This is a genomic window from Microbacterium sp. BK668 (genome assembly GCF_004362195.1).
Classification (GTDB): Bacteria; Actinomycetota; Actinomycetes; order Actinomycetales; family Microbacteriaceae; genus Microbacterium.
This window is the reverse complement of the sequence record NZ_SNWG01000003.1, coordinates 1-50148: the sequence shown is the minus strand read 5'-3', so window position 1 is coordinate 50148 and position 50148 is coordinate 1. Positions and strand designations below refer to the sequence as shown.

General features: G+C 67.5%; 42 protein-coding genes, 1 pseudogene and 1 riboswitch. Of the genes and pseudogenes, 22 read left to right on the top strand and 21 right to left on the bottom strand.

The genetic code is table 11. The annotated features are described in order from the left end of the window. The coding region (locus EV279_RS15670) for a cell wall-binding repeat-containing protein (RefSeq protein WP_208109588.1) at positions 1-323 on the top strand (323 nt) is incomplete at its 5' end. Between the two features lie 17 nt (positions 324-340). Here the strand turns inward: EV279_RS15670 and EV279_RS15665 are convergent. Next, a complete protein-coding gene (locus EV279_RS15665; protein ID WP_133545686.1) occupies positions 341-1093 on the bottom strand; it encodes a GNAT family N-acetyltransferase in 753 nt (250 codons plus the stop codon). Between the two features lie 325 nt (positions 1094-1418). Between EV279_RS15665 and EV279_RS15660 the strand changes: the two genes are divergently transcribed. Beyond that, positions 1419-4037 (top strand): hypothetical protein, encoded by a 2619-nt coding sequence (locus tag EV279_RS15660; RefSeq protein WP_133545684.1) that lies wholly within the window; start codon positions 1419-1421, stop codon positions 4035-4037. A 938-nt stretch (positions 4038-4975) separates the two neighbouring features. On the opposite strand, the gene EV279_RS15655 is transcribed toward EV279_RS15660, so the two are convergent. Together EV279_RS15655 and EV279_RS15650 are read right to left on the bottom strand one after the other, a co-directional pair. Then, positions 4976-5494: an NAD(P)H-binding protein gene (locus EV279_RS15655; protein WP_279526931.1), complete on the bottom strand. Its 519-nt coding sequence runs from the start codon at positions 5492-5494 to the stop codon at positions 4976-4978. After that, positions 5428-5772, bottom strand: a complete 345-nt coding sequence (locus EV279_RS15650) for a nuclear transport factor 2 family protein (protein ID WP_133545680.1) — start codon at positions 5770-5772, stop codon at positions 5428-5430. Before EV279_RS15650 ends, EV279_RS15655 begins: the two co-directional genes overlap by 67 nt. Before the next feature lie 384 nt (positions 5773-6156). Here EV279_RS15650 and EV279_RS15645 point away from each other — a divergent pair, with 384 nt between their 5' ends. From EV279_RS15645 to EV279_RS15635, 3 genes are all read left to right on the top strand, one after another. Next, the gene (locus EV279_RS15645; RefSeq protein WP_133545678.1) at positions 6157-6741 is read left to right on the top strand and encodes a dienelactone hydrolase family protein; all 585 of its coding nucleotides are present in this window, start codon (positions 6157-6159) and stop codon (positions 6739-6741) included. Between the two features lie 90 nt (positions 6742-6831). Further along, the gene (locus EV279_RS15640) at positions 6832-7053 is read left to right on the top strand and encodes a type II toxin-antitoxin system VapB family antitoxin (protein WP_127818118.1); all 222 of its coding nucleotides are present in this window, start codon (positions 6832-6834) and stop codon (positions 7051-7053) included. Next, positions 7050-7454, top strand: coding sequence for a PIN domain-containing protein (locus tag EV279_RS15635; RefSeq protein ID WP_133545676.1), 405 nt, complete (start codon positions 7050-7052; stop codon positions 7452-7454). The genes EV279_RS15640 and EV279_RS15635 overlap by 4 nt, the downstream gene beginning before the upstream one ends. Before the next feature lie 108 nt (positions 7455-7562). On the opposite strand, the pseudogene EV279_RS15630 reads toward EV279_RS15635, so the two are convergent. From EV279_RS15630 to EV279_RS15610, 5 genes and pseudogenes are all read right to left on the bottom strand, one after another. After that, positions 7563-8067, bottom strand: a pseudogene (locus EV279_RS15630) (recombinase family protein); the annotation flags it as partial. 38 nt (positions 8068-8105) lie between these two features. Continuing rightward, positions 8106-8921 (bottom strand): hypothetical protein, encoded by an 816-nt coding sequence (locus EV279_RS15625; RefSeq protein ID WP_133545674.1) that lies wholly within the window; start codon positions 8919-8921, stop codon positions 8106-8108. Then, positions 8918-9460, bottom strand: a complete 543-nt coding sequence (locus tag EV279_RS15620) for a hypothetical protein (protein ID WP_133545672.1) — start codon at positions 9458-9460, stop codon at positions 8918-8920. Before EV279_RS15620 ends, EV279_RS15625 begins: the two co-directional genes overlap by 4 nt. Before the next feature lie 21 nt (positions 9461-9481). After that, the gene (locus tag EV279_RS15615) at positions 9482-10405 is read right to left on the bottom strand and encodes a hypothetical protein (RefSeq protein WP_133545670.1); all 924 of its coding nucleotides are present in this window, start codon (positions 10403-10405) and stop codon (positions 9482-9484) included. A 424-nt stretch (positions 10406-10829) separates the two neighbouring features. Further along, positions 10830-11609 carry an alpha/beta hydrolase gene (locus EV279_RS15610; RefSeq protein WP_133545668.1) on the bottom strand — a complete coding sequence of 260 codons (780 nt, stop codon included), beginning with the start codon at positions 11607-11609 and terminating at the stop codon, positions 10830-10832. 157 nt (positions 11610-11766) lie between these two features. Between EV279_RS15610 and EV279_RS15605 the strand changes: the two genes are divergently transcribed. Beyond that, the gene (locus EV279_RS15605) at positions 11767-14166 is read left to right on the top strand and encodes an alpha/beta fold hydrolase (RefSeq protein ID WP_133545666.1); all 2400 of its coding nucleotides are present in this window, start codon (positions 11767-11769) and stop codon (positions 14164-14166) included. Continuing rightward, positions 14163-15005: an SDR family NAD(P)-dependent oxidoreductase gene (locus EV279_RS15600; RefSeq protein ID WP_133545664.1), complete on the top strand. Its 843-nt coding sequence runs from the start codon at positions 14163-14165 to the stop codon at positions 15003-15005. Before EV279_RS15605 ends, EV279_RS15600 begins: the two co-directional genes overlap by 4 nt. Here the strand turns inward: EV279_RS15600 and EV279_RS15595 are convergent. After that, positions 15002-15454 carry a VOC family protein gene (locus EV279_RS15595; protein ID WP_133545662.1) on the bottom strand — a complete coding sequence of 151 codons (453 nt, stop codon included), beginning with the start codon at positions 15452-15454 and terminating at the stop codon, positions 15002-15004. The genes EV279_RS15600 and EV279_RS15595 overlap by 4 nt on opposite strands. Before the next feature lie 127 nt (positions 15455-15581). On the opposite strand from EV279_RS15595, the gene EV279_RS15590 reads away from it, so the two are divergent. The 3 genes from EV279_RS15590 (at position 15582) to EV279_RS15580 (ending at position 17530) form a co-directional block, all read left to right on the top strand. Further along, on the top strand, positions 15582-15953 hold the full coding sequence (locus EV279_RS15590; RefSeq protein WP_133545660.1) for a hypothetical protein: 372 nt from the start codon (positions 15582-15584) through the stop codon (positions 15951-15953). A gap of 366 nt (positions 15954-16319) precedes the next feature. Beyond that, positions 16320-16631, top strand: coding sequence for a hypothetical protein (locus EV279_RS15585; RefSeq protein ID WP_133545658.1), 312 nt, complete (start codon positions 16320-16322; stop codon positions 16629-16631). A 155-nt stretch (positions 16632-16786) separates the two neighbouring features. Further along, positions 16787-17530 carry a DUF4328 domain-containing protein gene (locus EV279_RS15580; RefSeq protein ID WP_133545656.1) on the top strand — a complete coding sequence of 248 codons (744 nt, stop codon included), beginning with the start codon at positions 16787-16789 and terminating at the stop codon, positions 17528-17530. Positions 17531-17819: 289 nt separating this feature from the next. Here EV279_RS15580 and EV279_RS15575 read toward each other — a convergent pair whose 3' ends face one another. Next, on the bottom strand, positions 17820-18170 hold the full coding sequence (locus tag EV279_RS15575; RefSeq protein WP_133545654.1) for a hypothetical protein: 351 nt from the start codon (positions 18168-18170) through the stop codon (positions 17820-17822). Between the two features lie 449 nt (positions 18171-18619). Here EV279_RS15575 and EV279_RS15570 point away from each other — a divergent pair, with 449 nt between their 5' ends. Both EV279_RS15570 and EV279_RS15565 read left to right on the top strand, forming a co-directional pair. Then, positions 18620-19711 carry a hypothetical protein gene (locus EV279_RS15570; RefSeq protein WP_133545652.1) on the top strand — a complete coding sequence of 364 codons (1092 nt, stop codon included), beginning with the start codon at positions 18620-18622 and terminating at the stop codon, positions 19709-19711. A gap of 459 nt (positions 19712-20170) precedes the next feature. Further along, complete coding sequence (locus tag EV279_RS15565; RefSeq protein WP_133545650.1) at positions 20171-21067, top strand: FRG domain-containing protein; 897 nt, start codon at positions 20171-20173, stop codon at positions 21065-21067. On the opposite strand, the gene EV279_RS15560 is transcribed toward EV279_RS15565, so the two are convergent. Continuing rightward, a complete protein-coding gene (locus tag EV279_RS15560; protein ID WP_133545648.1) occupies positions 21030-23213 on the bottom strand; it encodes a hypothetical protein in 2184 nt (727 codons plus the stop codon). The two genes, EV279_RS15565 and EV279_RS15560, sit on opposite strands and share 38 nt — an antisense overlap. 896 nt (positions 23214-24109) lie before the next feature. On the opposite strand from EV279_RS15560, the gene EV279_RS15555 reads away from it, so the two are divergent. Further along, a complete protein-coding gene (locus EV279_RS15555; protein WP_166644546.1) occupies positions 24110-25897 on the top strand; it encodes an ATP-binding protein in 1788 nt (595 codons plus the stop codon). Positions 25898-25995: 98 nt separating this feature from the next. On the opposite strand, the gene EV279_RS15550 is transcribed toward EV279_RS15555, so the two are convergent. Beyond that, on the bottom strand, positions 25996-26748 hold the full coding sequence (locus tag EV279_RS15550) for a thermonuclease family protein (RefSeq protein ID WP_166644545.1): 753 nt from the start codon (positions 26746-26748) through the stop codon (positions 25996-25998). A 145-nt stretch (positions 26749-26893) separates the two neighbouring features. Here EV279_RS15550 and EV279_RS15545 point away from each other — a divergent pair, with 145 nt between their 5' ends. Continuing rightward, positions 26894-27889, top strand: coding sequence for a DUF2510 domain-containing protein (locus EV279_RS15545; protein WP_208109587.1), 996 nt, complete (start codon positions 26894-26896; stop codon positions 27887-27889). A gap of 482 nt (positions 27890-28371) precedes the next feature. Here the strand turns inward: EV279_RS15545 and EV279_RS15540 are convergent, their stop codons facing one another. The 3 genes from EV279_RS15540 to glyA all read right to left on the bottom strand — a co-directional run bounded on the left by EV279_RS15540 (position 28372) and on the right by glyA (position 32729). Beyond that, positions 28372-29811 (bottom strand): hypothetical protein, encoded by a 1440-nt coding sequence (locus tag EV279_RS15540; protein ID WP_133545643.1) that lies wholly within the window; start codon positions 29809-29811, stop codon positions 28372-28374. A gap of 606 nt (positions 29812-30417) precedes the next feature. Then, positions 30418-31302 (bottom strand): bifunctional methylenetetrahydrofolate dehydrogenase/methenyltetrahydrofolate cyclohydrolase, encoded by an 885-nt coding sequence (locus EV279_RS15535; RefSeq protein ID WP_133545641.1) that lies wholly within the window; start codon positions 31300-31302, stop codon positions 30418-30420. Between the two features lie 152 nt (positions 31303-31454). Next, positions 31455-32729, bottom strand: coding sequence for a serine hydroxymethyltransferase (glyA, locus tag EV279_RS15530; protein ID WP_133545639.1), 1275 nt, complete (start codon positions 32727-32729; stop codon positions 31455-31457). 50 nt (positions 32730-32779) lie between these two features. After that, positions 32780-32864: riboswitch (ZMP/ZTP riboswitch) on the bottom strand. Between the two features lie 252 nt (positions 32865-33116). Here glyA and EV279_RS15525 point away from each other — a divergent pair. The 6 genes from EV279_RS15525 to EV279_RS15500 all read left to right on the top strand — a co-directional run bounded on the left by EV279_RS15525 (position 33117) and on the right by EV279_RS15500 (position 41009). Next, on the top strand, positions 33117-34679 hold the full coding sequence (locus EV279_RS15525; protein WP_133545637.1) for a family 20 glycosylhydrolase: 1563 nt from the start codon (positions 33117-33119) through the stop codon (positions 34677-34679). Next, a complete protein-coding gene (nagA, locus tag EV279_RS15520; RefSeq protein WP_208109586.1) occupies positions 34676-35821 on the top strand; it encodes an N-acetylglucosamine-6-phosphate deacetylase in 1146 nt (381 codons plus the stop codon). Before EV279_RS15525 ends, nagA begins: the two co-directional genes overlap by 4 nt. A 509-nt stretch (positions 35822-36330) precedes the next feature. Continuing rightward, positions 36331-38817: a sigma-70 family RNA polymerase sigma factor gene (locus tag EV279_RS16945; RefSeq protein ID WP_208109585.1), complete on the top strand. Its 2487-nt coding sequence runs from the start codon at positions 36331-36333 to the stop codon at positions 38815-38817. A 10-nt stretch (positions 38818-38827) separates the two neighbouring features. After that, on the top strand, positions 38828-39220 hold the full coding sequence (locus tag EV279_RS15510; protein ID WP_133545635.1) for a YrdB family protein: 393 nt from the start codon (positions 38828-38830) through the stop codon (positions 39218-39220). Then, positions 39217-40611 carry an FAD-linked oxidase C-terminal domain-containing protein gene (locus EV279_RS15505; RefSeq protein WP_133545634.1) on the top strand — a complete coding sequence of 465 codons (1395 nt, stop codon included), beginning with the start codon at positions 39217-39219 and terminating at the stop codon, positions 40609-40611. The genes EV279_RS15510 and EV279_RS15505 overlap by 4 nt, the downstream gene beginning before the upstream one ends. After that, positions 40608-41009 (top strand): NUDIX domain-containing protein, encoded by a 402-nt coding sequence (locus tag EV279_RS15500; protein WP_133545632.1) that lies wholly within the window; start codon positions 40608-40610, stop codon positions 41007-41009. The genes EV279_RS15505 and EV279_RS15500 overlap by 4 nt, the downstream gene beginning before the upstream one ends. 538 nt (positions 41010-41547) lie before the next feature. Here EV279_RS15500 and EV279_RS15495 read toward each other — a convergent pair. The 6 genes from EV279_RS15495 to EV279_RS15470 all read right to left on the bottom strand — a co-directional run bounded on the left by EV279_RS15495 (position 41548) and on the right by EV279_RS15470 (position 47787). After that, positions 41548-42327, bottom strand: coding sequence for a glucosamine-6-phosphate deaminase (locus tag EV279_RS15495; RefSeq protein ID WP_133545630.1), 780 nt, complete (start codon positions 42325-42327; stop codon positions 41548-41550). Next, complete coding sequence (locus tag EV279_RS15490) at positions 42320-43270, bottom strand: ROK family protein (RefSeq protein ID WP_133545628.1); 951 nt, start codon at positions 43268-43270, stop codon at positions 42320-42322. Before EV279_RS15490 ends, EV279_RS15495 begins: the two co-directional genes overlap by 8 nt. Positions 43271-43313: 43 nt before the next feature. Continuing rightward, a complete protein-coding gene (locus EV279_RS15485; RefSeq protein ID WP_133545626.1) occupies positions 43314-44156 on the bottom strand; it encodes a carbohydrate ABC transporter permease in 843 nt (280 codons plus the stop codon). Beyond that, positions 44153-45115 carry a sugar ABC transporter permease gene (locus EV279_RS15480; RefSeq protein WP_133545625.1) on the bottom strand — a complete coding sequence of 321 codons (963 nt, stop codon included), beginning with the start codon at positions 45113-45115 and terminating at the stop codon, positions 44153-44155. The genes EV279_RS15485 and EV279_RS15480 overlap by 4 nt, the downstream gene beginning before the upstream one ends. 94 nt (positions 45116-45209) lie before the next feature. After that, positions 45210-46481: an extracellular solute-binding protein gene (locus tag EV279_RS15475; protein WP_133545623.1), complete on the bottom strand. Its 1272-nt coding sequence runs from the start codon at positions 46479-46481 to the stop codon at positions 45210-45212. Positions 46482-46584: 103 nt separating this feature from the next. Next, positions 46585-47787, bottom strand: coding sequence for an ROK family transcriptional regulator (locus EV279_RS15470; protein WP_133545621.1), 1203 nt, complete (start codon positions 47785-47787; stop codon positions 46585-46587). A 146-nt stretch (positions 47788-47933) separates the two neighbouring features. Between EV279_RS15470 and EV279_RS15465 the strand changes: the two genes are divergently transcribed. Together EV279_RS15465 and EV279_RS15460 are read left to right on the top strand one after the other, a co-directional pair. Next, positions 47934-48422 carry a hypothetical protein gene (locus tag EV279_RS15465; RefSeq protein ID WP_133545619.1) on the top strand — a complete coding sequence of 163 codons (489 nt, stop codon included), beginning with the start codon at positions 47934-47936 and terminating at the stop codon, positions 48420-48422. Between the two features lie 94 nt (positions 48423-48516). Next, on the top strand, positions 48517-50013 hold the full coding sequence (locus tag EV279_RS15460) for a L,D-transpeptidase family protein (RefSeq protein ID WP_133545617.1): 1497 nt from the start codon (positions 48517-48519) through the stop codon (positions 50011-50013). The last annotated feature ends 135 nt before the right edge of the window (positions 50014-50148 follow it).

The following is a 50148-nucleotide window of genomic DNA, read 5'->3' as shown; positions in this document are numbered from 1 at the left end:
CCTACACGACCGGCGCGGTGTCTCGCCTTTCGGGACCGGACCGGTTCGCGACCTCGGCCGCGATCAGCAAGGCCTCGTTCGACCCCGGCGTGCCCGTCACCTACGTCACCTTCGGCCGCAACTTCCCCGACGCACTGTCGGTCGCGCCGGTCGCCGGAATCCAGGGCGGCCCCATCCTCCTGACCGAGACCGACACCATCCCCGACGTCATCAAAGCCGAACTCACCCGGCTCAAGCCCGCCAAGATCATCGTGCTCGGCAGCGCCGCATCGGTCAGCCCTGCCGTCCAAACCGCGCTCGACGCTTACATGGTCGCTGATTGACGAGATCGGGGCTCAGCTCACGCCGGACGGCGGACGACCGTGTACCGCTCGTGCTCCTCGATCGGCACGAAGCCGCGGGCGTCGAACATCGAGCGCGGGCCGACGAACGCCGCCGAGTCGCTTCCGTCGTCTTCCAGGTGCGGGTAGCCCTCGATCCATCGGGCACCCCGCGCGGCCCCGTCGGCGACCACGCGGTCGAGCAGCGCCGACGAGACGCCGTGCCGCCGGTAGGGCGGGGCGATCGTGAAGCAGGAGATGCCGATGATGGTGTCCGGCGAAGGACCGTCGGGCTCGGCATCCGGGTATTTCCGGTACGTCGATCGCAGCGACGCGTTGACCCACCCCGCCGGCCTGCCGTCGACGTACGCGAGGTAGCCGAGCGTCGCACCGGAGCGCAGGCGCTCCACCATGTCGGCGCGCACATCGCGCCACGGCCGCTCGGCGACATCGCCCGTGTGCGGGTGCAGGCAGTAGCACGAGCCCCAGTCCGGGTTGTCGGGGAACGCGTCGCGGTCGAAGAACCGCAGCCAGTCGTCGATGCGCTCCTCGGTCACCGGGCGAACCTCGATCGGCCCGATCGACGGCAGCCGCTCGGTCGGCCCGTCCTCGCGCACCGAGGCGTCGGCGAAGTTCCGCGCCCACAGCGCGAGCTCATCATCGGGGTAGGGCACGTCATGGGCGGCACGGACGTGCGCGACGAACTCGTCGACGAGGGCATCGGCATCCGTTCCCTCGAATCGCTCATCGCTCTGGAAGCACTCGATCCACATGGCGATCCATCCGTTCGCTGACTGGGAGTGGCTTCACACTAAAGGCGCCCCCCGACACCCAGCACCCGCTTGCGGCAATGTGGACGAACCGCCGATAGTGACCCGATCAACCATCCAGGGCTCGCCCGATCGGGCATCGCTCCTTGCACGTTCATCGAGCGCGGAGAACGTGCTCCGCCGCTGGTGGGTCGGCAGGATTCGAGGATCAGCCGATCCGCATCGGGGTGATTCGGATATGTCGGAGCACGTCGCCGCTGGGCCTGCCGCGAAGCCGATGGACCGCGGCCGTCCTTCCAGTGCGCGACCCCAGGAGCGGCAACCGCCCATGAGAGGGCTGCCCGCCGGCCCGCTCCAACTCCAGGCACTGGCAGGCAATGCTGCTGTCGCTCGGCTGATCGCCGGAACTGCCGGGCAGGTGGGGTCGGCTGCCGCTGCCGGTATGGAGGCGACGGCAAGCGCAGCAGCGCTCGAGGCATCGGCGCGCGCCGCACCGAATCGCGAGGTGTCGAGTCAGGTTCCGCACCCGTCGACGCCACCGGATCCCCGCCGATCGGCGGACACCACCGACCGCCCGTCCCAGCAGCTCACGAGCACGGTCGTACAGCGGGGCATCCTCGACGATGTCGCGGGCGGCGTGGCAAGCATCGCCGGGGGCGCTCGCGACAGCGTACTCCAGACCCTTGCCGGCTGGGCGCGGCGGATGCCGGGCTATGAACTGCTCTGTACGATCCTGGGTCGCGACGTGGTGGCTGGTACTCCTGTCCCCAGGTCGGCGGCGGCGATCATCAGTGGATTCCTCGGATTGATGCCGCGCGGCGAAGAGCTTCGCCAGCAGCTCCAGCAGTCAGGCGCGATCGATCGGGCCGGCGCATGGTTCGAGCAGGAGGTGCCGAAGCTCGGGCTGACGTGGGATCTGCTGAGGGGGTTGTTCTCGCGCGCGTGGGATGCGCTCAGCGCGACAGACCTGCTGGATCCGGAGGGCGCGTGGCAGCGCATCTCCCGGATCTTCGGACCGCCCCTCGCCCGCTTGCGCGACTTCGCGGTGGGAGCCGTGACGAAGGTGGCGGAGTTCGTGTTCGAGGGTGCGATGAGTATGGCCGGCGGGCTTGGGACGCAGGTGATGGGCATCATCCGGCAGGCCGGCGGCGTGTTCAACCAGATCCTCCGCGACCCCGTCGGGTTTGCCGGCAACCTGGTAGCCGCCGTCCGCGGTGGACTCGGCGCCTTCCTCTCGAACGTTGGCACCCACCTGCGTAACGGCCTCATCGGCTGGCTCACCGGATCGCTGGGCGGCATCATCCGCCTGCCGGCGCAGTTTGATCTGCGCGGCATCCTCGGTATGGCGATGGAGTTCCTCGGTCTCACCTGGCAGAACATCCGCACCCGCATCGCCGCGCTCATCGGGGAACGAACACTGGGCCTGCTGGAGCGCGGCGCCGGCATTGTGGCCGACGTCGCCCGCAACGGGATCAGCGCCATCACCGCGCGCATCGCCCAGTTCACCTCAGGCCTCGTCGACACAGTGCTCGGCGGCATCCGTGACTGGGTGACCAACAGCGTGGTCGGCGCGGCGATCACCCGGCTCCTGTCGATGTTCAACCCCGCTGGGGCGGTCATCCAGGCGATCATCGCCGTCTACAACACGATTCAGTTCTTCATCGAACGCGCTCAGCAGCTCGGCGCGCTGGCCAACTCGGTCTTCACCTCCATCGGCGCAATCGCCGCCGGCAGCATCGGCAACGCCGTCAATTCCGTGGAGCAAGCCCTGGGGCGGGCGGTTCCCGTCGTCCTCGGGTTCCTCGCCCGGCTGATCGGCCTCGGCGATGTCGCCACGCCCGTGCGGAACGTCATGACCCGGGTGCAGGGCGTGATCAATGCTGCCATCGACCGGGTCGTCGGGTGGATTGCCGGTATGGCCCGAAGGGTTACCTCCGCGGCGAACGGTGCCCGTGCCGGGCGGCCGACCGGGGAGCCTATGACTCCGCCTGCGCGAGGAGCAACTAACTCTCGGACGCCCATCGATCGAACGTTCTCGATGAGCGCGGTCGCGCATCACCTGAGGTTTCAGCCGCCCGATCGGCTCGTCATGGCTTCCTGGGAGGGCGACCTGTTGAGCAAGATTGACAACCGCCTTCGTGTCGCAGTCGCCGATCGAGACGAGGTCCAAGATCTGCAACGGATACGAGGCGCCGCGGAGGAACTCTTGAGAATTGCCCCGAATACGCCGCAAATCCAGATCGATCGACGGATGAACGCAATCATCAGGATGCTTGCCACGTACGGCGCTGATTACCGCCAGAGCGACCTAGACAGAAGTTTGCCTGCACCTACTAGCTTGCCCGAGAGCTCGGCCCTGCAGACTGAACTACGCGCTTGCGGAGTACGCCAGGATTTGATTTCGCGCATCATAAGCAATCTATCGATCAGTGGCCGAAGTCTCATAGCCGTCATCTTGGGACAGCGCCTTCGAAACGTTCACAACTACCGAACGGTGCTATCCCAGCTATCGACCGTCGGCGGAATTGGAGCGGCGGCGATGGCCATGAATGAAGCACTCCGACTGCTCGATGCGAGCGGGAGCGGCGCGAGGATAGAGTTTGAGCGGCAGGGTTATGGAACATCTGCGAGCAGTCGATATTATGACGTAGATCTCTCAACAGTGGACGCGGCGGGACGCATGTCTACTGCGTATCAGATGAAGGGGATCTACCTGAATGCCTTCCCGAACCAGCTCGCGTCTGCCGCAAGGCAGCTCGCCAACGCTCCTGCTCGCCGCAGGGCGATAATCATCGACGTCATTGACGCGACCTCCAGTCAGTTCGATCGGCATCCGAATAGTCGGGACGCGTTGACAGGGTTTCAGACCCGCTTCCCCGACTACGCGCTGCGCATCGGCTTCAATGCGGGGGCTCCAAAATTCATCAACTGGGGAGGACTACCGTGATCAGGACCGAGCGGCCAATCGGAAAATGGACAGTTCAGTTGCGCGGAAATTCCGAACCACAGGCTGCAGTTGAGAAATGCGTCCAGCTGATGATGCACATCGCGTCCATACTTGACGAACTGCAATTACTTCGGCCGGATACGATGATAGTAGACGGATGGATTAATGCGCGATCCGGCCGCTTCGCTGACTTCCCTGATTACGAGGCAACCCTAGCTGGCCCCGCCGATATTAAGCCAGTCGTAGGGGCGTTGCCAAAGTATGAAGTGATTCCGGCGACCGTGCTAGTGCGAGGCTCAACCGCGGTCAAAAGTAGCAGCGGTTACGTATGGGTTCGACGTGCGCTGGAATTGAGGGCCGATTCATCGGTCCTTTGCGCCGTTGAGATTGCTACCTATATTGACGTCTGGCTCCCTTATGATTTGAGAGGGTCTCCACAGGAGGAGGTTTACTCAATGAACGCGCCGCGACTAACCGAGGCGCTACGAGCGGTCAGACTGATACCGAATACGCAGGTCGAGAGCGATGAAGTGACGCCCTATGCAGTTGTCGGGCGAGTTTCACTCATGAATCACACTGATTCGGCTGGACGGGTGGTTCCAGTTTGGTTCGAGCCCGATTGATCCGCCTTCAGCCATTCGCCGGGTGAGAGTTTGCGGGCATGACTCTCCCGAAGCGCGAGATGAGCGTCTGGTACACGTAGTCCACGCCCTAGTACTGAGGCGTTGATTGGCCCGCGGATTGACGAAGCGTCGTGAGTCTCGCGGATCCGATCCGGCGGCCGGTGGCGATGTCTCGCCGCCCATACTGAACCCCGCATCGCGGTGCACTGACGAAGAAGCATCTCGCGGCGTCCGGCTGCCTGAGCGGGCGAAGCTGGATCGAACGGGGTCGACGTGACCCCAGCGACAGGGACGAGCGAAGAATCTCGGGACAAGCTAGAACACATCGCAGCGCCAGTATCCGCCTTCGCGAAACGACGGTGCGATCAGTTCGGTATCGCCGTGGTCGCGGAATCCGTACCCGAACACGATGGACTGCGTCACGAATCGCGTGGCGCCTGTATCACTGGCGGCTTCGATGAGGTTCCGCGTCCCCTCGATACGGAGACGATTGGTCTGCTCCATGTCGCGATGTCGCAGCGGCGGCTTCTTGAGTGAGGTGAGCTCGTGAATTACCGCGTTGAAGCGATGTCCTCGCGTCGCGTCACGCAACGCGTCGCGGTCCAGCACGTCGGCCACGAGGGGACGCGCCCCGAGCGACTGAGCGCGCTCCGCCGCCACCGGTGTGCGGGTGACCGCGAACACCTCGTGCGAGTTGGCGGTCAGCATCGGCACGAGGTAGCGACCAACCGCGCCGTCGCTCCCGCCAGCAGGACTCTCATCTCGCCTCAGAGGTCGATGTTGTAGGAGGTGAGGGCGAGGAGACGATCGTTCTCGAACTCGTAGATGTCGCACGACGCGACTGTCGACTGCTCTCCGTTGTCCCGGTAAACGGTGAGGGTGTCGACGACGACAGCGTCGCCCCCGTCGACCACGAAGAACCGGTTGCGCTCGATCTCCGTCCCCGCGAGCGCGGCAACCGTCGCCCGACATGCGTCGATCATGGCGTCGCGCCCTTCGATGGGGGCCGCACCCGGCATTCGCCACACCACCGCCTCAGCGATCTGCGAGAACGTCGGCTCGAAGTCATGTGAAGAGAACGCTGCGGCGAACTCGCGAGGCGACAGTGTCATGCCCCCTTCCTACTCGTGCCAGACCGTGTCGTCCAAGCAGCCGGCGGCCTCCGCATGCCGGACCGGAAGCGACCTCTGCAGCGGCGCGCACTCAATCCCACGCTTGGCGCGTTCATGGCACTCGTCAAGGGCGCCGACGTGGTCGAAAGCGCGCCGCTAGCGGGGCCAGGGCGGTCGCCGCCGGGAGCCGCCGACCGCGAGCGCCATCGGCGCTCCCCGGCCCAGACCGTGAGCTGTGATGAATCGCCGATCGTGGTGCCGTCGCGGCGGCGGGAGAAGGGCCCCCGGGGGTTGCAGTTGTGGTCTCTACGCGGGCAAGGTACCGCGGCCGGTGTTCGGCGTCTACTCGCTGGCGATGTCGGGCGTCCAGCGTAGACAGGGCGCATGGCTGACGTACTGATGTTCCACCACATCCTCGGGCTGACGCCCGGAATGCGTGATCTTGCCGATCGATTGCGGGCCGGCGGTCATACGGTTCACGCACCCGACCTGTACGACGGGCAGGTCTTCGACTCGATGGAAGATGCGTTCGCCTTCGTCAAGAGTGAAGCGGTTGACGTGGACGGGCGGGCGGATGCCGCGGCCGCTGACCTTCCGGAGAGGCTGGTGTATCTCGGTGTCTCGTCGGGAGTGATGCGCGCGCAGCGCCTCGCTCAGCAGCGCCCGGGCGCCGCGGGCGCGGTGCTGCTCGAGTCGGCGATCCCGGTGTCGGGCGAGTGGGCCTTTGGGCCGTGGCCCGATGGTGTGCCCGTTCAGATTCACGGGATGGACGCCGACGAGTTCTTCGCCGGCGAGGGCGATATCGATGCCGCGCGCGACATCGTCGCGGCAGCCGACGACGGCGAGTTGTTCACATACCCAGGTGAACAGCATCTGTTCGAGGACAGTTCCCTACCGAGCTACGACGCCAAGGCGACGGACCTGCTGGTGGTCCGCGTGCTCGCGTTCCTCGACCGGGTGGACCGCTGAAGCGGCTCACGACGGACGCCTCATGCGCGAGAGGGCGGCGTCGGGCGAAGGTCTATATACTGCTCTATATAAGCCGGGAGAGGAGGAGTCATGACCGTCACGTCGATCGATATCGACCCGGACGAGCTGCGTCAAGCGAAAGAGCTCGCCGGCACGACCTCCAATCGCGAAACGGTGGATCTCGCCCTGCGCACTCTCATTGCCGTCCGTCGCCAGCCAGCGGCCGTCGAGCGGATCATCGCCCGTACGTTCGAGCCCGACCAGATCGACGCACCGACGATCCCGCCGGCAACGGCGATTGCCGGCCAGTGACGACCTACCTCGTCGACAACAGCATCTGGCAGAGGGCCTCAACGAGCGAAGCGATTGCGACGAGGCTCCGGGAGCTCTCACCCACGCACCTGATCATCACCTGCCCGCCGCAAGTTCTCGAGTACTGCCATGCGGCCCGGAGCCCGCAGGAGTACGAAGAACTCCGGGCGGACATGGAGCAGTTACTACCCGCATGGGAACACCCCGACGAGCAGCAAGCCCTGGACGTTCAGCAGGCGCTATGGGACACCGGACTCATGCGCGCGGCAGCGGCGTTCGATTGCCTCATTGCGGCATACGCGGTCGTCAATGACGCTGTCATCCTGAACTCCGACCAGGACTTTGCGTTCATCGAGATCGCGACGCGGGGCGCGGTTCGGCAAGAGTACGTCAACGCCTAGGGGGACTTCCGACCTGGCCCGGTCCGTAGCCCTGCTGCGGACCGGATCGGGCCGCAGCCGCCCGGGCCGCCGCGGTCGGCGGCGGGGGGTGGCCGCGACGATGCGGGTTCAGAAGATCTGTGCTTCGCAAGCGGCGAGGAATGTCACGCGACGGCGCTGCAATTCGCGGTAGACGGTGGCACGGGACACGTTGAACAGCTCGGCGATCTCGGTCTGGGTGTACTCACCCCTGTCCTGGACGTCAAACAGGAGCTTGCGCTGTGTGGTCGACAGCTTCGGCTGCTTGCCCTTCAGATGACCTTCCGCGCGGGCGACCGACAACCCTTCTTTCGTGCGCATGCTGATCAGGTCGGGTTCGAACTCGGCGACCATGGCGAGCACGTTGAAAAGCAGGCTCCCCACCGGGTCCGTTGGATCGGACCTGCTCCCACCCAGGTTGAGCGCGACGCCCTTCGTCGTCAGTTCGTCGGCGATGTCGTGTGCGTCCCTCACCGATCGGGCGAGCCGGTCGAGCTTGTGACCACGAGCTGTCACCTTCCCGAACGGCGGCGAGCGCTTCTCGCAATCCGGGCCCGGCGCGGTTGGTGCCGGTCAGCCCGTGATCGACGTAGATGTTCGAATCGAGACTCCCCCTCGCGGCAGTGCGTCCCGCTAGGAGACCTCAGCGCCAAGCAGATTCAGCATGACGACCAGCGCCGGAAATGCGGCGGAGAACGCCCAGAAGAAGTTGTTCAGACCCATCACGAGGGCGATGCCGCCGTGAAAGGCCATTCCGAGTCCGAGCAACCAGATGGGCTGACCGATGAAGGCGAGCATGATGATCGGGAATCCGGCCTCCCACGCGATCACGCCGATGCAGACGGCCTGGGCCAGGTGCGGTCGGGTCCGTAGGAGTCGGAAGAGGGTGGGGTTGCCATACCCCGCAGTGCTGAGTATCCCCACGATGGCGCGTCCCGAACGCCACTCGGTCGATGTCAACTTGGCGATCCCCGAGACCAGGTAGCTCAGCACAAGCTGAGCGGCGATGAAGAGGAACGCCACCGTTCGGATCCACTCATCGTCGGGAACGGAGGCGACGACCACGAGCCCGGACAGCACGATCAATGTCATCTGATCCGACCCGTCGAGGCCGTAGACGCTCCGGAAGCCCAGCGCAACGACGCCGAGGAGCGTGAGCGCGATGGTCGGTCCTGCGATCGCGCCCGCCGATGCGAGAGTCACAGACGAGACGGCACAGACGATGGTCCCCCAGAGGATCGCACGATGACCCGCTGGATGGTAGACGCGCTCGAGGATGTCCGACAGGAGACCGTGAGCGAGCGCCGGATGTCGGAGCTTCGAGAGGCGCCACGCGAGCAGCCCATCCTCTCGATACAGCGAGAAAGCGCTCAGATCCTCCGCGGACGAGACCACGATCCCTACCGACACGAGGATCAGCGACAGGAGGAACGCCTGGTCGCCTGTCACTGCGCCCGCTCCTCAGCGGGGCTCAATCGGTGCACAGCGGAGATCAGCAGGACAGTGGATTCCTCCTCCCCCGTCTGCCCGAGGGCGAACTGCGTCGCCACGGCAAGGTGGAGCCGAGGGATGCTGGAGACGAACGCGAGCAACGTGAGGTACGGGGTTGAGAGCTGTATCCGATCCGGAGGCGCGCTGCGGTCCTCTTCAGCCAAGGACGCGACGATCGTGTTCATTTCGTTCGCAAGGTCCACGAGCGCCTTGTTGACGGTCTTCTCGGGATTCCAGATCGCGCGTCGCAGTCCCGGGCTGGAAGAGAACTCGACGTTCTTCCATTTCGACACCTCGTCAACGCCGTAGTCCCGGTAGATCAGGTGGTATCGCTTGGTTCCCGGCGTCGGCGCGAAGAAAGCCCAACTCGGCACGAGCCAGCTGCCGCTGACGGCATTCAGCAATGGCAGCCGTCGCCATGCCGCTGGCAGGTTCTTGTACAGAGTGAGCGCGAACCAGCTCGCGAAGAAGACGGCGACGATCGCTTGAAAGATCATCGTTCGCTGCCCTGTCCGGGCTCAGTAGAGGGAGCTCATCACCTTCAGGCGCGCGTCGATGAGGTCGCCGACGCTGGGTGCTCTACCCAGTGCCGCGACCTGGTCGTCAGCAAGACGCGAGAGGCGTGCGAATTTGCGCCGGGCGACGATGTCGTCCATGCCGCCCGTGAGGGTGGGGGTATGAACGGCAACCACGAACAGCGCGATGGTGATGGTGGTCACGGTCACCGCTACCTGTCCGCCTGGTGCGATGAGGACCTCATCCCGCGCGAGGATCTCGTCGATCTTCTTCTTCTTCCGCTCCAGCACTTGACGCTCGATTTCCGTCAGCTCACGCGGTCGCTTCACTATCACCGCCTCAAGGCGACCCGCCTGCCGCTCGCTGGTGAGGTACTGCACGAACGAGAACGCGCTATCGTCCAAGTCGCCACCCGCGTAGATGAGCGGCAGCACGCCGAACTCGATGTCATTGGCCAGACCCACACACTCCGCCAAGGTCCGCCCGCGATAGCGGAGATCCCCGTAGGGCCTCTGTGTCAGGTCTCTAGCCGCCTGGCGGAACGACACGCGCTCGCGGGACTTCATGCTCTCCACGGAGCGCTTCGTCAACGAGGCGATCGCATCCCTGTCGGCCGCGGCGTAGGCCGAACGCACTTCTTCCAACCACTCGGATCCACGCTCAGCGAGGAAAAGCGTGGCAGTGCCGGGCAGGACGAGGTCGACCGCCTCGTCGTCCGCTTCCGCCCGATAGTCGATGACCTCAGGTGTAACGGGCTCGGCGTCGCGTCTCCAGCGATCGTCTTGCAACGTTCTGATCGCGGAGAGAAATCCTTGCGGATCGTCGTCGACGAGTTGCTCTGTGGTGACAAAAGGCTCGGCCACAATGTACCCCGATCTCTCGAGCCTTCCAGCCGAGCGGCGCTCGGCGTCGCCTCCCTCGGACATCCGTTGTACTCGCGGCTCTATACCGCGTCAACGGGGAACCGCTTCAGGATCGAAGTCGCGATAGACGCGAAGGTCGGGGTGATGCAGGGCTAAGCCGGACGGCGGACGACCGTGTACCGCTCGTGCTCTTCGATCGGCACGAAGCCGCAACGAACTCGTCGACGAGGGCATCGGCATCCGTCCCCTCGAATCGCTCATCGCTCTGGAAGCACTCGATCCACATGGCGATCCATCCGTTCGCTGACTGGGAGTGGCTTCACACCAAAGGTCCCCCCGACACCCCGCACCCGCTTGCGGCGACCCTCGAGAGCAGCGCGCGGGCGCCGCTTCGTCGTTGTCCTCAGCAGGATCGTCGACATCCCGCCGGGATCCTGTACGAGCCAGCTGATTCTCGCGCGCGTTCGGTGAGGTGAGCGGGGCGCCGTTACCGATCCGGGTCCGAACCGGCGTTGCTCGGCGCCAACGTGTCGCGAAGGAATGCTGTGATGATGGAGTTCAGCAGGTGCGGTGACTCCAACCACAGCAGGTGAGTGCCTGGAAGAACCGCCAGCCTTCCGTTGGGGAGCGCCCGGGCGGCGGCGACGGAGTGCTCGACTCGGACCTGATCGTCTTTGTCTCCTTGCATCACCAGGACCGGTGCTCGAATCGAAGACAGCTCTTCGAGCTGAACCTCCGGCATCCTGAGCCACATGTCGGTGAGCTTCTCCAGGAAGACGGAGAGGTGGTCTGGTCCGTCCGGAGAAAGGGCGCTGTAGCTCTCGACCAGAGCGGGCCAGGGGTTCGCTCGCATCGCCTCGCCGCCCGCCTTCGCGTCGGTGGGGTCACCGGCGGAATTGAACGCCGCGCCGATACCGACGAAGCGCTTCACCACGTCGGGTCGCCTGAGCAGGACTTGGATGCCCACCGTCACGCCCTCGCTCACCGCGACCAGATTCGCGGGTTGTCCGATGACGGTGTCGACGAAAGCGGCTGTTTCGTCCGCCATCGCCTCATACGAGTACGGCCCGTCGCGGTCGGGGGTTCGGCCGTGTCCGACTCGATCCGGCGTGTAGACGGTGAAACCTGCCTCCGCCAGATCCGCCACTTGCATCGCTAGCAGACCACCCCCGAAACCGAAGGCGGTGCCATGCAGGAGGAGGAGCGGTTCGCCGTCTCCACGCGTCTCGTAGTAGGCCGGGCCGAACCCTACGTCGACGATCGGCATGCCCACGAAGCTACGCCGCGGTCCGCTCCAGAACAATCCCGCCGACGAACGCTTCCGACCGTGATGTCGTCCTCAACCGACGTCGGACCGGAGACCGGCGAAGAACGCCGGCGTGGAGGAGGATCGTTGGCGTCGAGAAGAAGCTGAAGGAGGCGCGATGAGGCGTGACGTCGATGTTCTCGTCGTCGGTGCGGGCATCTCCGGCATCGGAGTGGCGCGCGCCATCGCGGTCGGATCGCCCGAGACCTCCTTCGAGATCGTCGAGGCGCGAGACGCGATCGGCGGCACCTGGGATCTCTTCCGGTACCCCGGCGTGCGCTCCGATTCCGACCTGTACACGTTCGGCTACGACTTCCGCCCGTGGACCGACGACGCGTCGATCGCCAGCGGTGCCAGCATCCTGAACTACTTGAACGACACAGTGGATGCCGAGGGCCTGCGCGAACGCATCCACCTGCGCCATCGCGTGCTTTCGGGCGACTGGTCGAGCGCCGACGCGCGGTGGACCGTGCACCTCGAGCGCACCGATACCGGCGAGCGCTTCGACGTCACCTGCCGCTGGCTCTTCTGCGCCGGCGGCTACTACCGCTACGACCGCGGCTACGAGCCGACCCTGCCGGGCATCGAGCGGTTCGCCGGACGCGTCGTCCATCCTCAGCACTGGCCCGACGATCTCGACGTCGGCGGCCGGCGTGTGGTCGTGGTGGGCAGCGGCGCGACCGCCGTGACGCTCGTGCCGGCACTGGCCCGGACGGCGGCCCACGTCACGATGCTGCAACGCACGCCGACCTACATCCTGCCGATGCCGAGTGTCGATCCGGTCGCGCAGCGGCTGCGGCGCGTGTTCGGCGATCGACGCGGGCACGCGATGGCGCGCGCGAAGAGCATCGCCCAGCAGCGTGCGCTGTGGCTGCTCTGCCAGCGGTTCCCCTCGCTCGGGCGGCGACTCATCCGCTCGATCGTGCGCAAGCAGCTCCCGCCGGGATATCCGGCCGACGTGGACTTCAACCCGCCCTACGGTCCGTGGGATCAGCGGTTGTGCCTCGTGCCGGACGGCGACCTGTTCGCCGCGCTGCGCGACGGCTCGGCGGAGATCGTCACCGACCGCATCGCGACGTTCACCGAGACGGGAGTCCGGCTGGAGTCCGGGCGGGAGCTCGAAGCGGACATCGTCGTGACGGCGACGGGTCTGCAGATCGAGCCCTTCGGCGGCGCGGCGCTGCGCATCGACGACGTCGACGTGCAGATGCCCGAGCACGTGGCGTACAAGGGGCTCATGCTCGACGGCATCCCGAACTTCGCATTTGCGATCGGGTACACGAACGCCTCCTGGACGCTCAAGGTCGGGCTGCTCAGCGACTATTTCGTGCGGCTGCTGCGCTATATGCGTGAGAACGCATGGGATGCCGCGACCCCCGCGCGTCCGGAAGGGCTGCGCACGCGGCCGCTGCTGGATTTCAAGGCCGGCTATGTGCAGCGCGTCGTCGACGACCTGCCTCGGCAGGGTGATCGGCGGCCGTGGCTGATGTCGATGAACTACTACGCCGACGTGCGCGCGCTCCGTCGCGGGCGCATCGACGACGGCGCCCTGACCTTCACGCGCGTCGCGGCATCACCGGCCACGGACGAGGAGCGGTTCGTCGACGCCGGTGGCGGCATCCGGATCTGCTACCGCGTGTACGGCGAGGCCTCGGCGACGCCGGTGATGCTGCTGTCGGGGCTCGGGTACGACATGTACGCGTGGCCACGCGGGCTCGTCGACGGGCTGGTGGCCGCCGGGCTGCGCGTGATCGTGGTCGACAACCGCGACAGCGGACGGTCGTCGAGGATCACGACGCGTCCCCCGACGCTGCGCGAGCAGGTGCGCGGGCGGCCGCCGGCCGACAACTACGACCTGTCCGACATGGCGGAGGACGCGCGTGCCGTGCTCGACCGACTCGACGTCGATCGCGTGCACGTCGTCGGGATGTCGATGGGCGGCATGATCGCGCAGACTCTCGCGGCGCGGCATCCCGACCGTGTGGCGTCGCTGACCTCGATCTTCTCCACGACCGGCGATCCGCGTGTCGGGCAGCCGGCGAGGTCAACCAAGCTGCGGATGGCGCGGCCGCGGTCGCGGACGGCGACCGAGTACGCACGCCGGCACGTCGAGATGATGCGGCACCTCGGCTCGAAGCGGTACCCGTTCGACCTCGACGATGAGATGCGCTGGGCGGTCGCGGCGTGGGAGCGCGGCGGCGGCGAGCGCATCGCACCGGGTGTTGCGCGGCAGATCGGCGCGATCCAGAAGTCGGCCGACCGCACGGCGACCCTGGCGGCGGTGACGGCTCCGACGCTCGTCGTCCACGGCGACCGCGACCTCATGGTGCATCCGTCGGGCGGTCGTGCGAGCGCGGCGGCGATCCGCGGTGCCCGGCACCTCGTCATCCCAGGGCTGCGGCATCACCTGCCGCCCGGGCTCGTGTCGCGCCTCGTGGCGCTGATCACCGATCAGGTGGAGCGCGGCGAGAGTCGAATGCCGCGATCCGGCGCCGCCGTCGGGGGAGGTCGGTCGTGACAGCGCGGTCGCGCGACGGTTCTTTCGAGGGGAAGGTCGCCGTCGTCACGGGCGCGGGGTCGGGGATCGGACGCGCCCTCGCGGTGGGGCTCGCCGCGCGCGGCGCGCGCCTCGCCGTGTCCGACATCGATGCGGAACGGCTGACCGCGACATCCGCGATGCTCTCCAGGACGGGAGCCGACGTCCTCGCCGAGACGCTCGATGTGGGCGACCGGGTCGCCGTGGACGCGCACGCCGCCCGCGTCGCCGAGCATTTCGGTGTCGTGCATCAGCTCTACAACAACGCCGGCATCGCGACGGCGTCGACGTTCGTCGACGACACGCCGGTCGCGGAGTTCGAGCGGGTGTTCGCGGTGAACCTGTGGGGTGTGATCCACGGGACGCAGGCATTTCTGCCCCATCTCATCACGTCCGGCGATGGACACGTGGTGAACGTGTCGAGCCTCAACGGATTCATGGCGCAGCCGCGCATGGCGCCGTACGTGACCTCGAAGTTCGCGGTGCGCGGGTTCACGGAGGCGCTGCGCACCGAGATGATCGGGCGCGGACTGCCGGTGGCGGTGACGGTCGTGCATCCCGGGGGCGTGCGCACGAACATCGCGTCGTCGGTCCCGGCGCGCAGCGCGGACGACCGGCACCGCGCGGCCGTGTACGAGCAGAAGCTGTTCCGCACCTCAGCCGAAGAGGCCGCGCGTCAGATCCTCGACGCCGTCGCGAGGCGGCGGGGCCGGGTGCTGATCGGACAGGCGCGCCGCGTCGATCGACTCGTGCGCGCGCTGCCGTCGGCGTATCCCCCGCTCATCGCCGCGTGGACGAAACGCACGTTCGGCGGGATCTAGCCACCCCAGCCCTCGGAGGCGAGATCGCCGGCCGCGTCCGCTCGGGGGAAATCGTCCGCGGTCATTCCCGCCGGGTGGCCGACCGGCCACTGGACCAGTTCGATGGCGTTTCCGTCGGGGTCGGTGATGTGTGCGGTGCGGATCGACTCCGGATCCGGCGGCGATGTCCCCTCGACCGGGATGCCGTGGAGACTCAAGGCGTGCACGGCGTCGTCGAGCGACTGAGTCGCCACGACGAGGTGACTCAAGCCGGGCTCGGCCGCCGGCGCCAAGTCGGGACTCGCGACGAGCTCGAGCGTGACGTACTCGTCGCCCGGCAGCCTCATCATCGTGAGATGTCCGATCGGCGAATCGGGCACCGTGCCCACCACCTCGTACCCGAGCTTCCGGTAGAAGTCGGTGGAGGCCTGCCTGTCTGCCACACGCAGTCCGATGTGCAGTGTCTTCATGAGCTCGCTCCTGCCGGCGGTACCTCCGCACGATATCGCCGAGTGTGGTCATCGCCGACGACGACAGCTCGGCGAGTGCCGGACATAATGGGGGGGATATCGCCACCGACCCCTGCCGGAGGAGAACATGCCCTTCCGCACGATGGCCGTGCTGCAGTCCTGGGTCGACGAGTTCGCCCAGCAGGAGCAGCCGATGCTCAGTTCGATTCGCGTCATTCCGCAGGACGGCGATGAGGATGCCGACACAGGCCTCGTCGCGGTGCGCATCCCCGACTCACCGACGGAGATCTATATCGAGCCGCCCACGCCCGCGACCGGACCGGAGTGGTCGATCATGTTCGAGCCGCGCGAGCAGGCGGTCACACTGGGCGCTTCCGCGGTCGCGACGATCTCGGCAGAGGTCGCCGCGCTCGCGGACCTCTGCGCCTTCCTGCAACGCAAGTCGGAGGCGTTCCTCCGCCAGGACGGCGAACCGGCTCAAGCGAGCGCGGAGGGCTGAGCGGGCTCGCAAAGCTCGAGTGCCCTCAGTGTGCTCGCCTCGATCCTGAACCCCGAACAGGAGCTCGCTTGGCTGGTCGCAAGCTTGGGTTGCCTACCTCCAGTCGTCCCCTTCGCGCGAGCCACGGTCATCCCCTTGTGGGTGCGCATGCAGATCGCGCTCGAACTCCGCGACCATAGCGAGAACGTTGGACAGCAGGGCGCCCCCCGACTTGATTGTCGGCGACTGCCGCGGCTCTTTCGACTACGCGGAGGCACGAGTAATCTCTGGGCCAACCCGTAGAGCGGGGAATGTTCATCTCGATCTGCTGTACGAACCCCGCCGCCCGGACGCTGCCTTCGAGCCTTCGCGATTGCTGGACCCGGCATGACAGATCAGACGCCCAACGCCGAAGAGCTACACCGCCTTCGCGCGCGGCTGGAGCAGATCGAGGGTGAACGAGCAGAGATCGAGCGTTGGGCGTGGGCGCATTTCGCAGACGATGACGGCTCGCAAGAGGTTCGCTCCGACGCGCTGCATGCACTCGCGAAAGAGGAACAGCGCATACGAAAGACCCTTGGCCTCCCACCGGGCGAGTCCGACCCGGGGAACTGGCCCGAGTGGATGGGCTGGCTGATATTGACGCTCGTCGCGGTGGCGATCCCGCTGCTCGGGTGGTTGACCTCGGCGTCAAGGTGACGACCGAGTGGACGCCATACGGGCGCTGCGATCCAAGCCCTCAACAGGATGCGGATTCGATTTGTCAATCGATAGACTGTGCAACCAATCCAGCGCATGAAGGTGTCCACCTCACGCGACGCCTCATGGGATCCGCTTCCTAAGGAGGCCGGTCGATGAGCATCACGCCGGGGGCACCTCAGGCGGGGTGGTACCCCGCGCCAGACGGATCATCGACGACCTGGTGGTGGGACGGAGCACGGTGGGTGCCGCCTGGTCAGCAACCCCGCCCGCCGGTCACGACCGATCGTCTTGTCAAGCTGGCCACCGCAACCCAGATACTGCTGGTTGCGTGCGCCGCGGCCTCCATCGCCACCATTGCAGTCGAGACGTTTGGAATCGGGGCCGTCACCGGCCTAAGCAACGGAGATCAACAGGCCCTGAGCCTTCTCGGCACTTACGACCAACTACTCCCTGTGGTCACCATTCTGTCGGCTGTCACGCTCATCGCCACGGGGATCGTTTGGGTTCTCTGGCAGTACCGAGCTGCTACGCATCTCCGGGGCCAAACGCGGCGCTCGCCCGGCTGGCACGTCGGCTCATGGTTCATTCCTATCGTCGCTCTCTGGTTTCCCTACCAGAACGTCTCAGATCTTTGGCGAGCGGTGCGGGGCGCTTTGCCGTGGTTGCGGATCTTGTGGTGGAGCACCTGGCTCGCTGGCAATGTCCTGATCCAGATATCGACTCGGATCTACATCGACGCCCAAGACCTGGACCAATATCAAGCCGCCATGTGGGCGAACGCCCTGGGCCACGCTGCATTGTTGATCGCCGCGCCGTCGGCATGGATGATCGTGCGCGACATCACCCGCGGCATCGTTCGACGCGCCGTCGTTCCGGAGCCGCCGCTCATGCAATGACGCTGGTCGTGCGGGATGGATCCCTTCGCGCGATGAGGTCCTGGTCCGTGATGGAGACCCTGGCGTACCCACTCTGTATTGCTTCATGGGCTCAGCCTCAGCACCGCTAGAGAGGCTGCAATCGGAATGGGACCCACTCCGGTGCCGAGCCCGGAAGAGGTAGGCGGCCGCCGCCATCTCGTACGCGATTCCGTCCCGATCCCCGCCGCGCTCGAATGGCGTAGCCCGGTGCTTCGGCCGATCGGCGACACTGCCCGGCTCTTTGCTCGCAGCATCGGATCGCGGAGTGCTACTCGGTCACGCGGTAGAGTTCGTCGCCCGCCGAGTTCACCACGATGACGGTCTTCAAGTCAGGCAAGGGCGAACCTTCGCCGGTCACAGTGAAGTTCTTGAAGCCCATCGCCACTCCCACGGGCAAGACACTCTTGGCCGGTTCGGTGATCACGACCCTCATGTCAGTAGGCGTTAGCGGTTCTATCTCTACGACGTTGCACGCCCATCCGATGTCATCGTTCTGGCACGCGTCCTCAAGGCTCTCGGCGCCTAGCTCCTTGGCGATGTGTTCAGCCACTTCGTCACCGGTCACGGCCGTCGTCACGGAGGGCTCGCCGCTTGATGCAGCGCCGCCGCTCGTGATCATTGTCGGACTCGATTGGGGTGCAGAGGCGGAGCAGCTGGCAATCGCGCCGGCTATCAGGGCGACAGCGGCCAGCACAGAGAGACGTCGACGAGACACTGCCCCACTCATGCCGCCACCATACTCATCAGCCCACGCCGGGTGATCACAATGGATCCCCATACGCGCGATGTACGCAAGAGGGGGCGCGAGCGAGCCGGAACCGCTCGACAGGGTGCTTGCTGTGCCTCCGCTCGATTGGGGTCCTAGAGGCGTCACGAAGGCTGAACCTGTGCTTGACCATCTCTCAACTGCCTGTTATTCGGGTGTAACTGTGCCAGGACGTTGGCCCGGAAAGTCGGATGGTCGCGGCGCAAGGGGCGGGTGTCGGGGCGACTGTCCTAGGTGGCGCCTTAGATTCCTGCTCCGCGCGCCGCCCGCTGACTGGCTCTGAGTTGGGCCACCCTTGCGATGTGGGTGATGGCACGGACTCGACTGGACAGATCGCGCCAGACGACCGCGGGCGGAGGGGCGCGAGCGGTGTCTCCGCGTTCATCGCCAGGGTGCTTGAGCAGCTGAGCGCAGACTCTTGGCTTCCCGCGGTATTCCTCGTTGGAAACGTCGCTGTCCTATTCGAGTTGGAGCCCTCTGGATGGCATCCGGGAGTCTGGGCGGCGGTCTCGCGTCTTGTGCAGATGGAGTGGGGCGCTCTCGTGATTCTGCTCTTCGCGATCGTCATTGCAACTATCGCGATCCAGGCATTCGAGTTCGAGCTACTGCGACTCCTGGAGGGGTACTGGCGTCGGCCACCACTTCTCGTCCGCTGGGGTCACTACCGCATCCGGCGGCACCGAGAGCAGTATGAGTCAATCGTTGCGGAGATCGCGCAGACGGAGCGTAAGTGGACGTTGGCCCAGCTTGAGACCGCGCTCCTCGCGGGCGACAGTGAGGAGGCCAGGCTTTGGGGAATGGAACTCAAGATCTTGGCGGACCTGGAACTTAGTGATGAGGAGGCCGCGCTGACGGACAAGCTCGATGAGCTTCGTGAGCGATCACTGAAGGATGCCGAGACCGAGCATCGATTGGTCATACTCGATCTGCGTCTGGAGGACTATCCGGAGCCAGGTCGCATCCTCCCAACCCGACTCGGGAACGTAATGAGGTCTGCAGAGGACCAGGTTCACGTGGAAGAAGGCGAGAACCTCGAGGGATTCATGATCCGCCACCTCGACTCGCTGCCGATCACGATTGCCGACGAACACAGGGTGCACCGAGAACGCCTCGACATGTACTGCGCAATGATGCTCGTGCTGCTTGCATTGTCAGCCACCGCAGTATTGGTACTGCCGTTCGACGAGGCGAGCATAGGGTGGCACATCGGTATACCCATTGCGTATCTGCTGGCGATTTGGCCGTGTTACAACGCCGCGATAGCGAGCGCGAGAGGCTTCGGCGGTGCTTTGCTCGAGGCCTACAATGCGCTCAGGATGGCTGGGAAACCAGCTCCAATGGCCGCTGACATTTCGGGCACACCGGCATCGGCTGACCACTATTCCAATGTTTGACAACGGTGGAGTGTTCTGCGCAGCGCACAAGTTTGGAAGTCGCTCGAGGCGACCTCCCTGCAACGCGGCGGGGCGTCATAGCGCACACCGTACCACCGCAGTAGACATTAGTGAATGTGAGGGTACATTTTCGGGGCGCACGCTAGCGCAGGGGCGACCGAGGATGTAACGGCGCGCTCTTCCGTCGGCCGCGTCATTCCGGTGGCTGGAAAAACGGTTGTGCGGTGGCCCCAGCATCTGAGTCGCGCCCCAAGGGTGCGTCGAACGTCCCCTTGGGCGGCGCGCGGAAGCTATCCACATACGGGCACTGCACGGTGGTGGAGCCGTCGCGAGCGCTGGGTGGCACGCGCGATTGCGATCGGGACGCGTTCGCCTGCGCAACGGCGCGATCCCACATGCAGGCTGCTTGATTGCACGCGAACCGATTGTCCCTAGACTCGCGATCAAGAAGGGGGATGCGTGGTACGGACGGACGGATGGCTCTGGAAGGCAACCGGCTGGTGCGTCACGGCCACCTCAGAGCGCGATCTGATGACGCTCCTCGGTGGTATCGGCGTTTACAGCCGCGGTGCTCAGTTCGCGTGGCGCGGCATGGCAAGCGCCGACTATCATCTCTCGGCCTCGCTCCAGAGACGGCTGCCGAACAATGCGAGCGAGGAGACGGTCGCTGCCGCCGAGAGCGCGATCCTCGACCACGCCAGGGACTGGGGGCTCGGCATGCATGAGGGCCGCGTACTCAGTGACGTCCAGCTACTTGCCGATCTTCAGCACTTCGGCGCGCCTACTCGTCTGGTCGACTTCACGATTAACCCGATGACGGCTCTTTGGTTCGCGTGCCAGCCCGTTCCGGATGGATCCCGAAATGGCCGCGGCACCTCGCTGACTGCTCAGGGCCTCCTTCTCGCAATCAACCGTTCGCAGTACAAAGAACGGTCGACTGAACGCGATCGACCGGCATTCACTTGGGGCGATCTTGAAGGCAGTTCCATCGACTGGACTGGCTCCCCACAAGTCATCCAGGCGTCGATCCCGAACGCGCGCCTACGCGCACAAGAGGGGTACTTCATCGCTGGCACTACCAATACCGGCCTCCGAGCCCGCATGACCCCTTTCCGAGCATTCGAAGTGCCTTTCGCAACGGGCGACCCCGAGCACCTTCGCAATCAGCTGACGGAGGCGCACCGGCGTCCAGGGAAGCCACGTAACGTGCCGTTCATCGCGATCAAGATTCCCAAGCAAGTCAAGGAGCGCATGCTGCAGGTGCTGAGAGCGAGCTACAACCGCACCGCGTCCGTCATGTTCCCCGACTTCGACGGCTTCATCCGGTATGGCGTAGACAGTGCTCTTGGCCAGTAAGAGTCGCTCGGTACGAGCGTCCAGCGTTCGGCTCACCTATTGCTCCCGAGACACCGCACATGCCTTCATTCAACAGCCGACAACGGTCTGGCGGATGCCGGCGCCTTAACCATCCTCCAACGGGCGGTCGGGGTCGATTGTTGAAGACCCTCCCGTTGAGGGGGCGGCGAGCGAAGCAGCAGGCCGGTCGGATCACGCACCGTCGACGATGAAACGCGTTGAGCTGACGTCCATGCATGCCGATCCTCCGGGCCGAGATTAAGACTCCGCCGAGGGCGGGGTTCGGCGCCGCAGTCGTCGTCGCGGCGATTCGGTCCAACAGACACCCTGCTCGGGGGTCGTCCTTGGCGCGCTTCGCTTCCCGGTCGAGGAAGATGTCGGAGATGCTGCGAGACGTCGCGTACGACTCAAGTGCGATGGCGAGGGCGTCCCCCGTGACCCGGTCGGAGTAGGCGCGAATGCTGTCGAGGCCTGCGGGCGAAAGCGGGTTACCGTGCGCAACTGCGTTGCGTACCCGGCGATGACGGTTTCGAACGAGCTGTGTCTGAGCCAGTATTCGTGCGCGACTCCGCGCCTCCTCGGCAGTGTCGGAGATGGCCAATAGGGCCGCTTCGACGCTAGCCTGCATCGCCCGAGTAGACGCGAGCTCGCGTAGATCGTCTCGCGCGTCCCACGCCTTCACGAAGCTGACCACGCGAGCACCGTGGGTCGTGTAGCGACACACTTTGGCCTCCACCTCCTTCCGCTTGCGGTGCTGCTCGGGGGTCTCTTCGGGATAGTTCAGCGGTGCGACGAGCGCAGCCAAGACCCAGTCGTCCCAGGCGCGTCGAGCTTCATGCGACATCAGCTCGTTCATGAGTGATTCGGGCTTCAGCTTCGCGAGAGACGCGACTTGCTCGAGGGCGTGATCTTCGAGCGCCGTGGCTACGCGTGGGGTTACGGGGCGCGTGTCGTAAAAGTGCATGTCCCGATGGTCAGTCAGTCGTGCTTCCTTGACTGCGGCCAGAGCTTCGACCAGCGGCTCGGGCATCGGTGCGCTTGTCATCGCGGTTTCGAGTCGCTTCGACCAGCTCTCCACGAGTTCGCTGGTCGCCCCGATTCCGTAGTCATCGGCGAAGGATTCCTGAGGGGCCGTATTCGCTCCGAAGCTCACCTGGGCAGGGTCGCCGTCCAAGAGCGTCACCGAGGTTCCGGTACTGACCCAGCTCACACCACCCGCGCCGGCGGCGATATTCAGGAGGGCGTCGACCCGCCGCTCTGCTTCCTCGGAAGCGCCCAGGGGGCTCCGCTCGCCCAGGTCCACCCGCGTAAGTACGAAGCTCTCACCGCCGCGATAGTCTTCCAGGATCTGGTCGCCGTCGAGCCCGAGAGGGTGACGCAGAACCGCGCGAAGCTCGTCCCGCTCTGGGAAGTCCTGCCGGCCTTCCGCGAGGGCGTCGTGGATCGCGAAGTCGGCACGCAGGAACGTGATGGGACCAGCTGCGGTGCGCCACGGCACGCGTGCGCGGCGATATAGCGCCCACACGACGACCGTGCCGTTCGGTGGTTCGGTGGCGAGAAGCCGTTCCGCAGCGGCCACACGAGAGGCGGCCGAGTCGTCCTTGAACTGATCGTCCTGTTCCATGATTCGCTCTAGGTCCCATCCTCCTGGGTCTACGGAGAGCAAATTGCTGACATCTCCGAGAACGCCGAAGCCGCGTGCTGCTTCCCGTAGCTGACTGGCGATGATCCGTGCCCTCGGTTCCAGCTCTTCCCTGGAGACTCCTGGTTCGGCCGCCATGTCGCAGAGGTCGCGAAATGCGGCGCTGATGGTCGATGGTCGTGTCCACAGTTGCTTGAAGCGTGTGGCCGCCCGCACCACGAGTGGGCGGTCATTCGTCGTCACCAGATCCGGGAGGAGTCCCGAGATCACGGCGAGAACCTCCGGCCCAACCGCCTTCGTCAAGAACGCGATGTCGCCGTCCAGTGAGTTGCGGTTCCCGCCGTGGGTCCAGGCTTCCTGCCGTGCGTCTCGCGCCCACGTTGCCAGTTCTGCCACTGCCTCGCCGAGGGTGAATGGGCGTGGTGAACGGTGCGGCACTCGGATGATGTCGGCGACGGACTGAATCCAGTCCTCGCGTGCACGGGGGCCCGCATCGGTCGTCATGTTGTCACGCTAGAGGAGTTCGGGCGTGGTCGATTCAGTCCTCCCATGCGGCGGCGAGAGGTTGTGCCCTCGGTTGCCCATGCGCGGCGGCGAGGTCCGCGTTTGAGGCGCTCACCGCCTATTGCCGAAAGGGCGCGCGTTTCGTCAGGACGGGCGGCTATCCGAGCGAGTTGGCTAGATGGTTCCAACCGGTGCGACGCCTGGCGGCGCCAGTATCGCTCGAACGCGGCGTCTATCTGGTCTACCCAGTCACTTGCGCGTTCACTGACTGCCGACCGCGGCAGAAGCGCATCCTCGGCATCGACAAGCATCACCGCTTCGGAGGACCCGGCGACGGGTCGGCACTCCGACGACGCTCGAAAAGTAGCCGATTGCGACGTCGTTTGGCTCCAGGTTGGACCATCGTCGACACCTCGCGCGGCTACGAACTAGTGGCCAGCACATGAGGCACCACCGGCTCCGTATGCGGCACTTCAGCCGCCAGCATCGTGTGCCCTGTACTCACAATGCCCCCCTTTCTCTTGCTAGGCGCGGCTCGCCTCCGTCCTCTCGAGGAGTCGTGCCTAGAGAAAGGTCAGCAAGCCACCGGTCAGGAGGAACTTGCAGGCGATCGCGGTACGTCCCACCACGGTGCCGCCTCGCCACCGCTGACAAGTTGGGCCAAGAACGTGGTCGGGCTCAGGGCGGGGGTCGGTGCGGAGAGCATGGCGAAAACGTAGACGTTCGGGTACTGCCGACGCGGGTGGGAGACTGCCCAGGATCGCGCCGCCCGCTCGACGGGAAATCGTGCGCGCCCGCACGCCAGGCCGTCTACTCCGCAACCGGTCTGTATCGTCGGTCTGACAGTTGAGCGGCAGCGCTCGTACCAATTGGCGAGCGATAGGGGCGCGACGCAGGTGACTACTCCGAGGATTTCAACCGCGTTGTCGGCTGGCGGCCTAAGACAGCTGCGCCTGATCCGATTCAGATCTTTCGAGGACTTCTCCATCTCGTTTGGCGACGGGGCTCTCCTCGTTGGGCCGAACAACGCGGGAAAGTCGACGCTACTGACGGCGATTCGGCTTGCTGATACGCTCGTTCGCTACGCTCATCGGCGCAACCCAGAGTCGTCGACGCGCGCCGGAGATGTGCGGGTTCTTACGTATCCGATTCAGTTGCGAGATTACCCATCGTTGCGGGACAGCATCCGCTACGAATTCGGTACGGCCGAGTCACGACTCGAGCTCACATGGAAGTCCGGCGCCAAACTCGTCGCTGTGTGGCCGGAGGAATCTTCCGATGGAGATGATGAACCGTACTTCTATCTCCTCCAGGCTTCCGGCACTCCCGTTCGGTCGACGGCTCAGGCCAAAGCGTCGTTCCCTGCTTTGGGCGTCGTTCCGGTGCTCGGCCCGATTGATCACAACGAGCGCCTCCTGGACGCGGTCTACGTCAAGAACAACATCGCCGGGCGACTGAGCAGTCGCCACTTTCGGAATCAATTGCGATTGCTCGAAGAGTCTGGTGATCTGGCCGACTTCTTGACGTGGGCATCTGAGTGGATGGGAGATCTGGCGTTCGACCGGGTTCAAACTCAGATGTCAGATGACGGAGCGGTCGTTACCGCGTTCGTCTTCGAAGCAGCCAGCAGAGTGCCAAAGGAACTGGTGTGGGCCGGTGACGGCATTCAGGTGTGGTTGCAATTGCTTTACCACGTGCACAGAATCCGTAATCAGGCAGTGATTGTGCTCGACGAGCCTGAGGTATATCTGCACCCTGATCTACAGCGGAGGCTGGTACGTCTGTTGGAGTCGACGGGAGCCCAGGTCGTGATCGCGACCCACTCCACCGAACTGCTGGCGGAAGCAGACGGCAGGAACGCAATCCTCGTGGACCGGTCTCGACGGCGAGGAATCCGACCGACCACCGAAGCGCAGCACGACATGCTCTCCGCGATGCTCGGCACAGCTTTCAACCTCCGAATCGCCAAGGCCCTACGTTCACGGGTGGCCGTGTTCGTGGAGGGACGCGACATGGTGGTCCTCCGGCATTTCGCTCGGCGCCTAGGTCTTGCGCACGTCGAGCGGGAAGAGGGCCTCTCCGTGATACCTCTGAACGGATACACCGGCTGGCGACACGTAGAAGCATTCCGTTGGCTAATCGAGGAGATCCTGCCAAACAGCCTTAGGACCTTCGTCATCCTCGACCGCGATTATCGGGCTGACCGCGAGTGCTCCGCCGTCACCGATGCACTTGCCGCTGTCGGCGTGGATGGCCACGTGTGGCGTCGCAAGGAGCTTGAAAGCTACTTGCTTACGCCGTCGGTGATTTCGCGTCTGTCCGGAGCGCCGCTGTCGTCAGTCGCGGAGTGGATCGCAACGATCAGTGACGCAATGGGCAACGAAGTCTTCGGCAGACAACTTCAGGAACGGGTGACCTCAGAAGTTCACGCAAGACAGCACCAGGTTGATGTGATGTCGGCGTTCAAGGCCGAGTTCGATGAGGCCTGGGCCGATCTCGATTATCGGTTGTTCGCCAGCCCGCCAAAGCAGATCATCTCAGCCCTGAACAGACAGCTCCAGGCGAATGGCTACAAGGCGGTCTCCGTCTCCGGACTCGCGAGAGCGCACCGTGTTGACGAGATTGCTGAGGAGATGCGCGACTTGCTGGAGCTAATCAACTCAGCGGCCGCCGATGGCGGCTGAGCAGGCACGACTCCGTCTCCACAATCGATGCTGTTCATATGACGGTCCCTCACCGCGCGCTTCTGGTGGCTTTAGAAAGGGGGGTGAGAAGCTACGGCCTACTCGCAGGCCAGCCCGTCGCCTTCGCCATCCCCGTTGTTGCCGGTTCCGTTGGCGAACCAGTCGTAGATGGGTGCTTCTGCCGGGATGTCGCGCGAGAAGGGGCCGGTCGGATGGCCGTTCGGGTTGTCCTTGAGCTTGGTGCATGACGTGTACTGCTTCCACCATTCGTCGGCTGCGGGCGGTGCGACGGGTGGCTGCGCCGCTTGCTGTTCGGCAGCGATTCGCGCCTGTTCGGCGGCGTCGGCCGCCGCTTTGCAGGCAGTCGTCATTACCGTGCCGTCAGGTGCGAGGGTGGCGACCTGTGCGCCGTGGTATTCGGGCTCACGGGGGTGCGCCGGGTAACCATCGGTGGAGTCGTATCGCGCGACGGCCAGACCGGAGGTCAGCAACGGCAGCGCGAGATCTGTGCTCTGCGGCGCGCCGACGTACCGCAGCATCCTGCCGTGCTGGTCCGTATCGTTCTGGCCCTCGGGGAGTTCCAGGGTGAGCGAATCCCCCTCATTCAGCATCGAGGAAATAAGGGCTGACGACTCGGCGAACCCGCACTCGCCACGCTCGGGGGCGTCGATTCCGATGAGCCGGACGGTGCCGGCGCTGGTCTCGATAGTGTCTCCATCGAGTACCGACAGAAATGTGACCGACGATTCAGCGGTCGGCGTCGGAGTCGAGTCACGATCTGCCGAGCCAGGGGAGCACGCGACCAGGAAACTGGTGACCACGACAACGACCGCAATCCGGAGTGCACGCATATGGCTGAGCATAAGACCCACTCCGCCTCGCATGTTGGTTCCAGTTGCTAAGCGGTCACGAAGCGTGCCGGCATGGAACGCCGCCATACGAACTCACGACAAATATCAGTGACTGGCAGGGCGTGGCGTCGCTACATTGAGGCCTGTGAGCATACCTGCAGCGTGGCATCCTGATCCCACCGGCCGTCACGAGAAGCGCTACTGGGATGGCGCGGCTTGGACGGATCACGTCTTCTCTCGCGGGGAGCAGGGCATTGATTCCCTCCATCCGTCTGCGCCAGATGGCGGGACCGGGTCGGGAATGCTCGGCGAAGATCAAGCGATCGCCGATGACGCAGCCGTCGCGATGGTCGAAAAGAAGCCGGTCGCGGAGGCCCCGAAGAAGCTTTCTCGACGGGAAGCCCGAAGGCAGGGGCGAGACGAGTTCGAGAGCACCGCGCTCGCGGCGGCTCACGGTGATCGGTCGGCCCTGGCGGCGTTGCCGGACATTGTTGAGAACGCGCGCGCCCATTACCGCGGCAAGAAGTTCGACGAGAAGGCCTGGAAGGTGATGACGGTCGCGGCCCGCGACGTCCTCAGCGACGATCTGGTCACTGAGGAGGAAGAGCAGCACATCCTTCAACTCGCCGACGCGATCGGCATCCCCTACGCAGACATCCTCACGCGGGACTTCGAGCTCTACGAGGAACTCGTCATCGCTCGCATCAATGACGGTCGGCTGCCCACGTTGGCTGACCCGCCACTCATTACGAAGAGGGGTGAAGTCGCATACCTCGCGCAACCCGTCGCACTCATGAAAGAGGTCGCCGTTCGCGAAATGCGCGGCGGTTCACGCGGCGTATCCGTCCGGATCGCGAAGGGCGTCTCGTACCGGGTTGGCCAGTCGCGAGCACGAAGCGTTGTAGTCGGCACGCAGCTTCAAGTTCAGGACACCGGTGACCTCGTCCTGACAAATGAGCGCGCCGTCTTCGTTGGCAACAGACGCACCCTGGAGTTCCGATACGACAGACTGATCGGAATGGAAGAATTCGCAGACGGGCTGCGTCTGAATGTCTCCAACCGGCAGCTGGCATCTCTGTTCAGGTTCAGTCGCCCCGCGTCGGCGTCTATCGCGGCCGCTCTCATTGCACGCAGCGGCTAAGCAACGGCCGTGCTCAGCGCACGCACGTTGTCTCGGCGGCCCCGACAGCCCCCAGACGCGCCGACCGCTCTCGGAGTCCGTCCCCCATAGCGCCGTACCCGCGCCCCGAAGCAGACAGGCGGGTCCGGCTGGCCTGAGGCCGAAACGGATCTGGCCTGCGCTCTTGACGGTCCTCCTGGTGTGCGTGAAAGGGTGCCTCAGCGTGCTGTCACCATCTTCGATCCGCCCTCTGGACTGCTCCGCGGCTCCGACCATACGCCTCTGCTGTCGCCGCAGCCTGCGTACATCTCAGCCCGGGATACGCCGGCGCTGTCCCGCAACCGCCCGGCCCCGCCAGCGCGGCCGTCCGCGACCTGTGCTTCACGAGTACGGTCAGGAGCGAACGGGCAGCCGCATGTGACTCGATGCCGTTCCCGCGGCGATCCGCGCACCGCCGGGTGCCGCGTTGTGCTGCTGCTGAGCCGTCCGAGTGTCGCTTGAGGCTAGTGGGCAGGTCGGCTGCCGTAGTTGTGGAGATTCCCTCGTGGATTTGCATGGGTTATACGGACCAGCCCGCCCGGTCTGTTCGGCCGGGCGAATATGAACTCCCAGTTGCCCACCTGAATCTCCTGGTTCCAGCTGGTGAAGCCAGGCCGCGAGACGATATTCGACGCGAGTGAAGCAGCGGCCTCAAAGTCCTCAAGAACGAGCGCCGAGGCCGCGACGGTCTGACCTGCAGGACCTCTTGAGTTGAACTCCACTCGGTTGTCGATCGCGAGGGACGGCTGATGGTGGTGGGTCACGCTTCCACGTGCGATCTCACCGGGTCCGGGGCCGTGAAGAGCACCTCCACGTGCCGCAGCGGGGGAGAGCGGGGTCGTCTGCCGAATCACTGCTCTCGGTGCATCTGTGCCGCGTCCGGTCCCCGCATAGTGCTGGCGGTATCCGGCGAGCGCCTCTGGGAAGTGCTCGGTTGCCGCACCGCTCACCCAGTAACGATGGCCCGTAGTGGTGCGCAGGGTGAAGCTGCGGGGTATAGCGGTGCCGGGTCTCGTGGGTTGAGTCGGTGTGATCTGCCTGAACACCGGATATGCGGTGTCAACCTCAGCCCCGAGTTCGGAGGGGAGGAGGCCTTGGAACGGGTCGCGCGTCAAATGCTCTGGCGGCGGTCCCACGGGTGCGCCATGTTGACGCTCGAACCCGAGCCGCTGTTCACCAAGCCCCGCGGGAGGAACCCGTCGCTCGGCGACCCGTGGTGATCTCGACGGTCTAGGAGCTCCTGTGAACGCCCTGCGGCCGCGTGCGGCGATGAAGCCGGCGAACCGCCCAAGGAGCATGTTGAAGAGGAGAACGATCATGTCTGCTTCAAGATCCTCGAGAAGCGCGGTCATCTGTTCGTGGTACTGAGCGATAGCCTCAAGTACCGCGTGATGGATACGAGGAGCGTTCGAATTGGTGAAATGGGTCGGCCAGATCGATCCTTCGGGTCCGAAGTAGTAGCCGTAAGAATTGTCGGGCTGCAGGTGTAGCTGGGCTGCCCGCTGCTGGACGGCGGTGAGCGCCGTTGTCCGATCTGGGTAAATCTGGCCAAACAGCGCAATGTCTTCGGCGGACGCGTGTAAATCGGTCAGCTGCAGGCCGGCGTGGATGCTGCCATTCGCCCATGAGATTTCGACCAGCGGCGGGTCCCCGGAGAGACGAAGACTCTCAGCGAGGTTGTCGATATAGCTTGCCGAGCTGCCGATGTGCGACAGGTCGTGACCGACCGCCTCGCGCCTGAAGCTGTGTGATTGGGTCAGTATCCGAGCGTGCCTGTCTCGGATGACCGAATCCTCTTCGACGAAGATGTCCCGTTGGACTTGCCGATTGTGACCCACACCCCGGGGACCGGTCGGAACTGCCAGCAGCTGTGCTACCGCCCGATTACCGGCGGTCGTCTGCAAAGCAGCGAACGTCCGCGCGAGTGGGGCTGATTCTGTCTGGCCCGCAGTAGTGCTTCGGCCCGATTGACTCGACGGTGCGAATCGCTGTTGGCGGTGACTTTCTAAACGTTCCGACATGGAATCTCGCCTGCAAAGGTCGATGTGGCCCGGTGTCGATCGTAGTCCGCGCCCGGATGGCTGTTGGTGCTTCGCAGTCTGCCCGAAAGGGAACGAGTTCGCTCAGACTGCTTACTCCGTGCATCAGGGCAGGGAGAACCAGGGCTGTGATGTCCTCGCCCGTGCGCGTGGTCAGCGTTCGTCGTCGTCCGGAGTCGCGCTGCGCGCGGTGATGTGCTCGGCCGGAAGCGCCTCTTCGATCCGATCGATCTGGCCAGTCAATCCGCCGCCGATGTCCACGTATCCCGTCTCCAACCGCCTGGGAACGGTGTTGATCGCGGCAGGGGTGACCGGGGTGAACGGGAGCGGGTCCCCCAGCGTTCAGATCACCGTTGCGTCGGTGTGCCTGCGGGTGCCCGCGACTGGCGTGCACGTTTACCCCGCACTGTCATTAGCCCGATGGGCGCCGCCCTAACGAACGCTTGGCTGGCCAGCAACGGCCGCTCGCAGCTACTCCCCCGCGGCGCGCTCCGCGGCCTCGACCACGTTCGTTATGAGCAGCGCGACCGTCATCGGCCCCACTCCCCCAGGGTTCGGCGAGAGCCACCCGGCGACCTCGGCGACGTCGGGCGCGACATCCCCGTATACGACGCTCTTCCCAGACTCAGGGTCGGTCTCGCGCGTCACCCCGACGTCGAGCACGGCCGCGCCGGGCTTCACATCCGCCGCCGACACGATGTGCTTCACGCCGGCGGCGGCCACGATGACGTCCGCTTGCCGGAGGTGCGACGCCAGGTCGACCGTGCCGGTGTGGGTCAGCGTCACGGTCGCGTTGTACTCGCGGCGCGTGAGCAGGAGGCCGATCGAGCGGCCGATCGTCACGCCGCGGCCGACGACGACGACGTGCTTGCCGGCGAGCTCGTAGCCGTTGCGCACGAGCAGCTCGATGACGCCGCGCGGCGTGCAGGGCAGGGGCGTCGTGATCGGCGAGTTGACGTTGAGCACGAGCCGGCCGAGGTTGACCGGGTGCAGGCCGTCGGCGTCCTTCGCGGGGTCGATGCGCTCGAGGATCGCGTCGGTGTCGAGGTGCTTCGGCAGCGGCAGCTGCACGATGTAGCCGTGGCAGTCGGCGTCGGCGTTGAGCTCGTCGATGAGGGCCTGGACGTCCTCCTGCGACGCGTCGGCGGGCAGCTCGCGCTGGATCGAGTTCATCCCGATCGCCTCGGACTCGCGGTGCTTCATCCCGACGTACAGCTGCGACGCGGGGTCGGCGCCGACGAGCACCGTGGCGATGCCGGGCGTGATCCCCTTCTCCTTCAGCGCCGCGACGCGCTCTTTCAGCTCGGCCTTGATGTCGGCGGCGGCCGCGCGGCCGTCGAGCTTCTGTGCCGTCATGATCTGCCTTCCGGTCCGGCTCGCACCCGAGCCGCGGGTCGAAGTCGAGGAGAGGAGAAGGATGCCTCGGCCGAGGCATCCTGAATCCCTATGTCGATAGTGATATCAGAAGAGCCGCTATCGCGCGACGGCCCTTCCGTTGAGCGGGCGTCCTACTGCTGCAGCCCCGGGTAGAGCGGGAACGCGGCGGTGAGGGCCGCGACGCGCGCGCGGAGCTCTTCGACGTCGGCTCCCGGCAGCAACGCCTTCGCGATGATGTCGGCGACCTCGGTGAACTCCTCGTCGCCGAACCCGCGCGTCGCGAGCGCCGGCGTGCCGATGCGCAGGCCAGAGGTGACCATCGGCGGACGAGGGTCGTTCGGGACGGCGTTGCGGTTCACGGTGATGTGGATGTCGTGCAGGAGGTCTTCGGCCTGCTTTCCGTCGATCTCGGCGTTGCGGAGGTCGACGAGCACGAGGTGCACATCGGTGCCGCCCGAACGCACCGTGATGCCGGCGTCGGTGACGTCGGACTGCGACAGGCGCTCGGCGATGATGTGCGCGCCGCGGAGCACGCGCTCCTGGCGCTCCTTGAACTCCGGCGTCGCGGCGAGCTTGAACGCCGTGGCCTTCGCGGCGATGACGTGCATGAGCGGGCCGCCCTGCTGCCCCGGGAAGACGGCGGTGTTGAGCTTCTTGGCGAGGTCCTCGTCGTTCGTGAGGATGAAGCCCGAACGCGGGCCGCCGATCGTCTTGTGCACCGTCGACGAGACGACGTGCGCGTGGGGCACGGGCGACGGGTGCACGCCGGCGGCGACGAGACCGGCGAAGTGCGCCATGTCGACCCAGAGGTACGCGCCGACCTCGTCGGCGATGGCGCGGAAGCGCGCGAAGTCGAGCTGACGCGGGTACGCCGACCAGCCCGCGATGATGACCTTCGGCCGGTGCTCCACGGCGAGGCGGTGCACCTCGTCCATGTCGATGACGCTCGTCTCGGGGTCGACGCCGTACGCGACGATGTTGTAGAGCCGGCCCGAGAAGTTGATCTTCATACCGTGCGTGAGGTGGCCGCCCTGGTCGAGCGACAGCCCCAGGAGCGTGTCGCCGGGACGGGCGATCGCGTGCAGCACGGCGGCGTTCGCGGTGGCGCCCGAGTGCGGCTGCACGTTGGCGAACTTCGCCCCGAACAGCGCCTTGGCGCGGTCGATGGCGAGCTCCTCGGCGACGTCGACCTCTTCGCAGCCGCCGTAGTAGCGGCGGCCCGGGTAGCCCTCGGCGTACTTGTTCGTGAGGACCGAGCCCTGCGACTGCAGCACCGACACGGGCACGAAGTTCTCGGACGCGATCATCTCGAGGTACCCGCGCTGGCGGTCGAGCTCGCGCTCCAGCACCTGCGCGATCTCGGGGTCGACCTCGGCGAGGGGGGCGTTGAAGAACTGATCGGTCATGGCGATCTCCTTGACGACGGCTTTCGGGAGCGGCACGGGGTGCCGGGAATCACATCGGCCCAGGCGTGCGGTCGAATGCCGTAGTCGGTCGCTCCCCGGTGGTCGGCCACCTCAACGCCAGTCGCGACATAGCGAGCATAACGGATGCTGTCGCCCGGGGCGGTGGGGGGCGGGGCGTCTCGGGGGTTCGGGGTTGGCCCCTCCTCTCGCTTCGCTCGCTCGGGGACTGGGGGAAGCCGTGGGGCGCGGGGGCTTCGCTCGCTCGGGGACCGGGGGAAGCGAAGGCGCCCGGGCGCTTGCTCGCTCGGGGACCGGGAGAACGCTAGGCTGGAACTGACGTTTGTTAGGGATCTTTACTGAATCGTCGACGATCAGAATGGAGACACCGTGTCGCTACCCGCCGTCGTCCCCGCGCCCGCTTCGCTCGTGGCGGGCGCCTCCGCGCCGTTCCGGTTGGAGCAGCCGGTCCGGATCGCGGGAGACACGGATGCTGCGGCCGCCCTGGCAGCGCTCATCAGCGCGCGGACGGCCTTGGCGGTTCACCCTTCGGCAAGCTCAGGGACTGGAGGGCAAGGCTCCGAGCTCGGAGAGGGGGTTATCGAATTGCGGATCGACCCTTCGACGAGCCGAGCGACCGGGGGGCGGGAGTCGTACTCGATCGTCGTGGACGAGGCATCCGTCCGCGTCACGGGCGCCGACGCGGCCGGCCTCTTCTACGGCGTCCAGACGCTCGGCCAGCTGCTCACACGGGACGGGGGCGGATGGCTTGTGCCCGCCGTCGTCGTCGAAGACGCGCCGCGGTTCCGCTACCGCGGCGTCATGCTCGACGTCGCCCGCCACTTCCACTCCGTCGACACCGTCAAGGCGTACATCGACCGCGCAGCGGGGCTCAAGCTCAACGTGCTGCACCTGCACCTCTCCGACGACCAGGGCTGGCGCATCCAGCTCTCGTCCAGGCCGATGCTCACCGAGCTCGCGTCGCATTCCGCCGTGGGCGGCGATCCCGGCGGGTTCTACACCAAGGCCGACTATCGCGAGATCGTCGAGTACGCGGCATCCCGTCACGTCACCGTCGTTCCCGAGATCGACATGCCGGGGCACACGCACGCCGTGGGCGTCGCGTATCCCGAGCTCGCCGAGGCGCCGCTGCTTAGTCCCCTCATCGAAGACGTCATCGCGCAGTACGGGGGCGGCACGCCGACCCCCGGCGAGCTGTATCAGGGCATCGCCGTCGGATTCTCGTCGCTGAAGATCCACGACGAGGCGACCTATGACTTCCTCGCGGACGTGTTCGGCGAGCTCGCGGCGATGACCCCAGGCCCCTACCTCCACGTCGGGGGCGACGAGGCTCTCGGAACCGACCCCGACGACTTCGCCACCTTCATGGAGCGCGCGACCGACCTGGTCGCCGACCTCGGCAAGACGCCGATCGCGTGGCACGAGGCCGGCGCCGCCGCCGGGCTCAACCCCGACACGATCGGCCAGTACTGGGGCTACACGACACCCACCGAGGGCATGGACGACGACGCGCGCGCCTTCGTCCGCAATGGCGCACAGCTGATCCTCTCCCCCGCCGACGCCGTCTACCTCGACATGAAGTACGACGCGAGCACTCCGATCGGACTCGCGTGGGCCAACGGCCCGACGAGCGTCGAGCGCGCGTACGCGTGGGAGCCCGGCGAGATGATCGCCGGCGTCGACGAGTCGGACATCCTCGGCGTGGAGGCGCCGCTGTGGGCCGAGACCGTCCGCGGTCTCGCCGACATCGACCTCCTCGCCTTCCCGCGGATCGCCGCCGCCGCCGAAGCGGCGTGGTCGCCGCCGACCGGCGCGATCCCGCAGCGCTCGTGGGAGTCGTTCCGTGAGCGCGTCGGGTCGCTCGGGCCGCTGTGGACAAGCCTCGGCATCGGCTTCCACCCCTCCGACGAGATCCCCTGGACGACCGAGTGACGACTCTCCTCCATTCCGTGCGGCTCGTCGACGACGGCGCCGTGCACGACGACGCGTGGGTGCTGTTCGCCGGCGGACGCGTGTCGGCCCGGGGCACGGGTGGCGAGCGACCGGATGCCGCGACCGTCGTCGACGGCCGCGAGCTCGCCGGCGACGGGGCCGTCCTGACACCCGGGTTCGTCGACATCCACGGCCACGGCGGCGGAGGCGTCGCGTACGACGACGGCGCCGAGGCGATCCGCGCCGCGCGAACCCTGCATCGCGCGCACGGGACGACGCGGGCCGTGGTCTCGCTCGTGACCGCGCCCCTCGAGACGCTCGAGCGCCGGGCGGCGATGGTCGCCGACCTCATGACGACGGATGCCGACATCCTCGGATCGCACCTCGAGGGCCCCTTCCTCGACCCCGGTCACAAGGGCGCCCACGATCCGTCTCTCCTGCGACCGCCCGACGCCGCGTCGGTGGATCGGCTGCTCGAGGCGGGACGCGGCACCGTCCGGCAGGTCACGATCGCTCCGGAGCTGCCCGGCGGCCTGGACGCCATCCGCGCCGTCGTCGCCGCCGGGGCGGCGGCGGCCGTCGGTCACACCGGGGCCGACCTCGCGCAGTCGAGGGCGGCCTTCGACGCGGGAGCGACGATCCTCACGCACGCGTTCAACGCGATGCCCGGGCTGCACCACCGGCAGCCGGGGCCGGTCGCGGCCGCGGCATCCGATCCCCGCGTCACCCTCGAAGTCATCGCCGACGGAGTGCACCTCGACCCCGAGATCGTTCGCATCGCCTTCGCAGCGGCTGGGGGCCGCGTCGCCCTCGTGACGGATGCCATGGCGGCGGCAGGCGCCGAAGACGGCCGCTACGACCTCGGATCGCTCGCGGTCGACGTCGTCGGCGGTGTCGCACGGCTCGCCGCCGAGGGGTCGATCGCAGGATCGACGCTGACCCAGGATGCCGCGCTCCGCCTCGCCGTGAGGGCCGGCGTGTCGCTTCCCGACGCCGTCGCGGCACTGACGCGCGTGCCGGCGGCGGCGATCGGGCGCAGGGGCGACCTGGGAGCGCTGGCACCGGGCATGCTCGGCGATGCCGTGCTGCTGACCCGCGACCTGCACGTGCGCGGGGTCTGGGTCGGCGGCGAGCGCGCCTGAGCCGGCCCGCGCCGGGGCCGTTCCGCGCCTGAGCCGGCCCACGCCTGGGCCGTTCCGTGCCTGAGCCGGCCCACGCCTGGGCCGTTCCGCGCTTGAGCCGACCCGGAGCCGGACCCGGTCGCGATGGGTTATTCCCGTCTCCGCGGGCGCCGACGGGGGGCGGCGGCGCCCGCAGAGACGGGTTGCGGCCGTTGCATCCCCAAGGTGCAACGGCCGCGATTCCCGGAGAATCGGGGTGGGAAAACCCTCCCCCGAGTTCTCTCATCCCGCGGCGACCAGAGGCGTTCCGTTCCTCGGATCGTCGTGCCCGCGGGTTTCAGGAACGGAGCGGGCAATGTCTCCTGACCATGAGATGCGGCGCCTCGCGTTCTATGACGCGAAACTCCGAAAAAAATCCGAAGAGAATCCCAGCCGTAGCGGGAAAGCCCAGAACAACGGACAATAGAGCTACTTGGGGGGACAGTCGACGACGACTCTGGCGGTCCCGTATTGCAGATCCGGAGTTCCGCGTGACCAGCATCGACAGCCCGGGCGAGGCCGTCGGGATGGGCGAAAGCCCCGAGCCCGCCGATGCCGACCTCGTCCTGCGCACCCGTTCGGGAGACAAGACAGCCTTCGGCGAACTGTGGTTCCGCCACTATCGCTCCGGCATCGCCGTCGCCCGGTCCGTGAGCCCCGCGCTCGACCCGGACGACCTCGTGCAGGAGGCGTACGCCCGCATCTACCAGTCGATCCTCCGCGGCGGCGGGCCGACCGGATCGTTCCGCGCCTACCTCTTCACCAGCATCCGCAACGCCGCGGCGGGCTGGGGGCGCAGCAGCCGCGAAGACACCGTCGACCTGCTCGACACGATCGAAGATCCGGCGACCAGTGATGAGGCGACGGATGCCGCGCTCGACCGGAGCCTGACGCACTGCGCCTTCCGGAGCCTTCCCACACGCTGGCAGGAGGTGCTCTGGTACACCGAGATCGAGCAGATGAAGCCCGCCGAGGTCGCTCCCCTCCTCGGGATGAAGCCGACCGCCGTGGCTCAGCTCGCCTTCCGGGCTCGGGAGGGCCTGCGGGAAGCCTGGATCCAGGCGCATCTGAAGTCCGTCGAGGATGGGTCCGACTGCCAGTGGACGATCGAGCGGATGGGCGCCCACGCTCGCGAGAACCTCTCACGGCGGGACCGCCGCAAGGTCGACGAGCACCTCGCCGACTGCCCGCGCTGCGCCATCGTCGCCGCGGAGGCCAAGGAGGTGTCGAGCCGGCTCGCGCTCGTCCTGCTGCCGCTCGCCCTCGGCGCGACCGGCGCGGCGGCGTACCTGGCCAACCTGCAGGGCGGCGGCGTTCCCGCGGTCGCGATGGCGGCGGGCCCGACCCCGGTGATCCCGTCCGGCGTCGGAGCCGACCCCAGCGCGGTCGTGAGCGGCACGACCTCGGGGTCGGGCGGCTCCGCCGCCGTCGGCACGAGCGGATCGGCGGCCGGGAGCGGGTCGGTCGCGGGCGGCGGCTCAGCGGCGGGAGGTTCGGCCGCAGCGGGCGGAACCGCGGCCGGAGGAACGGCGGCCGGCGGAACGGCCGCCGGAGGAACGGCGGCGGGCGGAACCGCGGCCGGCGGAACGGCTCTTACGGGAACGGCCGCGGCCGGCGGATCGGCGATCGCGGGTGGTTCGGCAGCGGTCGGAGGAACCGCCGGCCTGGTCGGCTCGGCGGCCGGCGCGACCGCGGGAGCGGTCGGGATCGGCGCGGCGGCCACCGTGGCCGGCGGCGGCGTGCTGTCGGGCATCGGCGCGATCATCGGCGTGACCACGGCGGCCGCCGTCCTCGTCGGATCGGCGGTCGCGGCATCCGTCGTCGCTCCGAGCGCCTTCGGGCTGCCGGGGCCGGATCCGGCGGCCGGCGCGGCGTCCAGCCAGACGATCGTCGAGGAGGCCTCTGCGCCCGCGGCCGGAGCCGTGTCGACGGGCGAACGCGGCGCCGGGGGGACCGGTGGCGGTGCGGAACTCTCCTACCCGGCCGGCATGCCCTCCCCCGGCGGCGCCTCGGTGACGCTCACCGACGCGCAGCCGACCGTCACGCTGACGGTCACGGGCGAGCCCGGTGCAACCGCCGAAGTGCTGCTGAACGGCGCGGTCGCCGATTCCGTCGTGCTCGACGCGTCGGGCACGGCGACGGTCTCGGTGGCGCCGACCTATGGGCAGCTCGTCAGCGACGCGCGGATCGGCCTGCGGTACCGCTCGGGCGAATGGGCGGGCACGGCCCGGTCGGTCCGCCTGAGTGATCTCGCCGATCTGGCCCAGATCCTCGCGGCGATGAAGCCGCAGACGAATCAGGGCGGCGCCAAGGGGCAGGACGCGGACGTGGATGCCGCGAGCCGCCGCGGGGCGGGCGAGCACACCACGCCGGGAACAGGTGGCCAGGGCACCCCGGGAACCGGCGGCCAGGGCGCGGGGAACGCGTCGACGGGCAGTGGCGAGAAGTCGACCGGGAACGGCGGTGCGAACGGGAACGGCAGTGCCGGTCGCGACGGGTCGGCCACCGACTCGACCGACACGACCCGCGCCACGGCGCCGGGCAGGAGCGGGACGGCCGCTCAGGCCGACCCCGGCATCCCGCGGAACGCCGGCACGACCGGCGAGAACAACCGCACGACGACCGGGGGCACGGGCGGCGGGAACGGCGCAGCCACCGGCGCCGGGAAGAGCGCGAGCGGCGTCCCCGCGGAGTCCGACAGCGGCGCAGCTTCGCCGGGCACGGCCGGCTCGAGCGCGAACAGCACAGGCTCCGGCGCCCGCGGCGCCACCTCCGCCGGCAACACCGGCACGGGTCCGGCGGGCTCCAGCGGAAGCGCGAAGAGCGGCTCCGCGGCCGGGGGAACCTCAGACCCGCGCACCCCGGCCACGCCGGGCAAGGGAAAAGGCGCTCCTCCCGAGACGCCTGCGACACAGGTCGGGCGAGGCATCCCGATCGCCCCCGTCGAGACCGAAGAGGCAGCCACGCCCGCCGCTTAGACTGGAGGTCATGCCCGACACTCCCCCGGTCCGCCCCACCGCGCCGGCTCAGCCCGAGCCCGGAGTGGGGACGCCCCTCTCGGGCATCGACATCCTCGCGTTCGTGTGTGAGCTCTTCGCGTTCGCGTCGCTGGCGATCTGGGGGTTCCTGTACTGGGCCTTCCCGTGGAACATCGTGTTCGGCATCGGCGCCCCCGTCGTCGCGATCCTCATCTGGGCGCTCTTCGTCTCGCCGCGGGCCGTGTTCGCGGTGCACCCCTTCATTCGCGGCCTCGTCGAGCTGCTCGTCTACGCGTCGGCCACGATGGCCTGGTGGAGCCTGGGCCAGCCGTGGATCGGCCTGGTCTTCGGCGTCGTCGCGGTCACGATCGGCGTCCTCGCGGGGCGGCGCCGGTTCGCGTGACGACTCCGGCCGACGACGTCGTCGCACGCCTGCGCCCTGCGCTCGGGGAGCGCGTCGACACGTCGGAGGCCGCACGGCATGACGCCCGCGCCGACAAGTCCGGGCACGCGGCATCCGGTCTGCCGCTCGCCGTCGTCCACGCGCGGTCGGTCGACGACGTGCAGCAGACCCTCCGCATCGCCACCGAGACCCGCACGCCCGTCGTGACACGCGGCGCGGGCACGGGCCTCGCCGGCGGCGCCAACGCCGGCGGCGGCGAGATCGCGCTCTCGGTGCGCGGCATGACGCGCATCCTCGAGGTGCGCCCCGACGATCTGCTTGCGGTCGTGGAGCCGGGGATCCTCAACGCCGAGCTGAACGCCGCCCTCGCCGAGCACGGCCTCTGGTGGGCGCCCGACCCCGCCAGCCGCGCGATCTCGACGGTCGGGGGCAACATCGCGACGGGCGCGGGAGGACTGCTGTGCGCCAAGTACGGCGTCGTGCGCGACGCGGTGCTCGGCGTCGACCTCGTCCTGGCCGACGGACGCCTGCTGAAGCTCGGCCATCGCACGGTCAAGGGCGTCACGGGCCTCGACCTCACGTCGCTCGTGATCGGCTCCGAAGGCACGCTCGGCGTCGTCGTCGGGGCGACGCTCAAGCTCCGCCGACTCGTTCCCGGCACGGTCTGCACGATCGCGGCGACGTTCCCCGACGTGCGGACGGCAGCCGAGGCATCCTCCGCCGTCACGGCGTCGGGCGTGCAGCCGGCGATCATGGAGCTGATGGATGCCGCGTCCCTCCGCGCCGTCCACGCTCTGCTGGAACTCGAGCCGCCCACGCCGGGGGCAGCGCAGCTCACGATCCAGACCGACGGTCCGGGGGCGGATGCCGAGGCCGACGCCATCGCGGGGGTGCTCCGCGGTGCGGGAGGCACGGTGGCCCTGACGCACGACCGCGCGGGAGGCGAGCGCCTCCTCGCGATCCGCCGCTCGATGCACCCCGCGATGGAGACCCTCGGCACGACGCTCATCGAGGACGTGTCGGTGCCCCGGAGCATGCTCCCGGCGATGTTCGACGAGATCGCTCGCGTCGAGCGCGATCACGGCATCGAGATCCCGACCGTCGCCCACGCCGGCGACGGCAACCTCCACCCGAACTTCATCTTCCACGGTGAGGTCGGGCCCGATGGCACGATCGAGGTGCCGCCCGCGGTCTGGGACGCCGCCGACGACCTCTTCCGCGCCGCGCTGCGCCTCGGCGGAACCCTCACGGGCGAGCACGGCGTCGGCGTGCTCAAGCGCCGCTGGCTCGTCGACGAGCTCGGCGATGACCAGTGGGAGCTGCAGCGCCGGATCACCCGCGTCTTCGACCCGCTCGGCATCCTCAATCCCGGCAAGGTGTTCGCGCGGTGACGCCCGAGATCCGGGTCAGCGCGGCCGTGGTGACGGATGCTGCGGCCCGCGCCCTGGTCGTCCGCAAGGCCGGGACGATCCTGTTCATGCAGCCGGGCGGCAAGCACGAGCCCGGCGAGTCCCCCGCCGCGGCGCTCGTGCGCGAGCTTCGCGAGGAGATCGGCGTCGTCGTGGACGAGCGGGCGCTGGTCCCCCTCGGGACCTTCACGACGGATGCCGCGAACGAGCCCGGCCACCGGGTCGTCGCCGACGCGTTCCGTGTGCAGATCGAGCCGGGCTCGGTGGTCCGCGGCGGCGAGATCGAGGAGGTGCGGTGGATCGGCGCGGGGGACGCGGCATCCACTCCCCTCGCTCCGCTCAGTCGCGATCTGCTGCTTCCGCTCGTCTGGGAAGGCTGAGCACTCGGCGGTCGGAGGATCAGCCCGGCGTCGGAGGATTCGGCCGGATCCATCCGACGGCGGGCGATGTCTCCGACCGAATGCGAGGGGGTCCGGCCGGGCGCGGCACGGGCGGCGCGTTTCGTCTCGCTTCGCTCGCTCAACGACCGGGGGTCACAGGCGGCGCGTTTCGTCTCGCTTCGCTCGCTCAACGACCGGGGGCACGGGCGGCGTCTGCGCACTCGGCGGTCGGAGGATCAGCCCCGCGTCGGAGGATTCGACCGGATCCATCCGACGGCAGGCGATGTCTCCGATCGAACGCCGGGGATCCGGGGGGCCGGGTGGCGCGTTTCGTCTCGCTTCGCTCGCTCAACGACCGGGGGCACGGGCGGCGTCTGCGCACTCGGCGGTCGGAGGATCAGCCCCGCGTCGGAGGATTCGACCGGATCCATCCGACGGCAGGCGATGTCTCCGACCGAACGCCGGGGATTCGGGGGTCACGGCACGCGCGGCGCGTTTCCCCTCGCCACGCTCGCTCGACGACCGTCGCGGCGGACCGTCAGATCGCCTGCCAGGCGGGCTTGTTCTCGTACGTGTAGCGGTAGTAGTCGGCGAAGCGCAGGCGCGAGGCGGCCGCCTCGTCGACCACCACGGTCGCGCGGGGATGCAGCTGGATCGCCGAGCCCGGGAGCGACGCGGTGAGCGGTCCCTCGACGGCGCCGGCGACCGCCTCGGCCTTGCCTGCGCCGAAGGCGAGGAGCACCAGGTGCCGCGCGCGCAGGATGGTCCCGAGACCCTGCGTGATGCAGTGCCGGGGAACGTCGTCGACCGAGTCGAAGAAGCGCGCGTTGTCGTCGCGGGTCTGCTCGGTGAGCGTCTTCACGCGGGTCAGCGACGCGAACGACGAGCCGGGCTCGTTGAAGCCGATGTGCCCGTCCGTGCCGATCCCGAGGAGCTGCAGGTCGACGCCGCCCGCGGCGAGGATGGCCTCCTCGTACTCCTCCCCGGCGTGCTCGATCCCGTCGAGCGACCCGTCGGGCACGCGGATGAGGGCCGGGTCCAGGCCGAGCGGCTCGACGACCTCGCGCTGGATGACCGAGCGGTACGACTCGGGGTGCGCGGGGTCGAGGCCGACGTACTCGTCCAGGGCGAACCCGCGCACGCGCGAGACGTCGATGCCCTTCAGGCGCGGCTCGAGCGCCTGGTAGACCGGAAGCGGAGTCGACCCGGTCGCGAGGCCGAGCACGGCCTCCCGGTTCCTCTCGATGAGCCGGACGATCGCGTCCGCGACGAGAGAGCCCGCAGCCGCGGCATACGGAACGATGATGATCTCAGCCACGGGCCAGCACCTCTTCGGGCTCGGGGTCGTGCGCGCCGATGAGGGCGGCGCCGAGAGCCGCCGCGGGCGAGCCGGTCGGCAGCAGCTCGACGCGCTCGTCGAGCCGCAGCGACCGCATGAACGGGGATGCCTCGGCACTCGCGGCGAGCTCGGCCGCGACGTCGGTCATCAGGCGCTGCCCGAGCGCGGTCACTCCGCCGCCCAGCACGACGACATCGACGTCGGCCGTCAGCACGAGGATCCGCACGCCCGCCGCAACACCCCGCGCGAGACCGACGCGGAGCGCCTTGGCCTCGGGATCGCCGGCGTCGGCGGCGTCGAACACGTCGCGCACGGGAAGCTGTGCGGGGCGGCCCCACCGCTCGGCGATCGCCCCGCCCCCGGCGAGCGCCTCGATGCAGCCGCGCTGACCGCACCGGCAGAGCGGACCGTGGGGGTCGACCGAGATGTGTCCGACCTCGCCCGCCGTGCCCCGCGCACCGCGCCACAGCTCGCCGTTCGCGACGATGCCGGCCGCGATGCCGGTGCCGAGATTCAGATAGGCCATCGAGCCGTGGCGGATGCCGAACCCGGACGCGCCGCCGCGCAGAGCGTACGCCCCGAAGGCGGCGGCCTTGACGTCGTTCTCGACACGGACCGGGATGCCGAGCGCCGGCGCGACGGCCCCGGCGAGGTCGAGCTCGTCGACGCCGAGGTTGACCGCGTGCGCCACGCGCCCCGTCTCCGCCTCGATCTGGCCCGGGATGCCGATGCCCACCGATTCGATGTCTTCCAGGCCGACCGCGGCATCCGTCGCCACGGCGCGAACCGCCGCGACCGCGGTGCGCACGATCTCGTCGCCGCCCCACCCGGTCGCCAGGCGCACGCGGGCGGCAACGGCACCGACGGAGTCGACGACGACCGCGTCGGTCTTCGTGCCGCCCATGTCGAGTCCGACTCTCACCGGCCGTCCTCCCCTCGGAGGGCGGCTGCATGCTGCGCGCCCATCAGCCCTTGACCGCCCCCGACACGAGGCCGCTGGTCATGCGGTGCTGGACGATGAGGAAGAACACGATGACCGGCACCGCCATGATCGTCGAGGCGGCCATGATGAGCGCCCAGTCCGTCGCCTTCGTCGCCTGTACGAACGCGCGCAGCCAGATCGGCAGCGTCATCGATTCGGGACGCGTCATGATGACCAGCGCGAAGACGAACTCGTTCCACGCCTGGATGAAGGCGAAGACGCCCGTCGCGATGAGTCCCGGGGCGAGCAGCGGGAAGGTGATCCGCCAGAAGGCGCCGGTGCGACTGCATCCGTCGATCATCGCCGCCTCTTCGAGGTCCGCCGGAACACCGTTGACGAACCCGCGCAGCGTCCAGATCGTGAACGGCAGCACCAGGGCGATGTAGACGAAGCTCAGGCCGATGATCGTGTTGAGCAGGTACCAGCCGTCGAGAAGACGGAAGACCGAGACGATCATGGCCTCCGCCGGGATCATCTGGATGACGAGGATCGCGATGATGAACGACGTGCGGCTGCGGAAGCGGTAGCGCGAGACGGCGATCGCGGCGAGGAAGGCGAAGACCAGCGCGGCGACGAGGGTCAGACCGGTCACGGCCATCGAGTTCAGGAGAGACGTCACCAGGCCGTCGTCGCCGAACGCGGCCTGGTAGTTCTTGAGCGTGAACTCGTCCGGCCACCAGTGAGGAGCCGTCGACTGCAGCGCCGAGTTCGGCAGGAACGACGAGTTCACCATCCAGTAGACCGGGAACAGGGATGCGACGATCACGACGATCGCGGCGATGTTGAGGAAGACGCGCGAGACGGCGCTTCGCGGACGGGCGGTCATGACTCCTCCTGCTTGAGCATCGAGCGGATCCAGTACGCCGAGATCGGCAGCAGGATCGCGACGAGGATGACCGAGATCGCGCCGCCGGCGCCGAGGTCGCCGGAGGCCATCGAGACGCTGTAGATGTAGACGCCGATCGTGTTCGTCTCGGCCCGCACGCCGCCGATCGACTGCAGGGCGTAGATCTGCGCGAACACCCGCAGGTCCCAGATCACCTGCAGGACGAGGACGACGAGCAGGATCGAGCGGATGTAGGGAAGGACGATGAGACGGAATCGGGCGAGCCCGCCCGCACCGTCGAGCGACGAGGCTTCGAGCACCTCGTCGGGCACCTGGGTCAGGCCCGCGTAGGTGCTGAAGGCGACGAAGGGGATCGCGCCCCACGTGATGATGATCGCCGCGACGGCGAAGAAGCTGACGGGATCGATGAGCCAGCTGTGGCCCATCCAGTTCTCCCCGGTGAGCTGGGTGAGCGCCCAGTTCACCAGGCCGTACTGCGTGTCGAAGATCCAGCCCCAGACGATCGTCGCGGTGAGAGCGGGCATCGCCCACGCGAGCAGCAGCGAGACCGAGACGGCTGTGCGCATGACGGCGCCGAGCTTGGTCATGAGGACGGCGATCGCGACGCCGAGGAGCATCGTGGCGACGACGCTCACGACGCACAGGGCGATGCTGCGACCCAGCACGCCCCAGAACTCGGGGTCGGTCAGCACCTCGGCGTAGTTCTGGAGCCCGATGAACTCGGGCGGGGCTCCGAAGATCTGGGCGCGGCCGAACTTCTGGAACGACATGATCACGAGCTGCACGAGCGGCCAGCCGATGAACACGGCGAGCATGATCAGCGCGGGCGCGAGCAGCGCGAGCGGCGTCCAGGGGAACTTCCGTCGCTTGGGCGGCGATCCGTGGTCGGACGGCGCCGCGGGGCTCGACGCCACCTCAGGAATGGAGATGGTCGACATGACTCGCCTCCTCTCAGGGGAATTCTGTCGGACCCGGGGTCCGGCGGACATGGGACGGGGCGCCCCGCACGCAGGGCGCCCCGTCGGGACGGCGTCAGCCGTTGAGGATCGCCTCGATCTGCTCATCGGCGTCCTGCGCGAGCGACTTCACGTCGCCGCCGTTCGCGATGTTCACGAAGAGGTCCTGCATGATGCCCTGCGCCTCGACGTCCGCCCAGTTCGGGGATGCCGGGGTGAGCTTGGCGTTTGCGGCGGCCGCGGCGATGACCTGGGCGAGCTCGGGCGTGGCGGCGGCGACCTCGTCGCCGAGCGACGTCAGGGCGGGCACGAGGCCGGCCTTGGCGAGGATCGTCTGGTAGTCGTCGCTCAGCATGATCTCGAGCGCCTTCTTGGCGAGGTCCGGGTTCTGCGACTTCGCGGCCACGCCGACGTTGGAGCCACCGGCGAACACCTGAGCGGTGCTGCCCTCCTTCATGCCGGGCAGGGCGAAGTAGCCCGTCGTCTCGGCGACGGCGGTGGGCTGCTTGTCCTCGTCGGCGACGATCGACCAGTACGCCCAGCTCGGCGCCGAGTAGGTCGCGGCCTGCTCGGTGCGGAAGGGCACCCAGCCGTCGGCCTCGTCGCCGTCCTTCGGAGCGAGCGACGCCTGCGTCATGAGCGTCTGGACCTGCTCGAGGCCCTTGACCGAGGCGTCGTCAGAGAGCTGGGCGTCCCACTTGTCGCCCTTCTTCACAGCGATCTCGCCGCCGTTCTCCCAGATGAAGGGCAGGGCGTTGTACCAGTCCTTGCCCGGGAAGTAGACGCCCGAGACTCCGGGGAGCGCCTGCGCGAGGGTGAGGCCGTTCGACACGTAGTCGTCGAGCGTCGCGGGGACGGTGACGCCGGCCTGGTCGTACATCGCCGTGTTGTAGAACACGACGCGTGCGCCCGAGTAGTACGGCGCGGCGTACAGCTTGCCGTCCCACGAGCCCGCCTCGACGAAGCCGGGAAGCAGGTCGTCGCCGCCGAGCTCCTTCTTGATGTCCTCGATGTCGAGGAGGGCGCCGCTCGAGGTGAAGGCAGGCGCCTGCGTGTTGCCCATCTCGACGACGTCCGGGCTGTCGTTCGACGACAGGCTCGTCGTCAGCTTGTCGACGAGGCCGGTCCACTGCTGCTCCTCGATGACCAGCGTCGAGCCCGGGTTCTCCTCCTCGAACGTCGTCTTGAGGTAGTCACGGGCTTCCTGCGGCGTGTCGGTGCCGACGAGCCAGACGCGGATCTCCGCGCCTTCGCTGCCCGTGGAGCCTGCGTCGCCTCCCGTGGAGCAGCCGGCGAGGACGAGCGCCGAGGCGCCGAGCAGTGCGAGTGCTCCGAGCGTCTTCTTCATGGTGTCTTCCTTTTGTGTTCTCTTGGTTTTCGGAGGGGCCGGGGCGGCCCATCCGGGGGAAGTTCGGGTGTCCGGGATGCCCCGGGAGCACGGTCGGGCTGTGCTACGACACCCCCAGTTGTCCCGACAGGACCATGACGGCCGCGCCGCGCAGGACGATGTCCTGGCCTTGCTCCGTCATCCGCACACGGACGCCGTCGTGGAACTCGGCGAGCGTTCGGGTGCGGAGGGTCTCGACGGTCGCGTGCGCGAGAGGTCCGTCGAGAAGTTCGGTGGGGCCGGAGAGCACGATCTCCGACACGTCGAGCACGCCCACGACCGGGGCGAGGGCGATCCCCAGGCGCTCCCCCGCATCGCGGAGGATCCCGGTGCGGGCCTCGTCGTCGGGGGCTTCGGCGAGCCGGGCGGACAGCGGGGGCACGGCGAGCCACGCCTCGAGGCATCCGATCTTGCCGCACACGCACACGGGGCCGCCGTCGGTGCCGACGGTGACGTGGCCGATCTCGCCCGCCGCGAAGTGCGCTCCCCGCATGGGCTGACCGGACGCGAGGAGGCCGGAGCCGACACCGCGTCCGACCTTCACGAGGAGGACGTCGTCGCCGGCGCCGCCGAAGGTGTACTCCGCCAGGACGGCGGCGTTGGCGTCGTTCGCGACGAGGACGGGAAGGCCGAGCTCCTCGCGCAGCGTGCTCTCGAGATCGAAGCCGGCCCACCGGAAGTTCGGAGCGGTGAGGATCACGCCGTGCTCGTTCACGACGCCGGGGGTGCCGACGCCGACGCCGAGCACGGGAGCGTGCGAATCGGCGACGAGTTCGCGCGCGAGGTCGACGACGACACCCACGACGTCCTCGTCGGCGCCGGGGACGGGGACGTGGCGGCGGGCGACGATGTCGCCGTCGAGGGTCAGGACGGCCCCGATGAACTCGTCGCTGCCGGAGAGATCGAGGCCGACGATGCGGTGGCCGTCGCGGTCGAGGTCGACGAGCATGGCGGGCTTTCCGGGTCCGGATGCCTCGCGCACGCCCTTCTCGGCGACGAAGCCGTCGGCGATGAGCTCGCCCACGAGATCCGAGATCGTCACCCGGGTGAGACCCGTCTCGCGCGATAGGTCGGCGCGGCTCATCGCGCCCTGGTGGAAGAGCGTCTGCATGACGAGCGACCGGTTGTGGCCGCGCGCGTGCTCGGGGAGCACCTTGCCGCCCTGGCGGAGGGCGCGGCCGGGCCCGAAGGAGCGCCCGGCGCTTCCCGAGGCGGTGCGCGGCGGCTCGAGGGTGGAAGAGCCGCGCTGCGCTTCCGATGCAGTCATGTTTGTTAGTAGACCTTACGAACAAACGAAGCGCAAGTCTGGACGCTGATTTGGATGGAGGGTTTACAAACTTGTTACATTCCGTGATCGACACCTGTTGTCTTCAACGGGCGGATGCTGTCGCTTATGGTGGGCGCGGAGGCATCATGAACCGTCGCATCGCCGCCCTGTCGCTCTCGGTCGCCGCCGTGCTCGCCCTCGCCGGCTGCACGGTCGCGCCCCCTTCAGACGACGCGGACACCTCGACCCGCACCGCGCCGAGCAGCTCGGCCTCGGCGCGCCCCTCCCCCTCGGCGAGCGGGGATGCGCAGTCGATCGAGGAGGCCTGCACCCTCATCCAGGACACGATCACCGAAGCCACCGAGGACTTCGGCGAGGCGGCGACGACCGACCCCGCACAGGTCGTGGAGGCGATGGAGTCAGCCGCCGAGAAGCTCTCGGCCGCGGCATCCCGGATCTCCAACGACGACGTGGCGGCCGTCCTGCCGGACCTCCAGGACATGTTCGCCAAGACCGCGGAAGTCATGCAGGGAATCGTCGACGGCGACGTGTCGAAGCTCGAGGAGCTGTCGACGCTCGGTGACGACTTCCAGGAGACGAGCGAGCGATTCCAGCAGCTCTGCGCGCCGGAGTGAGCTCAAGCGGGCGACTGTGATAGGACCGTTGCCCATTTGGAATATGTCATCCCGTAGCATGGAACGGCATGTTCGGGAGCCGGGGGGTTTTGGCATGACCGATCTGGCCACGAGGCCTGACGCCAATGAGTCGTCCGACGACGAGACGGCGACCATCGACGCCACCGCGCAGTCGGACGACACCGTCGAGACGGCACCGCCCGAGTACGAGTGGGCTCCGACCGAGCCGGCTCCGAAGAAGCGCCACCTGTGGCTGTGGATCGGGATCCCGGTCGCGGCGGTCGCCGTCGGCGTCGGCGTGACCTCCCTGTTCCTCATCGCCCCCGGCACCTCGATCGCCGGCGTGCCCGTCGGCGGTCTCACGCCGGGCGCCGCCGCCGAGGCGGTGCAGAGGCAGCTCGACGTGACGACCATCGTGCTCACGGGCCCGGGCGGAGACGCCGAGATCACGGGCGACGAGCTGGGCGCGACGATCGACGCCAAGGCCCTCGCCGACGAGGCCTTCGCCGCGCACCCCGCGTGGAACCTGACCGCCTGGAACCCCGAGGCGACCGAGGTCGTCGTGACCCTCGACCCCGAGACCGCGACCGAGGCGCTTCGAGCCGCCGTCCCGTCGATGTACACCGACCCGACGAACGCGACGATCGCCTTCGACGGCGCGAGCGCGACCTACGTCGTCGGGCCCGCTGTCGACGGATCCGGCATCGACGTCGCGTCGGTCCAGACGGCGCTGACGGATGCCTTCGCCTCCGGCGAGACGACGGTCGACCTGGCTGCCACGATGGCGGCCGTCCCCGCCGAGGGGACGACCAGCGTCGCCCAGGCGACCGCCGGCATCCTCAACGGCATGCTCGACACCGCCGGCTTCTACGTGGGCGAGGAGCGGACCGTCCCGATCGACCGCGCGACCTTCGCCTCCTGGCTCACCGTCACCCCCGCCGAACGCGGGACCTTCGCGATCAGCGCCGATGCCAACGCCATCCAGCCGATGGTCGACGGCCTCGCCGGCGCCGTCAACCGCGCGCCGGTCGACTCGACCACGATCGTCAACTCGTCGGGCCGCGTGCTGAGCACGCCGACCGAGGGGGTCGTCGGGCGCGAGCTCGGGGCGACGGACGGCATCGCGAAGTCGTTCGCCGAGCAGATCGGCGCGGGCAACGCCGCGTACGCGCTCCCCGTCACCGAGGTGCCGTTCACGACGACGAGCCTCGCGCGGATGCTCGAGGTGGACCTCAGCGAGCAGCGCCTGTACGTGAAGGAGAACGGCAACGTCGTCGACTCCTGGCCCATCTCCAGCGGCACGGGCAGCACGCCGACCTACACGGGTCGCTACACGATCGGCTACAAGACCTCGGTTCAGACGATGAACGGCTACGACCGTGACGCGGCCGGCAACATCACGGGCACGTATTCGACGCCCAACGTCCGATGGCCGATGTACTTCAACGGCGGCCAGGCCTTCCACGGCGTGTACTGGCACAACAACTTCGGCCGCACGATGAGCCACGGCTGCGTCGGCATGCCGGAGTGGCGTGCACAGTGGATCTACAACTGGGCGCCGAGCGGCACGGACGTCTACATCCACAACTGACCGACAGCAGCTTCGGACACGAAGAAGAGCGGATGCCTCGTGAAGTGGCCCCCGGAAGTTGGACTGGCCATTTGAGAGCCTAAGTCGCAAGGGCCTGCGCTCGGTATTGCACCGGGCTCAGGCCCTTGAGCTTTG

Coding starts and splice junctions, on each gene's coding strand:
- EV279_RS15665 (WP_133545686.1), bottom strand. CDS start 1,093: ATGTGGATCGAGTGCTTCCAGAGCGATGAGCGATTCGAGGGAACGGAT.
- EV279_RS15660 (WP_133545684.1), top strand. CDS start 1,419: ATGAGAGGGCTGCCCGCCGGCCCGCTCCAACTCCAGGCACTGGCAGGC.
- EV279_RS15650 (WP_133545680.1), bottom strand. CDS start 5,772: ATGACACTGTCGCCTCGCGAGTTCGCCGCAGCGTTCTCTTCACATGAC.
- EV279_RS15645 (WP_133545678.1), top strand. CDS start 6,157: ATGGCTGACGTACTGATGTTCCACCACATCCTCGGGCTGACGCCCGGA.
- EV279_RS15640 (WP_127818118.1), top strand. CDS start 6,832: ATGACCGTCACGTCGATCGATATCGACCCGGACGAGCTGCGTCAAGCG.
- EV279_RS15620 (WP_133545672.1), bottom strand. CDS start 9,460: ATGATCTTTCAAGCGATCGTCGCCGTCTTCTTCGCGAGCTGGTTCGCG.
- EV279_RS15615 (WP_133545670.1), bottom strand. CDS start 10,405: ATGTCCGAGGGAGGCGACGCCGAGCGCCGCTCGGCTGGAAGGCTCGAG.
- EV279_RS15610 (WP_133545668.1), bottom strand. CDS start 11,609: ATGCCGATCGTCGACGTAGGGTTCGGCCCGGCCTACTACGAGACGCGT.
- EV279_RS15605 (WP_133545666.1), top strand. CDS start 11,767: ATGAGGCGTGACGTCGATGTTCTCGTCGTCGGTGCGGGCATCTCCGGC.
- EV279_RS15595 (WP_133545662.1), bottom strand. CDS start 15,454: ATGAAGACACTGCACATCGGACTGCGTGTGGCAGACAGGCAGGCCTCC.
- EV279_RS15590 (WP_133545660.1), top strand. CDS start 15,582: ATGCCCTTCCGCACGATGGCCGTGCTGCAGTCCTGGGTCGACGAGTTC.
- EV279_RS15585 (WP_133545658.1), top strand. CDS start 16,320: ATGACAGATCAGACGCCCAACGCCGAAGAGCTACACCGCCTTCGCGCG.
- EV279_RS15580 (WP_133545656.1), top strand. CDS start 16,787: ATGAGCATCACGCCGGGGGCACCTCAGGCGGGGTGGTACCCCGCGCCA.
- EV279_RS15575 (WP_133545654.1), bottom strand. CDS start 18,170: ATGATCACGAGCGGCGGCGCTGCATCAAGCGGCGAGCCCTCCGTGACG.
- EV279_RS15560 (WP_133545648.1), bottom strand. CDS start 23,213: ATGACGACCGATGCGGGCCCCCGTGCACGCGAGGACTGGATTCAGTCC.
- EV279_RS15550 (WP_166644545.1), bottom strand. CDS start 26,748: ATGCGTGCACTCCGGATTGCGGTCGTTGTCGTGGTCACCAGTTTCCTG.
- EV279_RS15535 (WP_133545641.1), bottom strand. CDS start 31,302: ATGACGGCACAGAAGCTCGACGGCCGCGCGGCCGCCGCCGACATCAAG.
- glyA (WP_133545639.1), bottom strand. CDS start 32,729: ATGACCGATCAGTTCTTCAACGCCCCCCTCGCCGAGGTCGACCCCGAG.
- EV279_RS15510 (WP_133545635.1), top strand. CDS start 38,828: ATGCCCGACACTCCCCCGGTCCGCCCCACCGCGCCGGCTCAGCCCGAG.
- EV279_RS15485 (WP_133545626.1), bottom strand. CDS start 44,156: ATGACCGCCCGTCCGCGAAGCGCCGTCTCGCGCGTCTTCCTCAACATC.
- EV279_RS15480 (WP_133545625.1), bottom strand. CDS start 45,115: ATGTCGACCATCTCCATTCCTGAGGTGGCGTCGAGCCCCGCGGCGCCG.
- EV279_RS15475 (WP_133545623.1), bottom strand. CDS start 46,481: ATGAAGAAGACGCTCGGAGCACTCGCACTGCTCGGCGCCTCGGCGCTC.
- EV279_RS15470 (WP_133545621.1), bottom strand. CDS start 47,787: ATGACTGCATCGGAAGCGCAGCGCGGCTCTTCCACCCTCGAGCCGCCG.
- EV279_RS15465 (WP_133545619.1), top strand. CDS start 47,934: ATGAACCGTCGCATCGCCGCCCTGTCGCTCTCGGTCGCCGCCGTGCTC.
- EV279_RS15460 (WP_133545617.1), top strand. CDS start 48,517: ATGACCGATCTGGCCACGAGGCCTGACGCCAATGAGTCGTCCGACGAC.